This is a genomic window from Deltaproteobacteria bacterium CG11_big_fil_rev_8_21_14_0_20_42_23 (assembly GCA_002796345.1).
Taxonomy (GTDB): Bacteria; UBA10199; UBA10199; order 2-02-FULL-44-16; family 2-02-FULL-44-16; genus 1-14-0-20-42-23.
The window spans coordinates 30,403-78,938 of the sequence record PCXC01000007.1 but is presented as its reverse complement, the minus strand read 5'-3'; the positions used below and the strand labels follow the sequence as shown (position 1 = coordinate 78,938).

48 protein-coding genes and 1 pseudogene (1 of these 49 running past the window's edge) are annotated in these 48,536 nt (G+C 40.3%); all 49 read left to right on the top strand.

Annotated features, from left to right (window positions below; translation table 11 throughout):
• Positions 1 to 24: pseudogene (locus tag COV43_00925) on the top strand (hypothetical protein) (it extends 222 nt beyond the left edge of the window).
• 212 nt (positions 25 to 236) lie between these two features.
• The gene (locus COV43_00920; protein ID PIR26688.1) at positions 237 to 818 is read left to right on the top strand and encodes a hypothetical protein; all 582 of its coding nucleotides are present in this window, start codon (positions 237 to 239) and stop codon (positions 816 to 818) included.
• A 60-nt stretch (positions 819 to 878) separates the two neighbouring features.
• The gene (locus tag COV43_00915; protein PIR26687.1) at positions 879 to 1,982 is read left to right on the top strand and encodes a hypothetical protein; all 1,104 of its coding nucleotides are present in this window, start codon (positions 879 to 881) and stop codon (positions 1,980 to 1,982) included.
• The gene (locus tag COV43_00910; protein PIR26686.1) at positions 1,979 to 2,569 is read left to right on the top strand and encodes a sugar isomerase; all 591 of its coding nucleotides are present in this window, start codon (positions 1,979 to 1,981) and stop codon (positions 2,567 to 2,569) included. Before COV43_00915 ends, COV43_00910 begins: the two co-directional genes overlap by 4 nt.
• A gap of 16 nt (positions 2,570 to 2,585) precedes the next feature.
• The gene (locus tag COV43_00905; protein PIR26685.1) at positions 2,586 to 3,155 is read left to right on the top strand and encodes a D,D-heptose 1,7-bisphosphate phosphatase; all 570 of its coding nucleotides are present in this window, start codon (positions 2,586 to 2,588) and stop codon (positions 3,153 to 3,155) included.
• Positions 3,152 to 3,886 carry a transaldolase gene (locus tag COV43_00900; protein ID PIR26684.1) on the top strand — a complete coding sequence of 245 codons (735 nt, stop codon included), beginning with the start codon at positions 3,152 to 3,154 and terminating at the stop codon, positions 3,884 to 3,886. The genes COV43_00905 and COV43_00900 overlap by 4 nt, the downstream gene beginning before the upstream one ends.
• Before the next feature lie 15 nt (positions 3,887 to 3,901).
• Positions 3,902 to 4,909, top strand: coding sequence for a UDP-glucose 4-epimerase (locus COV43_00895; GenBank protein PIR26683.1), 1,008 nt, complete (start codon positions 3,902 to 3,904; stop codon positions 4,907 to 4,909).
• Complete coding sequence (locus COV43_00890) at positions 4,906 to 5,907, top strand: NAD-dependent dehydratase (protein PIR26682.1); 1,002 nt, start codon at positions 4,906 to 4,908, stop codon at positions 5,905 to 5,907. Before COV43_00895 ends, COV43_00890 begins: the two co-directional genes overlap by 4 nt.
• Positions 5,908 to 6,011: 104 nt before the next feature.
• Positions 6,012 to 7,577, top strand: coding sequence for an ADP-heptose synthase (locus COV43_00885; protein PIR26681.1), 1,566 nt, complete (start codon positions 6,012 to 6,014; stop codon positions 7,575 to 7,577).
• Between the two features lie 6 nt (positions 7,578 to 7,583).
• Positions 7,584 to 8,507 carry an oxidoreductase gene (locus COV43_00880; protein PIR26680.1) on the top strand — a complete coding sequence of 308 codons (924 nt, stop codon included), beginning with the start codon at positions 7,584 to 7,586 and terminating at the stop codon, positions 8,505 to 8,507.
• On the top strand, positions 8,504 to 9,787 hold the full coding sequence (locus COV43_00875) for a GDP-mannose dehydrogenase (protein PIR26679.1): 1,284 nt from the start codon (positions 8,504 to 8,506) through the stop codon (positions 9,785 to 9,787). The genes COV43_00880 and COV43_00875 overlap by 4 nt, the downstream gene beginning before the upstream one ends.
• A 5-nt stretch (positions 9,788 to 9,792) precedes the next feature.
• On the top strand, positions 9,793 to 10,680 hold the full coding sequence (locus COV43_00870; protein PIR26678.1) for an NAD-dependent dehydratase: 888 nt from the start codon (positions 9,793 to 9,795) through the stop codon (positions 10,678 to 10,680).
• Positions 10,673 to 11,365, top strand: a complete 693-nt coding sequence (locus COV43_00865; protein PIR26677.1) for a methyltransferase — start codon at positions 10,673 to 10,675, stop codon at positions 11,363 to 11,365. Before COV43_00870 ends, COV43_00865 begins: the two co-directional genes overlap by 8 nt.
• A gap of 9 nt (positions 11,366 to 11,374) precedes the next feature.
• Positions 11,375 to 12,220, top strand: a complete 846-nt coding sequence (locus tag COV43_00860) for a hypothetical protein (protein PIR26676.1) — start codon at positions 11,375 to 11,377, stop codon at positions 12,218 to 12,220.
• A 144-nt stretch (positions 12,221 to 12,364) separates the two neighbouring features.
• Positions 12,365 to 13,303, top strand: a complete 939-nt coding sequence (locus tag COV43_00855; GenBank protein PIR26675.1) for an acetoin dehydrogenase — start codon at positions 12,365 to 12,367, stop codon at positions 13,301 to 13,303.
• A gap of 59 nt (positions 13,304 to 13,362) precedes the next feature.
• Positions 13,363 to 14,448, top strand: coding sequence for an alpha-ketoacid dehydrogenase subunit beta (locus COV43_00850; GenBank protein PIR26674.1), 1,086 nt, complete (start codon positions 13,363 to 13,365; stop codon positions 14,446 to 14,448).
• Positions 14,449 to 14,512: 64 nt separating this feature from the next.
• Positions 14,513 to 14,956 (top strand): hypothetical protein, encoded by a 444-nt coding sequence (locus COV43_00845; GenBank protein ID PIR26673.1) that lies wholly within the window; start codon positions 14,513 to 14,515, stop codon positions 14,954 to 14,956.
• Positions 14,953 to 16,056, top strand: a complete 1,104-nt coding sequence (locus COV43_00840; GenBank protein ID PIR26672.1) for a cell wall biogenesis protein — start codon at positions 14,953 to 14,955, stop codon at positions 16,054 to 16,056. Before COV43_00845 ends, COV43_00840 begins: the two co-directional genes overlap by 4 nt.
• Before the next feature lie 12 nt (positions 16,057 to 16,068).
• Positions 16,069 to 17,172, top strand: a complete 1,104-nt coding sequence (locus tag COV43_00835) for a transcriptional regulator (protein PIR26671.1) — start codon at positions 16,069 to 16,071, stop codon at positions 17,170 to 17,172.
• A 52-nt stretch (positions 17,173 to 17,224) separates the two neighbouring features.
• Positions 17,225 to 18,502 (top strand): glycosyltransferase, TIGR04372 family protein, encoded by a 1,278-nt coding sequence (locus COV43_00830; protein PIR26670.1) that lies wholly within the window; start codon positions 17,225 to 17,227, stop codon positions 18,500 to 18,502.
• A 63-nt stretch (positions 18,503 to 18,565) separates the two neighbouring features.
• Complete coding sequence (locus tag COV43_00825) at positions 18,566 to 20,323, top strand: ABC transporter ATP-binding protein (GenBank protein ID PIR26669.1); 1,758 nt, start codon at positions 18,566 to 18,568, stop codon at positions 20,321 to 20,323.
• Between the two features lie 94 nt (positions 20,324 to 20,417).
• Positions 20,418 to 21,377: a hypothetical protein gene (locus COV43_00820; GenBank protein PIR26668.1), complete on the top strand. Its 960-nt coding sequence runs from the start codon at positions 20,418 to 20,420 to the stop codon at positions 21,375 to 21,377.
• Positions 21,377 to 22,264, top strand: coding sequence for a hypothetical protein (locus COV43_00815; GenBank protein PIR26667.1), 888 nt, complete (start codon positions 21,377 to 21,379; stop codon positions 22,262 to 22,264). The genes COV43_00820 and COV43_00815 overlap by 1 nt, the downstream gene beginning before the upstream one ends.
• A gap of 47 nt (positions 22,265 to 22,311) precedes the next feature.
• Complete coding sequence (locus tag COV43_00810; protein PIR26666.1) at positions 22,312 to 22,728, top strand: hypothetical protein; 417 nt, start codon at positions 22,312 to 22,314, stop codon at positions 22,726 to 22,728.
• Between the two features lie 86 nt (positions 22,729 to 22,814).
• A complete protein-coding gene (locus tag COV43_00805; GenBank protein ID PIR26665.1) occupies positions 22,815 to 24,620 on the top strand; it encodes a hypothetical protein in 1,806 nt (601 codons plus the stop codon).
• 14 nt (positions 24,621 to 24,634) lie between these two features.
• Complete coding sequence (pseB, locus tag COV43_00800) at positions 24,635 to 25,636, top strand: UDP-N-acetylglucosamine 4,6-dehydratase (inverting) (protein ID PIR26664.1); 1,002 nt, start codon at positions 24,635 to 24,637, stop codon at positions 25,634 to 25,636.
• Entirely contained in the window at positions 25,633 to 26,787 is a 1,155-nt protein-coding gene (gene pseC, locus COV43_00795; protein ID PIR26663.1) for a UDP-4-amino-4,6-dideoxy-N-acetyl-beta-L-altrosamine transaminase, read from the top strand. The genes pseB and pseC overlap by 4 nt, the downstream gene beginning before the upstream one ends.
• Entirely contained in the window at positions 26,784 to 27,485 is a 702-nt protein-coding gene (gene pseF, locus COV43_00790) for a pseudaminic acid cytidylyltransferase (GenBank protein PIR26662.1), read from the top strand. Before pseC ends, pseF begins: the two co-directional genes overlap by 4 nt.
• Positions 27,482 to 28,600 carry a hypothetical protein gene (locus tag COV43_00785; GenBank protein PIR26661.1) on the top strand — a complete coding sequence of 373 codons (1,119 nt, stop codon included), beginning with the start codon at positions 27,482 to 27,484 and terminating at the stop codon, positions 28,598 to 28,600. The genes pseF and COV43_00785 overlap by 4 nt, the downstream gene beginning before the upstream one ends.
• A 29-nt stretch (positions 28,601 to 28,629) precedes the next feature.
• Positions 28,630 to 29,580 (top strand): ATP-dependent carboxylate-amine ligase, encoded by a 951-nt coding sequence (locus COV43_00780; protein PIR26660.1) that lies wholly within the window; start codon positions 28,630 to 28,632, stop codon positions 29,578 to 29,580.
• Positions 29,577 to 30,623, top strand: a complete 1,047-nt coding sequence (locus COV43_00775; protein ID PIR26659.1) for an N-acetylneuraminate synthase — start codon at positions 29,577 to 29,579, stop codon at positions 30,621 to 30,623. Before COV43_00780 ends, COV43_00775 begins: the two co-directional genes overlap by 4 nt.
• Positions 30,608 to 31,504, top strand: a complete 897-nt coding sequence (locus COV43_00770; protein ID PIR26753.1) for an NADH(P)-binding protein — start codon at positions 30,608 to 30,610, stop codon at positions 31,502 to 31,504. The genes COV43_00775 and COV43_00770 overlap by 16 nt, the downstream gene beginning before the upstream one ends.
• Before the next feature lie 13 nt (positions 31,505 to 31,517).
• On the top strand, positions 31,518 to 32,261 hold the full coding sequence (locus COV43_00765) for an inositol monophosphatase (protein ID PIR26752.1): 744 nt from the start codon (positions 31,518 to 31,520) through the stop codon (positions 32,259 to 32,261).
• 20 nt (positions 32,262 to 32,281) lie between these two features.
• Positions 32,282 to 32,977, top strand: coding sequence for a GlcNAc-PI de-N-acetylase (locus tag COV43_00760; GenBank protein ID PIR26658.1), 696 nt, complete (start codon positions 32,282 to 32,284; stop codon positions 32,975 to 32,977).
• Positions 32,898 to 33,914 (top strand): hypothetical protein, encoded by a 1,017-nt coding sequence (locus COV43_00755; GenBank protein PIR26657.1) that lies wholly within the window; start codon positions 32,898 to 32,900, stop codon positions 33,912 to 33,914. Before COV43_00760 ends, COV43_00755 begins: the two co-directional genes overlap by 80 nt.
• A 3-nt stretch (positions 33,915 to 33,917) precedes the next feature.
• Positions 33,918 to 35,795, top strand: a complete 1,878-nt coding sequence (locus COV43_00750) for a hypothetical protein (protein PIR26656.1) — start codon at positions 33,918 to 33,920, stop codon at positions 35,793 to 35,795.
• Positions 35,792 to 36,790: an NAD-dependent dehydratase gene (locus COV43_00745; protein ID PIR26655.1), complete on the top strand. Its 999-nt coding sequence runs from the start codon at positions 35,792 to 35,794 to the stop codon at positions 36,788 to 36,790. The genes COV43_00750 and COV43_00745 overlap by 4 nt, the downstream gene beginning before the upstream one ends.
• Complete coding sequence (locus tag COV43_00740; protein ID PIR26654.1) at positions 36,787 to 37,977, top strand: aminotransferase DegT; 1,191 nt, start codon at positions 36,787 to 36,789, stop codon at positions 37,975 to 37,977. The genes COV43_00745 and COV43_00740 overlap by 4 nt, the downstream gene beginning before the upstream one ends.
• Positions 37,974 to 38,606 carry an acetyltransferase gene (locus COV43_00735; GenBank protein PIR26653.1) on the top strand — a complete coding sequence of 211 codons (633 nt, stop codon included), beginning with the start codon at positions 37,974 to 37,976 and terminating at the stop codon, positions 38,604 to 38,606. Before COV43_00740 ends, COV43_00735 begins: the two co-directional genes overlap by 4 nt.
• Entirely contained in the window at positions 38,603 to 39,604 is a 1,002-nt protein-coding gene (gene neuB, locus COV43_00730) for an N-acetylneuraminate synthase (protein PIR26652.1), read from the top strand. Before COV43_00735 ends, neuB begins: the two co-directional genes overlap by 4 nt.
• Positions 39,604 to 40,770 (top strand): UDP-N-acetylglucosamine 2-epimerase (hydrolyzing), encoded by a 1,167-nt coding sequence (gene neuC, locus COV43_00725; GenBank protein ID PIR26651.1) that lies wholly within the window; start codon positions 39,604 to 39,606, stop codon positions 40,768 to 40,770. Before neuB ends, neuC begins: the two co-directional genes overlap by 1 nt.
• 127 nt (positions 40,771 to 40,897) lie before the next feature.
• Positions 40,898 to 41,977, top strand: coding sequence for a nucleotidyl transferase (locus tag COV43_00720; protein PIR26650.1), 1,080 nt, complete (start codon positions 40,898 to 40,900; stop codon positions 41,975 to 41,977).
• 29 nt (positions 41,978 to 42,006) lie between these two features.
• A complete protein-coding gene (locus COV43_00715; protein PIR26649.1) occupies positions 42,007 to 43,167 on the top strand; it encodes an LPS biosynthesis protein PseA in 1,161 nt (386 codons plus the stop codon).
• 12 nt (positions 43,168 to 43,179) lie between these two features.
• Positions 43,180 to 43,944, top strand: coding sequence for an imidazole glycerol phosphate synthase subunit HisF (locus tag COV43_00710; protein ID PIR26648.1), 765 nt, complete (start codon positions 43,180 to 43,182; stop codon positions 43,942 to 43,944).
• Entirely contained in the window at positions 43,937 to 44,584 is a 648-nt protein-coding gene (locus COV43_00705) for an imidazole glycerol phosphate synthase subunit HisH (GenBank protein ID PIR26647.1), read from the top strand. The genes COV43_00710 and COV43_00705 overlap by 8 nt, the downstream gene beginning before the upstream one ends.
• Entirely contained in the window at positions 44,581 to 45,282 is a 702-nt protein-coding gene (locus COV43_00700; protein ID PIR26646.1) for a cytidylyltransferase, read from the top strand. Before COV43_00705 ends, COV43_00700 begins: the two co-directional genes overlap by 4 nt.
• A complete protein-coding gene (locus COV43_00695) occupies positions 45,279 to 46,451 on the top strand; it encodes a hypothetical protein (protein PIR26645.1) in 1,173 nt (390 codons plus the stop codon). Before COV43_00700 ends, COV43_00695 begins: the two co-directional genes overlap by 4 nt.
• A gap of 53 nt (positions 46,452 to 46,504) precedes the next feature.
• The gene (locus COV43_00690) at positions 46,505 to 47,293 is read left to right on the top strand and encodes a methyltransferase (GenBank protein PIR26751.1); all 789 of its coding nucleotides are present in this window, start codon (positions 46,505 to 46,507) and stop codon (positions 47,291 to 47,293) included.
• An 8-nt stretch (positions 47,294 to 47,301) separates the two neighbouring features.
• Positions 47,302 to 48,375 (top strand): oxidoreductase, encoded by a 1,074-nt coding sequence (locus COV43_00685; GenBank protein ID PIR26750.1) that lies wholly within the window; start codon positions 47,302 to 47,304, stop codon positions 48,373 to 48,375.
• The last annotated feature ends 161 nt before the right edge of the window (positions 48,376 to 48,536 follow it).

Here is a 48,536-nt window from a genome sequence, read left to right as displayed (position 1 = left end):
CTACTCGAATTGCGGAAGCCATAGGCTTTGCCGGAGGAGCAACGAAAACAGGTTCGAAAAGAACAGTTGAATTAAGACGAAAACAACAAATTAAAAGATATGATCTTATCAAGTTTGAACTTGAGGGTGATCTTTCGAACAATCCCTTTCTTTTAGATAATGATATTATCCTTGTTCCCTTTGCCGAAAAGAATGTTGAGATTTTTGGCCCTGTAAAACACCCGGGAGTTTTTGAAATGGTGGGTAAAGATCGCTCATTAAGCAATCTCATAGAAATGAGCGGTGGATTTACAGCGGGAGTAGACTTGCTGGAGTCTATTAAAATTATTCGCTATATAGAGAGTAAAAAAGAAGTCTTGAGCGTTATGAATTCGGCAAGTGAACTGTCAAGATTTGAGCTTGAAAATGGTGATATTATCATCATTCCGCACGTGTTAGGCCGAGGAAGAGATTATGATTATAATGTTTCCAGTCTTCCTGCGGATAATGTTTTTTACCCTTCTTATAACAACAATGTTTATGTAGTCGGTGCCGTGGCTTTGCCAGGTTCGTTTGCATTCAACAGTCACTATTCTGTACAAGATTTTATGAATATGTCGGGCCCCCAAAAAGAAGCGAATAAGCATGCAGTGTATATTCTCAAGCCTGATGGAACAAGAATTCGGAGAATATTAAGTAATAAAAAATACAACGTAAGTCCTGGTGATACTATTGTTGTTCCCGAGCGAGCATTTAGAAGTGACAACTTTATCAAATGGTATTCAACCATTACGTCTAGTATCATCAGCGGATTCACGATTTATCAGCTGACGAAATAGGTTTGTTTAAAAATAATTTATTTGGCAATAACCAGCTTGTAGATTTTACTGAGGTGAGGCATGCAAGAGTGCTCTAATGATGAAATTAATCTTCTTGATTATTTAGAGGTAGTAAAAAAAAGAAAAAAAAGCATTACAATATTGGTCGCAGTTGTAACCTTGGCTACAATCGTGGCAAGTCTATTAATGCCTAAGTACTATATGGCAGAAGCTGTAATTTTACCTATTCAGAGTAGTCAAACGGACAGATTTTCTTCATTAGCCTCTTTGGTAGGAATGGGAGGGGGGGGGGTAATAAAGCCGGCGCAGCAACTTATGGTACTGCTTCAAAGTTACACATTGGCAGAGCGCATGGTGAAAAAATATAAGTTGATGCCAGAGAAAGGGCAGTCATTGCATTCTGCAGTTGTTGACCTTCTTGGGCATGTTCAATTTGAAAATGATGAGATAACGGGAGTAATAAAAATTCAAGCCGAATACAAAGATCCAAAATTTTCAGCCAAAATGGCAAATAGATACGTGGAAAGCTTACAAGATTTTATTCGTGAAAGAAGTTTTACATCTGCAAGAAAAAATAAACTCTTTGTCAAAGGACAACTTATAAAAAATAAGCGGGAGCTCCTTAATGCAGGGACAGAGCTTGGAGAGTTTTACAAAAGAGGATCATCGGTTGGATCAAAGATAGATGTTTTTGTAGGTGAGGATGATGTTAGTGTAGAAGAAGTTCCCGATCTTGGATTGGAAGTACTGGATGAAGAATTGATTGAAAACGTAGTTGAAAAAAAGAAAGACGATGGCAGTATGTACGTTCGAGGAGTTTCACAACAAGTTTACTATCAGTATTTATCAGCGCATCGTTCTTCTTTAGCCCAACTAAATGCACTGCTTGTGCAGCAGTATGAAATGGCGAAAATTGAAGAAGTTAAGGATAATTTGGCATTTCAAATTGTTGATTCTGCCCGAGTGCCTGAAAAACGGTCGAAGCCAAAACGCAAGCAGATGGTATTAGGTGCTTTTGTAGGTTCTCTTTTTTTTGGCGCAATGCTAGCGCTTCTTCTAGAATATATCAAAGAAGGAAAAATTGTAGGAGCGAGTGCTCATAGGGATACTCGCTTTGATGAAAACAGAAAAGAATCCAATCGAAACGCAAGGATGGAAACGTGAGAGATACACACACGCAGCAATATTTTGAAGAAGTAAGCACTGTGGCAAAATCAATTGACTTTGCTGCTGTTGAAAAGTTGACGTATGAGTTAGTCGCACTTCGCGAACGCGAGGGGAGAATGTTTTTATTAGGTGTTGGTGGAAGTGCAGCAAACTGTAGTCATGCGGTTAATGATTTTAGAAAACTTTGCGGCATAGAATGTTATACACCTGTTGATAATGTTTCAGAATTAACTGCTCGCACCAATGATGAAGGTTGGGATACGGTTTTTGCGATGTGGCTGAGGACGAGTAAGGCAAATGAAAATGATGCGGTATTTATCCTTTCAGTTGGTGGTGGTAATTTAGAGAAAAATGTTAGTCCTAACATCGTACATGCACTTGATGAGGCTAAATCTCGAAAAATGAAAATTTTTGGAATTGTAGGGCGTGATGGTGGCTACACAAAACAACTTGGAGATACAGTGATTGTTATTCCTACGGTTAGTGAATCTCGAATTACTCCACATTCAGAGGCATTTCAAGCAGTGGTTTGGCATTGCCTTGTTTCTCACCCCAAGTTGCAACAAATACCAACAAAATGGTAGTGTTCGAAAATAATCGATGGCACATAAAACTAATTTAAGACGGGCAGTTTTCCTAGATCGGGATGGTATTATCAATTGTGTGAAGGTATTCGAAGGTAAGCCCTATCCTCCGGCTACTTTTGATGAGTTTCATTTTCTTCCAGGTGTGGAAAGTTCGATCCGTGCTCTGCGTAAAGCTGGATTTTTGGTTATTGTGGTTACGAACCAACCTGACGTTGCAACCGGAATTCAACAACGGGAAGTGGTGGAAGTGATGCATAATAAGCTGCGTGCTTTAGATTTGTGTGATGATATTAAGACGTGTTTTCATATAGATTCAGATGAGTGTGATTGTCGAAAGCCGAAACCCGGGATGTTGATGAGAGCGGCTTATGAATGGAACATAGATCTTGATCGTAGCTTTATGGTAGGAGATAGATGGCGAGATGTAAGTGCGGGAAAGGCCGCTGGATGCTATACTTTTTTTGTCGATTATAAATATCAAGAGCAACTTGTTGATATTCCCGATGCGACGGTGAGTTCTTTAAAAGAAGCGGGCGGGCTCATTCTTCAAGAAAATTATCCGCGAAAGGAGAGATTGTTATGATTATGGAAACACCTTTAAAGGTGAAGTTGTTTGCCGACGGTGCTGATTTATCGGGAATTGAGGAGATGTATGCAAATCCTTTGATTAAAGGATTCACTACCAATCCCACACTTATGCGAAAAGCAGGTGTTAAAGACTATAAATCATTTGCAATGGAAGTGCTCAAAGTAGTATCAGACCGTCCAATTTCCTTTGAAGTCTTTGCTGATGAATTCAACGAGATGGAGCAGCAGGCGCTTGAAATTGCTTCGTGGGGAAGTAACGTTAACGTGAAGATTCCTGTTATGAATACGCGTGGAGAGTTTTCGGGGCCTTTAGTTGAAAGATTATCCAATGCTGGTGTTAAGTTGAATGTCACTGCCGTAATGACACCTGAACAAGTGAGCAGAATCGTTGATTGTTTATCAGAGAGTACTCCTGCAATTATATCAGTATTTGCTGGGCGTATTGCAGACACTGGTCGTGACCCGGTTCCTCTTATGACAAGGGCTGTTGAGATTATGAAAGCAAGGCCAAATGCTGAGTTGATCTGGGCTAGCCCGAGAGAGCTCTTGAATATTTTTCAAGCAGACTCTGTGGGATGTCATATTATCACTGCGACAAATGATATATTAAAAAAACTTTCTTCAGTTGGAAAGGACTTAGAAAAATTTTCACTGGAAACGGTAGAGATGTTTTATTGTGATGCACAGGCGTCTCAATATAAGATTAAAACAGAAGTTGCAGCTTAACATTTTGGAGGAAAAATGAAGTTTGAAAAAGTTTTAGTTACTGGAGGTGCGGGGTATGTTGGCAGTTTACTTGTTCCACAATTACTTGATGCTGGCTATAAAGTCACTGTGTACGACATTATGTATTTTGGTGATGATTTTTTACCAAAAAACAACCCTAATTTAACTCTAATTAAGGGAGATATCCGGGATACGCCACAACTTACTCAAGCCTTAAAAAATATGAATGCGGTTATCTCACTTGCTTGTATCTCTAACGATGCAAGTTTCGAACTCGATGAAAAATTGTCCACTTCAGTGAACTTACATGCTTTTGAACCTATGGTTCTTGCTGCAAAGGCTGCCGGGGTTAAACGTTTCATCTATTGTTCATCAAGTTCTGTCTATGGTGTCTCAGATTCTCCTAACGTCACTGAAGAACATCCTTTGGTACCGCTCACATTATACAATAAATATAAGGGAATGTGTGAACCGCTTCTTTTCAAACACCAATCACCTGAATTTACATGCGTTGCTATTCGTCCCGCGACGCTCTGTGGCTATGCACCGCGGCAACGGCTTGATCTGTCAGTAAACATTCTTACTAATCATGCGATGAACAATAACAAAATTACGGTGTTCGGTGGTGAACAAAAACGTCCTAATTTGCATATCCAAGATATGGTAGATCTCTATAAACTTTTGCTCAGGGTGCCAGATGAGAAAATCGCTGGACAAATTTTCAATGCAGCTATCCAGAACATGTCAATCATGGAAATTGCTCAAACTGTGAAGCATGTAGTGGAAGATCTTTTTCCTGAAAAAGGCAATATTCCAATTGAAGTTACTTCAAGTGACGATCTTAGATCTTATCATGTTAATTCTGATAAAATTAGAGGCGCATTAGATTTTCAGCCAAAGCGCACTGTTGAAGATGCGGTACGGGATTTGTGTGTAGCTTTCAAGGCTGGAAAACTTCAAAATAGTTTAAGTGACACTTTTTATTACAATGTTAAACGGTTAAAGGAGTTAAGAGCGTCATGAAAACGAAGCCAATTGCAGTAGTAACCGGTGGAGCAGGCTTTATCGGTAGTCACATGGTGGATTTGCTGATTGAAGAGGGTTTCGAAGTTCGTGTGATTGATAATCTTGTTGGAGGACGTGAGGAGAATATTGCTCATCATTCTAAAGAATCGCTTGTGTTTGAACAGCGTGATATTCGAAGCTTTGCACCAAATGATCCTCTTTTTAAAGAGGTAAAATACATATTCCATTTTGCTGGTATAGGAGATATTGTCCCGTCAATTGAACGTCCTCTTGAGTACATGTCCTCTAACGTCCAAGGCACAGTTCATATGTTGGAGTGTGCACGGTATGCAAAGGTTCAAAAATTTGTCTATGCAGCTTCATCCTCATGCTATGGCCTGGCAGATGTTCCAACGAAAGAAGATCATGCTATTTCTCCACAATATCCGTATGCATTAAGTAAATATCAAGGTGAGCAAGCATGCTTTCACTGGAATATTGTTTATAAGTTGCCTGTCAATTCAGTGAGGATTTTTAACGCTTATGGTACGCGCTCTCGTACCTCAGGTGCTTATGGTGCTGTATTTGGTGTTTTTCTCAAGCAAAAATTAGAAAAAAGACCATTCACTGTTGTGGGAGATGGAACTCAGTCACGCGATTTTCTTTATGTAACCGACGTTGTGCAAGCTTTTTATGAGGCAGCTACAACAAAGATTGTGGGAGAGCTTTACAATTTGGGAGCTGGAAATCCCCAATCTGTCAATCGCTTGGTTGAATTACTTGATGGCCCAGTAGTTTACATTCCAAAAAGACCTGGAGAACCTGATTGTACTTGGGCGGATATTACCAAGATTAAATCCCAATTAGCATGGACTCAGAAGGTGAGTTTTGAAGAGGGCGTAAAACGTATTCTCGACAATATCGAATATTGGCGCAATGCTCCCTTATGGGATTCAAAGACCATAGCCAATGCGACAAAGACGTGGTTTGAAACTTTGTCTAATCTCAGCACTTAGAACTTATGGAATTTTTGGAACCAGAAAAAGGAAGATTATTTTTCTGGATTGAATGAAGAAACTTTTCCCCTAAATTTTTGATTTATGGAAGATTGGTAGGAAGCATGGATGAAACAAGCAAAAAACTAGTAGAGCGAAAGATTAAAACTGCGGAGCAGCTTTCGAAAATCATTGGGCCGAGACCTCGTCAAAAAAAAGTGATCATGTGTCATGGAACCTTTGATGTTGTTCACCCTGGGCACGTTAGGCATCTTTTGTATGCGAAAACAAAAGGTGACATTTTGATTGCCAGTTTGACCGCAGATGAACACATTATGAAGGCGAACTCTCGTCCTTATGTTCCAGAGGATCTACGAGCGATCAATTTGGCTGCTTTAGAAGTAGTTGATTATGTAATTATTGATCGTAGACCAACTCCGCTTTACAATTTAGAATTAATCAAGCCGGACTACTTTGCAAAGGGCTACGAATATTCTAGTGGAGGAATAAATCCTAAGACTCAAGAAGAGTTGGCCGTTCTAGAAACATACGGTGGTGAAATTATTTTTACTCCAGGAGATATTGTGTATTCATCTTCTGCTCTCATTGAACTTGCTCCACCAAAAATTGCTACTGAAAAACTTTTATCCTTAATGACTGCGGAAGATATTACGTTTAGCAATCTCTATGCTACTCTTAATAAATTCGAGGGGATCAAGGTTCATGTTGTGGGCGATACTATTGTAGATAGCTATACTTATTGTGACATGATTGGCGGGATGACAAAAACTCCAACTATGAGCGTTTTATTTCAGAAGAAGGTAGATTATTCTGGAGGAGCAGCAATTATTGCAAAGCATCTTAAGGCAGCAGGTGCTGATGTGACATTTTCTACAGTGCTTGGTGAAGATGCGTTTAAGAATTATGTACTTGATGATTTAGAAAAAGCTGGGGTTAACATTTTGCCCATCGTTGATGAGACAAGGCCTACTACGAATAAGAATGCAATCATTGTAAAAGGCTATCGTTTGCTCAAAGTGGATACTTTGGATAATCGTTCAATTTCGGATAAGACGGTGAAGCGTTTGAAAGAACAAATTTCTAGTATAAAATCGGATGCTGTTGTGTTTAGTGACTTTCGTCATGGTGTTTTTAACCGACACACAATTCCAGAATTGGCAGCTGCAATTCCTGAAGGTGCTTATCGTGTTGCAGATAGCCAGGTTGCTAGTCGATGGGGCAATATACTTGAGTTCGAAGGTTTTGATCTGATTACTCCAAATGAGCGCGAAGCTCGGTTTGCATTGGGCGATCAAGATTCAGTAGTGAGACCACTTGCGCTAGAGTTGTACCGTCGCTCTAAATGTAAAACACTTATTCTTAAACTAGGTGAGCGTGGAACAATTACATATCGTTCTTCAAGAGAGCCGGGAGATTACCGAGCTTTTTTTGCTATCGATAGTTTTGTAGAGCAGGTTGTAGATGCAGTTGGAGCTGGTGATGCCATGCTTGCATATGCCACACTTGCTATGATTGCTACTAAGAACGAGGTTGTTGCATCTATACTAGGTTGTATGGCAGCAGGCGTTGAATGTGAACATGATGGAAACTGGCCTGTTATGTCGGAAGCTGTGAAAAAGAAAATTCATCGCGTAGAAACGCATACGCTTTATCGTTATGATGGAGAATAAAAAATCATGCGGGTGATTATTGTTGGTCTTGGAGTACAAGGAAATAAGCGTCGCGCGGTTGCAGGCAAAGAAGTTGTTGCTACAGTTGATCCCGTGCATCCTGAGGCAGATTATTGTTCGCTAGCTGACGTTCCGCTCAATTTGTATGATGCAGCACTCGTTTGTACGCCGGATGATGCCAAGATTGAGTTACTGACTCATTTGTTAAGTAATGGGAAACATCTCTTAGTTGAAAAACCGCTTTTTGCAACTAACAACAGCGTGCTTGAAACTTTGGCAAAAACCGCAGCTCTCAATAATGCGGTCTGTTACACTGCTTACAACCATCGCTTCGAACCGCACTTTGTGCGCATGAAACAAGTCATTGACTCTGGAAAATTAGGGAAGATCTATTGTGTTCGCATGTTCTACGGTAACGGTACTGCGCGTCTAGTGCGAGATTCAGCTTGGCGTGATCAAGGTGCAGGGGTGTTACCAGATTTAGGTTCGCATCTTCTTGACACTGTATTGTTTTGGTTTGGTAAACCATCTGCTCCATTCGAAATTTATTCCTGTAACCGTTTCGAAAACCTTTCTTTTGATCATTTTTCATTTGGTGCTAACGGAATGCCAGTTTTGCAATTGGAAATGACCTTGCTAAATTGGCGTAACCATTTCTATGCAGATGTGTTTGCTGAAAAGGGAAGTGCGCATATTCAGTCGCTTTGCAAATGGGGACCAAGTACATTTACATTGCGTGATCGTAAACTGCCAAGTGGAAGACCAGATGACGAAGCAATAACTTTAGTACAAGCAGATCCAACTTGGGAATTGGAATACCAGCACTTCAAGCGCTTGTGTACAAAGGGTGAAAGTAATATTGAAAATGATATGTGGATTAATTCCGTACTTAGCGATCTTACGCAACGTTCATTAGGACCAATTTTATGATTACATCTACTCCAATCATTGGTTATGTGGGAATGACTCACCTTGGACTTAATTCTGCTGTGGCAGCTGCAGACAAGGGTTTTGAAGTTGTGTGTTACGATCCCGATTTATCACGTGTTAGTGCGCTCAAGAAGAGTGAATTGCCAGTTGTTGAACCTGATCTCCCTGAACTACTCAAGAAGAATGTACAGCGTATCATGTTTACCGCAGACCCACGCGAATTGACTTCTTGCGGTGTAGTTTATATCGCACAGGATGTGCCAACTGATGAATTTGGTAAAAGTGATTTGTCTAAAATTGACGCTCTCATTAATCAGGTTGATATGGTGTTGCATGCAGATGTTGCGATGATTGTTCTCTGCCAAGTGCCGCCTGGTTTTACTCGCGCCCGAATGCGTTCTGGACGTACAATGTATTATCAAGTCGAGACCTTAATTTTTGGTCGTGCTATGGAGCGTGCGCGTTTTCCCGAACGCTTTATTGTTGGTTGTGCCGAACCCGATCAACCGTTGTTGTCAACATTTAGAACTTTTCTTGAAAGCTTTGACTGTCCGATTTTGCCGATGCGATATGAAAGTGCAGAGCTTGCAAAAATTTCCATCAACATGTGTTTGGTTGCGTCAGTTGGAGTAGCTAATACTATGGCTGAAGTGTGTGAACATGTGGGAGCCGACTGGTCTGAAATTGTACCAGCGCTTAAACTTGATAAACGTATTGGTCAATATTCATATCTTGCTCCAGGGCTTGGAATTTCTGGAGGCAACTTGGAGCGTGATCTCGCAACGGTACTTACGCTTTCTAAAAAACATGAAACAGATGGTGGTATTGTTTCCGCCTGGGTTGCCAACAGTGGTCACTGCAAAGACTGGGCTTGGAGAACTCTTAAAAAATATATGCTTGCACAAAATCCAGCGGCTAAAATTGCTGTACTCGGGTTAGCTTACAAGGAAGATACACATAGCACGAAAAACTCTCCATCGTTGTTACTCCTTTCTCATTTGCTAGATTATTCTGTTGTAGTTTATGATCCTGTTGTTTCTCCATCTCATGCTGGAATTTCGTTTAAGGCTGCATCGAATGCTCTAAAAGCAGTTGAAGATGCAGATGTCGTTTGCATCATGACTCCATGGGGAGAATTTAAAAAACTCCTCCCATTAGAACTTGCTAGCCAGATGCGAGGACGTTTACTTATAGATCCTTATAAGGTCATTGAGAGCAAAGCGGCGAAAAATGCTGGGTTACAGCATGTTACGCTCGGTGTTGCTCCAGAAGGAATTTAAGTCTTATGCTCAAAAATAATCTTTCATCGCAGATTTTACCTGAACGTGTTGTTATTATTGGTGCAGGTGGTTTTGTTGGAAGTGCTATTACAAAAAGTTTTCGTAGACGCAATGCGCAAGTTGTTGCTCTGGTACGCAAGGATATTGATCTCCTTGCTGAAAATGCAGTTGAGCAACTGAAACTGATGTTACGAAAAAATGATGCTCTTGTTGTGATTTCGGCTCAGGCTCCTACAAAAAATTCTGCCATGCTTATCGACAATTTACGTATGATGGCTGTGGTGTGTGACGCGTTAAGCTCAAATCCTGTGGAGCATGTTACCTATATAAGTTCTGATGCGGTTTATGCGGATGCAAGCACTCCATTAAATGAAACTTCCTGTGCACAACCAACGAGCTTGCATGGTGTTATGCATCTTGCCAGAGAAACTATGTTGGCTGATGCTTACAAGGGATCGTTGTGCATTCTTCGCCCAACTTTAATTTATGGTGCGAACGATCCACATAATGGTTATGGGCCGAATCGTTTTCGACGTCTCGCCCATCAAGGGGAAGATATTATTCTTTTTGGTGAAGGTGAAGAACGACGCGATCATGTTTATATTGATGATGTAGCAGAGATTGCCACAAAGTGCATATGTTCAAGAAGTGAAGGTGTTTTAAATATTGCAACAGGTGAGCTTATTTCATTTTGGGATCTTGCTAAGAAGGTTATTGCGATCTCTTCCAAATCTGTGGAAATAATAACTACTCCTAGAGTAGGTCTGATGCCTCATGGTGGTTATCGCGCTTTTGATGTTGCCTTGACTACCCAAGTTTTTCCGGATTTCAATTATACTCCCTTAGATATTGGTTTGGCCTTGAGCCAAAGTCAGGAGTTTCATGATGGCTGAAATTGAACTACTCAAATCATTGCCAAAAGGTAAGCGCAACGTCAAGTCCAGAGAGGCTGCAAAGACTGATGAACATATACGTATTTCGAGGGAGTATGGTGAAATGTATTTCGATGGTCCTCGCGAATATGGGTATGGTGGTTATCATTATGATGGTCGCTGGCAACCGGTAGCCAAAGACATTATCAACCATTTTGGATTGAAGCCAGGTGATCGAGTGCTCGATATTGGATGTGCTAAAGGTTTTCTTGTGAAGGATCTCTGTGCATTAGGCATTGATGCCTATGGATTGGACATCTCGTCTTACGCCTTAATGCACTGTGAACCTGAAGTTGTTGGCCGTTTGCAACTTGGTAGTGCTGATTACCTGCCATTTCCAGATGATAGCTTCACTGCAGCACTCTCAATCAATACTGTACATAATCTTGACCGTGCCGATTGTGTCAAAGCCATCCACGAAATGCAACGGGTTGCACCTCGGCATGGTTATGTTCAAGTGGACGCATATCGTACGGAAAGAGAAAAGGAAGTTTTTCTTGACTGGGTACTTACAGCAAAAACACATGGAACTCCCGAACAATGGATACAATTATTGAAGGAAGCTGATTATAGAGGAGACTACTATTGGACTATTCTTGAGGTGGATCCTGAGTGGACGACATGGGACGAAACGAAATTTCGTTGAGGTTTTTTTGTGACAAATAAAATTATTGTTGTCGGAAAAAATAGTTATATAGGAAGCTATTTAACTGAATCTCTTCGAACAAGAGACTGTGAAGTTGTTTTGCTTTCTTCAAAAGATTGTGATTTTCGAAATTTAAAGGAAGTGAATGCGTTCTTTAGTACTCTAAGTGGTCATTCCGTGACAATTGTATTCTTAGCTGTCATTAAGAAGGATGACTCGAATAATTATCAATCATACTTAAATAATATTTCTTTAGTAAACAATCTGATTCAAGCAGGAGTAAGTAAAAATATTCGTTCAATTGTTTATCTGAGTTCAGTAGATGTCTACGGAAATAAACCGATACTCCCCATATCTGAGCAAACAAAAATCGAGCCAGACACTTGGTACGGACTTGCAAAGTATACTTGCGAATGGATACTTACTTCTACTGAACTATTGAATTGCCCAATTGCTATTCTAAGGATACCAGGAATTTTTGGAAATGCTTGCAATGATAAGAGTGTGATTGGAAAGATGATTTCTAATTCTATAACAGATGCGCGTATTGAAATAACTGGGAATGAAAAAAATTTGAGAGATTATGTTTGTGTTGATGATGTGTGTGCATTGATATGGTTATGTATTTGCAAGCAGTACCATGGTTTAGTCAATGTTGCCTCAGGGAAAAGTCGATCAATTTTAGACATTGCAAAATGTATAAAGCTGGTGTTGAACCTCGATGCTGAAATCGTTGTGAAATCTAGTAATAACAATCGAACTTTTGATCTTGTATTTGATAATAGTAAATTAATTTCAAGCTTTCCAGAATTTCGTTTTACAGAATTGGAAACTGCAATAAAGAGCTATAGGTAGTTCTTTGTTGTTAAAATTACTCAAAACGTATGTAGCTCCATACAAATATTTTTTGAGATGGATAAAGCCAAAGGTATGGATTTAAATAACAAGGAGGTTGGTTTGAATAATTTATCAACAATTCAGCGGGAACATCTGTTGCCAATGTATCGTAAAATGCTCAGAATTCGAATGATCGAAGAGGGTATAGTTGAACGTTATGCAGAGCAGGAAATGCGTTGTCCTGTTCATCTTTCCATTGGTCAAGAAGCAGCGGCAGTTGGTGTATGTCATAATCTAAAACATACAGACCGAGTATTTAGTACTCATCGTTGTCATGCACATTATCTTGCGATGGATGGAAATCTAAAGGCTATGTTAGCAGAGATTTATGGTAAGGCTGAAGGTTGTATGGGAGGGCGTGGAGGTTCTATGCATCTTGCTGATCATGCCAAAGGTCTTATTGCGAGCGTGCCAATTGTTGGGAGTTCCATTCCTCTTGCAGTTGGAACAGCTCTTTCAGATCATATTGATGGAAACCAGAATGTGAGTGTTGCTTTTTTTGGTGATGGTTCCGTTGAAGAGGGTGTTTTTCATGAAAGTGCCAACTTTGCAAGCTTGCATAAGTTACCAGTACTCTTTGTTTGTGAGAATAATTTTTTTTCAGTGTACACACCGTTAAAAGATCGACAGCCACCACGAAAGCTTGTTGATCTTGCTCTTGCCCATGGGATGAAGTTTGCGTCCGCTGATGGCAATGATGTGAGTGCTGTTTTCAATGCAAGCCGAGAAGCAGTGTTGCACGCACGAAATGGTAATGGTCCAACTTTTTTGTTATTTGACACCTATAGATGGCGCGCACATTGCGGTACTGATTTTGATAATAACATTGGATATCGTGATGAGGCAGAATTTCAAGAATGGCGTTTGCGTTGTCCAATTGATAATTGCAAAGTAAAGCTACAGGACCTTAACTTGTTATCAGCTGAGTATGAAGAATCTTTGGTACTTGAATTCAAAAAAGAAATTGATAGTGCATTTGAATTCGCGAAATCTGCACCATTGCCAGAATCGTCTCAGGCTCAGACTCACGTATATGTTTGAATGTAGAGTTAAAGAAAAAATAATATTGTTTATTGAATTTTGAAGGAGGGCTGTTTCGGATGACAGAACAAAAACGAATAATGAGTTTTGGCAATGCTATCAGAGAGGGGCTAACTGAAGCTGCTGTGCGTGATGCTTCTGTCTTATTCATGGCTGAAGGACTAACTGATCCATCATCTGTATTTGGTACCACGGCAGATATTGGAAAACATATTGATTCTAAGCGCATGATTGAAATGCCATTATCAGAAAACGGATTATGTGGTGTGGCTATTGGTTCGGCGATGATGGGAAAACGGCCTGTAATCAGCTTTCATCGAGTAGAGTTTGCATTGTTGGCGATAGAACAAATTGTGAACAATGCGGCAAAGGCTCATTATGTGAGCAATGGGAAACATAAAGTCCCCATGGTTATTCGCTTGATAGTGGGGCGCGGCTGGGGGCAAGGACCCGAACATTCCCAAAGTATCGAAGCAATATTTTCTCATTTTCCAGGCCTAAAAGTAATCATGCCGACCTATCCAGATGATGCAAAAGGGTTGATCATTGCAGCCGTGGAAGATGAAAATCCAGTAATTGTTATTGAACATCGTTGGTGTCATTACGTGAATGGGCATGTTCCGGAAGGATATTATGTAGAGCCTATAGATGGGCCTCGAAAGGTGCATCCTGGTAAGGATTTAACTATTGTAGCCACGTCATACATGACCTTGGAGGCCGTACGTGCAGCCAAAGCGCTTGAAACTCTGGGATATTCAGCATCCGTCTTTGATCTGCGCGTATTACGACCGCTTAAGCTTGACAGAATATTTGAATCTGTACAACAGACGGGACGTTTGCTGACAATAGATACTGGATTCAAACAATATGGTGTTGGTTCTGAGATTGTTTCGAGTGTTGTGGACCATTGTTTTTCAGAACTCAAAGTTGCTCCAATGAGGATGGGACTTCCAGATCATCCTACACCAAGTTCGCGGGGACTTATTCAAAACTTCTATCCAGACTCAATTTCCATATTACGTAACATACAACACATGTTGGGGCTTGATAAATCCGATATCGAAGCTGTGATAAGTGAACTGATTGTCCAGCGTGGGGGACTCGCGATTGATGTGCCGGATGCTTTTTTTAAGGGGCCGTTTTAATTCCTTTTTTCTAAAAAAGAATGCAGGAAGAACATGAAGGTATACTGGTTTTACAAAAAATTGGATACAAGTTGTGGATGATGGGGTGTCGGCTGTGCTGCTCTTGCGTCATGATGGGGCTGCATTATTACAACATCGGGATGAAAAAGTAGGTCTTCGAAATGCGGGTATGTGGGTTCCTCCAGGGGGTCACTCCGAGCCAGGTGAAACAGCAATTGACTGTGCGCGTCGGGAGCTGCGTGAGGAAACGGGGTATGATGCAGTTGATTTACAGTTTTTGATGTCTTTTGAAGATGTAGTCGAAGGTTGGGCTCAGTATACACTTACGTTTTTTTGGTGTTGGTATGATGGAATTCAATCAGTTGCTTGTTACGAAGGACAAGCATTGGCTTTTATCGAACGCTCCAATGCTGTGAATTATCCGATTCCGGAGTATCTTATTAAAACCTGGGATGCAGCCTTTTTAACTGCAAGCTCAATTACGAGAGGAGAAAGTTCATTACTATGACAAGCTATACTATATCCTATTCCGCTTTGTCTACAGAAGTTGCCCAACATAAAGCTGAACTTATGTCTGCTGTGGAAGGGGTTCTTGACAGTGGACGTTACATACTAGGACCTGAGGTGGAAGGCTTTGAACATGAATTTGCGGAATATTGCCAAGCGAAATTTGCATTTGGAGTTTCTAATGGAACTTCTGCTTTGCACTTGGTTCTCAGGGGAATTGGTCTTGTTCCCGGTGATGAGGTTATCACTGTTCCAAACTCATTTATTGCAACGGTTTCGCCTATTGCACTTGCTGGTGCTAAACCAGTTTTTGTAGATATAGGTGACGATGGAAATATGGATCCACAGCGTTTGGAAGATGCTATTACAGATCGTACTCGTGCTATTATCCCAGTTCATCTGACGGGTCGACCAGCAAAGATGAATGACATTCTTGCGATAGCGCAAAAACGAAATCTTTTTGTATTGGAAGATGCGGCTCAGGCTGTGGGCGCATCGCTCGATGGCAAACGCGTTGGAAGTTGGGGGCATGCTGCATGTTTCAGTTTACACCCACTCAAAAACCTACACGCATTTGGTGATGGAGGAATGATTACGAGTCAAGATCCTGATCTGATCGCCTTGCTGCCAAGACTTCGCAATCATGGATTGGCAAATCGAGAACAATGTGATTTTTGGAGTTTTAATAGTAGATTGGATTCGATGCATGCCGCAATGCTTCGCATACAATTGCGATATCTCGATGAATGGACAGAAGCAAGGCGAAAACTGGCTTTCCGCTATAATGATCTCTTGCATCCCTATGTTGAGGTTCCAAATGAAGGCCTTGGTGAACGGTGTGTTTTCCAAACGTATGTGATAAAAGCGGAAAGACGTAATGAACTTAAACAATATTTAAATGAACATGGAGTTGAAGCTCTGATACATTATGAGACACCGATTCATTTGCAACCTGCAGCAAAAAGTTTAGGATACTCAGCATCTGATTTCCCCAAAACTATGAAACATGTAAGCAAAATATTGAGTCTTCCTTTGCATTCAAATTTATCTGAAACTCAGCAAGATCGCGTTGTTGAATTAATTTCTAACTTTTACACATAAGCGAAGGTGAATATGAAAGTGCAATACTCTTATCTTAAAGAACAATTTTCAAATCCGATGGAGGTCTACTTCGAAGACCTTCGTCCATTGATAGCTTCGGGTGAGTTTACCTTTGGACCTTTTGTAGAAGCATTTGAAAAAAAGTTTGCTTCATATATTGGTGCGAAACATGTGATAGGTACCTCAAATGGAACGGATGCATTAATCCTTTCTCTTAAATCATTGGGGCTCAAAGCGGGTGACGAAGTTATCACAGTTCCCAATACGTTCTATGCGACAGTAGGTTCAATTGTTGCTATTGGTGCATGTCCTGTTTTTGTTGATTGTAATGAACGTTATCAAATTGATGCTGAAAAGATTGAAGCAGCAATTTCTTCAAAGACAAAGGCGATTCTTCCCGTTCATTGGGCTGGATGCTCTCCTGATATCGAAGCAGTTTTGGACATTGCACAAAAATATGGTTTGGACGTCGTTGAAGATGCTTGTCCAGCAACCGGAGCCACAATAAATGGGAAATTTGCTGGGACGTTTGGAAAGGTGAACGCATTTAGTATGCATCCCTTAAAACCTCTTAACGTGATGGGAGATGGTGGACTTATTGCAACCAATGATGACAGTGTTGCTGAGTTTATTCGCATCTATCAAAACCATGGTATGGTTGACAGAGATCACAACTCCATGTGGGGAATTAATTCACGCCTGCAGCCTATCCAGGCTGTGATTGCCAGCCGCGTATTAGATGAAATTGAAGATTCAATTAGGGCTCGTAATAGAAACGCTTCTCGATTGGATGAAGGATTGAAACAATTAGAGGGGAGAATTCAGGTTCCTCTTCGGCCGCAAACAAACCGTGAAGTGTATCAACTCTACCAAATTGGAGCTAAGAGACGAGAAGAGCTTCTTCCTTACCTCATCTCTAAGGGGATAGAGGCAAAAATTCATTATCCCGTTCCTCTTCACTTGCAAAAGGCTGCAGAAGAGCTTGGTTATAAAACTGGAGATTTTCCTGTTTGTGAACGGCAAGCGGGAGAGATTGTTACATTACCTGCACACCAATATATTACTGAGGAACAAGTTGACTATATGGTGTCAGTTATGTGCGAATTTTACAGTTAATTTGTAATGGATTTAGCGTTGAATGGATGATGCTTAACGAGATCATTAAGTTATGAAATTTTTGAACTTTATATTGATATTGCACCAATATAAAAAAAGTTATCATGGTGGACAGAAAATGTTGTTGCGCAAATTATACCAAATACTTCAATTTCTTTTTGTTTTGCCTCTGACCTTACCATTTTTTCTTTTCATGCGTCTTTTTCGGCGCTGGTTACTTATCAGAATAATGCCATTGTACAGTTCCAGAATTGGGCATATTGCGCTTAACACAGAAGTACATCTTTGTGAGCGTGATGCGGGAATTAATGTCCCAAAAGAATGTCATATAAACTTGTATTATCATGCCTATAAGCCAGCCAACAAACAGTTGGCACTTATGTTGGGGCGCTGTTTGAGGGTTTGGCCATCTTGGTTATTGAGGCCAGTCTTTATACTGAACAGCTTTTTTCCGGGGGGATTAATTCACGAGATCGGAGAAAATACTTCTTATGATCGGGATGTATATAATCTGTACGAACGCATTCCTCCACATCTTAGTTTTACAGCGAAAGAAGAACTTCGTGGGAAAGAAGGTTTGCGAATAATGGGCATTCCTTCAGATGCTGAATTCATTTGTTTGATTGCCAGGGATAGTGCGTATTTAAATACAGAACTTCCTGGTCAATGGGATTATCACGATTATCGGGATGTTGATGTTCAGAATTATGTTTTGGCGGCAGAAGCACTTGCAAATCTTGGCTACTATGTGATTCGCATGGGCGCAGTAGTTAAAGAACCTATTCACTCGAGTCATCCAAAAGTAATTGATTATGCCACCAATGGAATGCGGGATGATTTTATGGATGTTTACCTTGGTGCAAAGTGCTTGTTTTGTATTAGTGTCGGTACTGGTTTTGATGCAATCCCTCAGGTGTTTAGAAGACCAATAGCCTATGTAAACATGGTGCCTATTGGATATTTTGCAACTTTTCTAAAAAACACTGTGGGGATATGTAAAAAATATAAATTAGTATCAGAGCAGCGATTTCTTACTTTCAAAGAAATATTTAGCCGTGGAGTTGGTTTTTTTGGAACAACTTCTGACTATCAAGCTCAAGGTATTGAGGTCATTGAAAACACGCCCGAGGAAATTAAATCACTTGTGATTGAAATGCTAGAGCGCTTGAAAGGTGTCTGGAAACCTGAACAAAATGATGATGATTTGCAACGGCGTTTTTGGAAAATTTTTCCAGTGGATGCTAAGGATGGGTGCAGGCCGCTTCATGGAAAAATTTGTGCTCGTTATGGTGCCCAATTTCTACGTGAAAAACAGGATTGGTTAGAGTGATTTGAATGAGAGGACATAAGATTGACGAGACGATCTAGTATTGTTGCTATTTTCAGGGAATTCATGACGAGTTACCCTCGACACTTTGTCGTGTTGTTTCTCATTTTGGTGGTCGAAGGGATTGTTGCGGCAGCGGCAGTTCTTGCCATGGTGCCTCTGGCCGATTTTCTGTTAGACCCAACTCTTGCAGCACCCAGTCGACTAACTCAAGTGTTGTTAGGAGTCATGGGGCCTTTGAATATACACCCAAGCTTTTGGTTTTTTGGACTGTTGTTTGTCTTGTCTAATCTGATCATGGGCTTACTGAGTGTTGTTGCGAGATATTTCATTTTACATATAAAGTATGCTGTAGTTCGAGGCCTGTATGGTGGTGCATTAACTACCTTTTTGAAAGCGCGCTGGGAATTCTTCAGTGGGACAGACCAAGGAAGATTATTGAATACTCTTAATAAAGAGCTTCAAAACATTGGTGATACCCTGGGGCACATGGCTACACAGCTTGCGAGAGTAGTACAGCTTTGTATCTATTTTTCTGTTCCATTATGGCTAAATGCAACAATGACGCTTACGGCTTTGGGTATAGCACTCTTGTTGGGCTTGCCTTTTTTCTTATTACAAAAAGTGGGATATCGTCTGGGACAGCAGAATACTGAAACTGCCAATGTGATGATGGGAGCGATAACTGAAATTTTGTCGGCAGCTCGACTTATTTTGGGATTTGGCCGTCAAGCACAGTCTAGAAAGCGTTTTTTGCAGGTCTTTGATCAACATGTTCATGTTACATTACGTTCTCAAACTTTGGAGACTGGTGTAGGGTTGCTCTATCAGCCCATAGGAATCTTATCTGCAATTGTTGCCTTAGGAGTAGCGCTCCATCTTGGAAGCCCCATTGCTGAAATGGCAGCCTTACTTTGGAGTCTTCTTCGAGCATTGCCCATCTTGGGACAGTTGATGTCTTCCAGTGTGAGTATAAATACATTTCTCCCAAGTTATGAACAGTTGGTTTCGCTTCGAGAGCAAGCGAAAAGTCTTGAAGAAGTTGAAGGGGATAGGCTTTTCACTCGACTAAAAAGTGGATTGGAATTGAAGAATGTAACGTTTATCTACCCGGGCCGTCAGAAAACATTACAAGATGTCAATTTGACAATTCGTAAAGGGAAGATGACTGCTTTAGTTGGTGAGTCTGGATCTGGAAAATCTACCATTACTGATCTTGTGCTAGGTTTGCAGATTCCAAAACAAGGTGAAGTTTTATTAGATGGAATTCCTTTTAGTGAGTGGAAGCAAAATAGCTTTCGTGAGCGTGTAGGATATGTGCCACAAGAGCCTTTACTGTTTCACACATCAATCCGTGATAATTTGTTGTGGTCTTACCCTGAAGGAAGTGAAGATGATTTATGGAAAGCTTGTCGTATGGCGAATGCAGAAACTTTTGTGAAGGAATTACCTCAGGGTATTGATACCATAGTCGGTGATCGTGGGGCGCGTTTATCAGGTGGACAAAGACAGCGCATTGCACTGGCTCGAGCACTTCTTCTTAAGCCCGAGTTGTTGATTTTGGATGAAGCCACCAGTGCTCTCGATTCTGAATCAGAACGATTGATCCAAGAATCTATTGATGCATTGGCAAAAAATACAACGGTACTCATTATTGCTCATCGTTTATCAACTATTGCGAAAGCGGATTATGTTTATGTTTTACGAGAGGGACATGTTATTGAAGAGGGCAGCTATGTTGACCTACGCCAGAAAACAATTGGAATTTTTTCTCAAATGATTCAAGTGCAACAAAACATAGTAATAGAAGAAGTTTTAACTTAACTAAACGAATGATTGAAACATTTCCCCCCTGGTAAGTTAAGTGAAGTATTAATAGTATACGGAACTGTTAAAACAAAAATCTAAAGGAAGTGCTATGAGTATTAGTCGGGTATTAATTATTTCTCCTGCGTTTAATGAATCAAAAATGTTGCCCGACTTTGTTGCTGCTTTTTTAAGATTACGTGCGACCATTAGTGAACATACTGATCTTCGTCTTCTTGTTATCGATGATGGTTCAATTGATAATACGAGCTCTCTTCTTAATGACTTTTCAACGAAACATGTAGATTGTATTTCTTATATTTCCTTTACAGCTAATTTTGGACATCAAGCAGCTCTTGTTGCTGGATTGATGAATGCCGGAAAGTGGCCACAGGCAATTATTACTATGGATTGTGACCTAGAGCATCCCATCGAACTGGTTCCTTCTCTCATTGAAAAATGGAGAAACGAGAAATGCCTTTTGGTAAATACAATTAGGAAACCAGCTGCGGGTTTAGGTTATTTAAAAAAGACTCTTTCAAAAATATTCTATCGCCTTACTGCTAAGATGACGGGATTATCTCTTGTTCCTGGCCAAGCAGATTTTAGATTGTGGGATGCTGGCGCAATTCATTCGCTCTATCAATATTTACCCCATGTTGGTTCGCTCCGTGTTTTCGCCTCATGGTTACCTTGTAAGAAAGGTTCCTTGTCCTATGAACAACATCTGCAAAAAGGAAGAAAGAGTCGCTTTACCTTCGCTAAGAATGTGGAATTAGCAATCATGAGCATTATCAGATTTTCAAGTCTTCCGTTGAAGAGCATTACCTTTTTGGGAACCGTTGGGCTTGCTTTTTCCTTTTTTTATGTGATTTTTATTCTTATCTCGAGAGCTTCAAATGATGTTTTGATGCAGGGATGGACAAGTTTGATTTTAACCGTGATCATCATGAGTTGTCTTCAGCTTATTTGTTTGGGTATACTTGCCAGTTATTTTCGTCGCTTAGTATTTTCAAAAGATCTACCTCTGTTCATAATTCAAAAAAATAGTAATAATTCCTGGGAGAAATAATGGCTGTTTGCAACCTTTGCGGAACTGAAGTTGATGATAGACAGAGTTGTCTCTATGTTAAGGATACTTATCCAGTTCTTCGTTGTTCGACCTGTGGACTCATTTTTCGAGGTACGATTCCTGACAATAAAGAATTGGATTTAATCTACTCAGACTCATATTTTTTTAGTGAACTTGGTGATACTCAGGGTCAAGGTTATCAAGATTATCAAAAAGATGAACGATTTTTGCGCTCAAACTTTCGTCGTCGCTTAGGCCGTATTGGTCAACATTGTAATGGTGTAGGTCGCTTACTTGATGTTGGAAGTGCTTCAGGTTTTTTTATGGATGAGGCACGTCAACTTGGTTGGACGGTGAGAGGTGTTGAATATTCATCCACTATGGCTCAATTGGCTCAAAAAAAACTTGGGTTAGATGTTTGGGTTGGTAAGTTTCAAGATTTTGATGATCAGCCAATGACTTATGATGTCATTACCATGTGGGATTACATCGAACACTCAGTTGATCCAGCTCACGATTTTAAATCTATACAGCGCATGCTTAAACCAGGTGGGCTTATAGTTGCGAGCACGGGAAATATTAACTCCATAATGTCCAAGCTGAGTGGACGTAATTGGCATTTGATGACTCCGCGTCATCATGTTTTTTATTTCTCCCCCGAAGTTATTCGTGCCTACTTGGAAAAAGAGGGCTTTGAAGTGTTGAAAATTGCTTATCATTCGGAGGTGTATTCTCTTTCCTATATTAGTTACAAGCTCTTTACAATTTTTCCATGGCGTCTTGTACGAAGGGGGGCAAATGCACTTGATCGATCGCCACTATCTCAATTAAATATCCCCCTTAATCTTTTTGATATCATGACAGTTTATGCCAGAAAAAAAGCTTAGAAATATAATTGCATCTTTAAATTTCTTAGCAATGTGTGGAGTTTGATATGAAATATAATTATGCAATTCACATAATACGGAATACTGATGAGTTCGTTGCAAGTATTGCTGAAATCTGTGTTGTGGAAAAAGGTGCCACTCCCCAGGAGGCTCTCTTACGTGCTTTGCAAGCCGAGGAAAATGTTCTACTAACTTATGAGAAACAAAAAATTTCTTTACCACCGCCAGCTCATCGCTTTGATCCACTTCCAAAAGTGACTCGATGGATCACAAAATATTTTCCATTTTTTGCAAAAGTGTTCGTTGGATATCTTTTTGTTGTATGTCTGACCTCAATGCTTTTGCTGATTGCGTTTCCATCTGTGCAATCCAGAGTGGAAACTTATATCCTTGGCGGAAAAGCTGGTACTCATAGTGAAAAAGTTTTGTCAAAATTAGGAATTTCTCTTTGTTTGGAAAAATAATAAAATCGAATATACTATCATGGAAATCAATACCTTATTTGTTATTGATTCCAGTTCTGTTAGTTGCTCTCCTCCCAGGGGCGAATTTGTTGGGCCTGTGGGAAAGTCTTACTTTCTATCATACCTTTGGACCTGTTGATGTGCCACTAAGTTTTCTTATTGCACCTAGGGCGAATATTGGAGGACAAGGATATGCATCGCTTGAGATAGCGAGACTCATTATTCACGCTTTTCATTTACCATTGAACTTTTTGACATTTCGAATTCCATCCTTTTTTTTTGGGTTTGTATCGTTACTGCTTTTTTTTAGAATCTGTAGAAGATGGTTTGGACCTTGGCCTGCAATTGGAGCCACAGCACTTTTGGCTGGAAATCAGATGTTTTTTCAGTACGAACATATGATGATCGTTGTGGCTGTGAGTGGTGCCGCGCTTCTTTTTGTAGTTGAGCGATTGCAGGCTCTCGAGATTCAATATTGGAATTTGAAAACGTGGATTGGACTTGCTTTTGCGATGGCATTTGTTTCGCTTCATTATGGTCCTGCGCGTATTTTTGCAGTTATGTTGGTGGCTATCTGGTTTGTAAGTGTATATTGGCGACTCAAAAAAAATCCCGGAAGTGATACTATATGGCGCGGTGTCTGGGTATTAGGCGGATATTCAGTTGTAATCTCCTTGTTCTTATTAGCTCTACTTGACTACAGAAATTTAATTTCAGTTTTACGATTTTCTTCCTTTCTTTTTCCAAAGAATGCAGAGACCATGACGCTCACAGCTATTTCGGCGGGCGGACCTGGGTTTGTAACAATGCTCAAGACCAACATAGCAATATTTGTAGAATCGATATTTGGTTTTATTGGGAATTTTCATTCTCCTTTTTCATCCTATATTCTTGCTGATTTTCGTTATCCCTTACTGAATTGGTTTGTTGTTCCCTTTGCGATTCTAGGTTTAGTTGTGACTCTAGCTTCTCTAAGACGTAGAGGAATATTATTTACCAAGCCTTGGGCGAGTCTCTTGGTAATATTGGCTGTATTTTCGATACCACTTCTTTCATCAAGTGTGGTGAATAATTCCAGCGGTTTTCTTGCAACATTAAGCGACCATAGAATGTATTTTTGTTTATTCCCATTGCATATGCTTGTAGCAGCATTTCTGTATTGGCTTGCGAACTTCAATATTGGACGGATTGGGAAGTATGCCAAATGTGCTGGAGCGCTCTGCATCATTGTAGTATTTAGCGGCCTTGTGTTTAACTTGCTTGAAGAGCATTCACGATTTAGAAGCCAAGTGTTTGCGTCGAGTTGGGAAAAGCATGGACCAGAAACAGAAAAAAACTGGACTGACCGCGCGAAAAATGTTGATCGCCATGGCTATCTTTTCGTGAGCCATTTTCAGCAACACGCTCAATACGCAAACGTTGCCAGACAAATTGCAGATAAACTTCAAACTCAAAGTAAAGATCATAAAAGTGGATCTCGACGAATTATTTTTGTCGATGTAAATAAATTTTCGGAAGCACCAATAACGCCGATAGGATTAGATTATATTACGAACAGAAACTATCATTCAATTTTTTTGACGCTTTATGCTGGGCAAGAAGGTGTTCAGTTAAATCCTGTTGTAATGGTTGCTCGTGATAGAAGCCCGATTAGCCCCAACCTCATGAGTGGTTTGGCTTACAAAGGCAAAGTAAGAGAATATTCTGCGCTGACAGAACTAAATGAAAAGGGAATGCTCACCTATAAGAAAAATGTGGATATTGTTCCTGTAATTCTTGATCTGACTGGCATTTCTTCACCAGATATTCTCGTGACAACTTCTCAGGAAGAAGTTGGCGTGAGACAGTTGTTGAAAGAAAAACAGATCTCATTTGAATATATCAGAATATAAATTCGGAGAAAAAAATGTTTAATAATAAATCTATACTCATTACTGGTGGAACCGGTTCTTTTGGAAAGCAGTACACCAAAACTTTGTTGGAAAACTACAAGCCAAGAAGACTGATAGTCTATTCTCGTGATGAACTTAAGCAATTTGAAATGCAACAAGACTTTTGTCAGGAATGCATGCGTTACTTTATTGGAGATGTTCGTGATCAGGATCGTCTTATCCAGGCGATGAATGGTGTTGATTATGTGATTCATGCTGCCGCACTTAAGCAGGTACCCGCAGCGGAGTATAATCCTATGGAGTGTATTAAAACAAATATTCATGGGGCAGAAAATGTGATTCAAGCATCACTCATAAATAATGTGGAAAAGGTGATTGCGCTTTCTACCGATAAAGCAGCAAACCCTATTAATTTATATGGTGCCACCAAACTTGTGTCTGATAAGTTATTCGTGGCTGCCAATAATGTTGCGGGAAGACAAAAAACAAGATTCTCAGTAGTTCGCTATGGAAACGTTGTGGGTTCTCGCGGTTCGGTGGTGCCATTTTTTAAAAAATGTATTGCTGACGGATGTTTGTACCTCCCGATTACTGACCCACGCATGACACGCTTCTGGATTACGTTGCAGCAGGGAGTTGATTTTGTCCTAAAGAATTTTGGTCGTATGCAAGGTGGTGAGATTTTTGTTCCAAAAATTCCATCAGTGAATATAATTGATTTAGCGAGAGCAATGGCTCCTGATGTTGATCAAAAAATAGTGGGCATACGTCCTGGTGAAAAACTTCATGAAATTATGTGTCCAGCTGATGATTCTCATCTAACGCTTGAATTTTCCGATCACTTTGTTATCAAGCCCACAATTCAATTTTCAAATATTGTGGATTTTTCCATAAATAAGCTTGGCGAGATAGGGAAGTTGGTCGAGCAGGGTTTTGAGTTTCATTCTGGAAAAAATCAATCATTTTTGACCATTGAGGAAATTATCACTTTTAACCATCTTTCAGGTATTCAATGATTCCGTACGGTCGCCAGGACATTACACAAATTGATGTTGACGCTGTCGTAAAAATTTTACGCTCAGACTTCCTGACGCAAGGCCCTGCAATTCCCGTTTTCGAGAAAGCTATTTCAGAAAAAGTGGGAGTCAAGCATGCCGTTGCTGTCAACAGCGCCACTTCGGCTTTGCACATTGCTTGTCTCGCATTAGGTCTTGGGGAAGGGGATAGACTCTGGACAGTTCCAAACACCTTTGTTGCATCGGCTAATTGTGGGCGTTACTGCGGTGCCGAGGTTGATTTTATTGATATTGATCCACTAACATGGAACATGAGTGTACCAAAACTTCAGGAAAAACTTGTTCAAGCCAAAAAGGAAAAAAAACTCCCAACAGTAGTCGTACCCGTTCATTTTTCTGGCCAACCTACCGATCAAGAAGCTATATGGGAGCTCTCCCATGAGTTTGGTTTTCGAGTATTGGAAGATGCCTCACATTCTATTGGAGCCTCGAGAAATGGGGAGTTGGTGGGAAGTTGTCGTTGGTCTGATATTACGGTGTTTAGTTTTCATCCAGTTAAGATTATCACAACGGGTGAAGGTGGTATGTCGCTGACAAACGATGAAGAATTAGCCGAGAGAATGAATATGCTGCGTACTCACGGTATCACACGTGAATCAAACCGGTTTTTGCAAGCAGACCGTGGGTCTTGGTATTACGAACAACAAATGCTTGGATTCAATTATCGTATGACTGATATTCAGGCTGCACTTGGGAGGTGCCAACTCGAAAGGTTAGACGACTACGTAAAACGTCGCACCTTTTTGGCTCATCGTTATAACCACATATTAGAAAATTTCCCATTACAATTGCCAAACGTTAAGCCGGAAAACCAGTCCGCCCACCATCTCTACGTGGTTCGCTTAAAGGAGAAAGCGATATCCAAATCACATCTCCAAGTTTTTGAAGAGATGAGGAAAAGTGGCATTGGTGTAAATCTTCACTACATACCAGTGCATCTGCAGCCCTATTATCGAGAACTTGGTTTTTCTCATGGCCAGTATCCAGAAGCTGAAAAACATGGTGCGACTGCGATTACATTGCCGCTGTACCCAACAATGACGGAACAACAGCAAAATCAGGTTATAAGTGCTTTGGAGAAAATCTTATGAGAATTGCTGTCATACCAGCTAGAGGTGGAAGTAAACGTATCCCTTTCAAAAATATTAAAGATTTTTGCGGTAAACCAATAATTGCGTGGTCAATTGAGGTTGCCAAAAAATCGAGTTTGTTTGATCATGTTATTGTTTCTACTGATAGTAGCGAAATTGCTGAGGTGGCAAAAAAATACGGAGCGGAAGTGCCGTTCATTCGCCCACCTGAACTTTCCGATGACCATATAGGAACTGCTGAAGTTGTTGCCCATGCAACGCAATGGGCTTTGGATCAAGAATTTAACCTCAATGCAGTTTGTTGCATTTATCCCACAGCACCTTTTATACAAGTAGACGATCTCAAGCGAGGTTTGGAAATACTAGAGTCTGGTGAGTGGGCATATACATTTACTGCAACAGATTTTTCTTCACCTATTTTTCGTTCATTCCAAAAAAATGAAGAGGGTAGCATTGAAATGGTTTTCCCAGAACATTTTTTAACTCGCTCCCAGGACTTGCCTATCGCACTGCATGATGCAGGCCAGTTTTACTGGGGACGACCATCTGTGTGGAGAGAAAAAAAAACTATTTTTGCTCCTCATTCTACTCCAGTTCTTCTTCCGAGATGGCGTGTTCAAGATATAGATACTCCGGAAGATTGGGATCGTGCGCAAATGATGTGGAAGGTACTGCAGGCAGAGGATACTAGAAAGTGAATACATATTCCCATGCAATAATTTTGCTAGCAGCGGGCATCAAACAAAATCAATCGGGGAAATGGGTTAGCACTGATCTTTCTGAAGAGGACGATAAACTTGGTGCTCCTGGAGGAAAGTTACGAATCCTTGCTGCAGCAATCCTAGTTAAGGAAAATCTCAATACTTTCATCATAACTGGTGGGGGAAAGGGAAAAGATATTGCTGAAGGTACTTCGAATAAACGTCCCTTGCTTGCAGAAATTCTTCGCGATGAACTCATAGCTGAAGGAGTTCCTCTAAATCTCATCCAACTAGAATGGGTCTCAGGTTCAACCTACCAGGAACTCGTAGAAGTTGAGAGAATGACAAAGGAACTAGGTGTCACTAAACTTACTTTTGTTATTAACCGCTACTCACTTCCTCGTGTTCAATTAATGATAGAAGATAAATTTGCACACTTTAATAGCCAGTATGTTTTTGACTTCGTCGCTGCTGAAGATGTCTTAATTAAAACTTTTCCTCAAGTATGGGAAAAGAAAATAAAAAAAGAATACAGTAGTGAGTATCTTAAAAGGCGTATCGCTAGAGAGCAGCAGGGTATCGAGCAGATTCGAAAAGGTGTTTATGAGTATGGAAATAGACTGACGCATATAGATTTGGAGATAACAACAAACACCTCCTTTTGTGCCAGACTTGTTACCCCAAAAGATGAAGAGTTGCTCTTAATCTGGGCAAACGATCCTGTCACTCGGAGCAATGCTTTCTCACCAGCGAAGATTTCAAAGGAAACCCACCACAAATGGTTTCACGCTATTTTATCTCATCTCGAGGAATGTCGTCTCTATATTATCGAAACACCAGATGCCATTGCAATTGGACAGGTGCGATTTGACTGTAAAGAAGAGAATTGGGAAGTCGATTATAGCCTTACTCCTCTATATCGTGGCCGTGGCTTGGGACGTCTCTTGTTAGAAACAGCTATTAAGAAACTTTGCACCGAAATTCCTGGGGTTAGAATATTTGGACAGGTAAAACTCGGTAATCTTTCATCACGAAGAATTTTCGAATCTTTGGGTTTTGAAGCAGAGTATGACAAGGGGCGGGCAGTGATGATCTATCGGGGTGTTTTTTGATGTGGGCATTGCACTAAGGAAAAATATAAATGAAAAAATTGCTTTTTACAGGTGGTGGCGGAGCAGGTGCTGAGGCGCTATTGCGATTGTTGAGCGGGCGTTATAAGGTTCACTTTGCTGATGCGGACTATAATGCTAAACCTCATTTCATTCCTCTTAGTTCTTGGCACAAAATTCCTTTTGCTTCTGATCCTTCATTTGTGGATGAAGTGTGCAAGCTGTGTTGTAAACTTGATGTGGACCTCCTGATCCCCGGTGTTGATGAAGAATTGGTCGCGATTGCGCATGCACGTGATGATATGCAATGCGAAGTCATGTTACCATCGATGGCGTTTATCAAAACACATCTAGATAAACTCACCTCGAACTCTTTATTACAAAAATATAAATTACCAGTTCCAAAGACTGAACTATTGTTTGAACATCAAAATGTTTTATTCCCATGTATTGCTAAACCACGGCAGGGACGCGGTTCACGTGGAGTTGCCATTGTTCATTCCAAAGAGGAGTTGCAGGCGCATGTGATTATCTCGCGTCGTCAGCCAGAAGATTTTATTGTTCAAGAGTTGCTTCAGGGGCAGGAATACACCGTTATGATAGCAGCAGATCGAGATGGACAGCTGCGTGCGGTAGTGCCTGTTAAAGTTGAGATCAAAAAAGGGATCACCATACGAGCGATGACAGATCATGATGAAAAAGTAATATCTGCGTGCGTGGCGATTCATACAGCCAATCCTGTTTTCGGTTGTTACAATATTCAACTTATAAAAACTAAGAACGGTGATGTAAAACCGTTTGAAATCAATCCACGTATCTCAACAACTTCATGTTTGGCGTTGGCTGCTGGTGTGGATTTTATCGATGTCTATCTTGGGAACAAAAAGAATAAAAATTATAAAGAGAATGATTTATTGCCCTTTCGTAATGGTTTCGGATTGAGAAGATCTTGGCACAATGAATTTATTGAGGAGTTAAAATGAGACAGCCTCTTAATTGTGAAATAGCACCGGGGAAATGGATTGGCGACAAGCATCCCTGTTTTGTCATTGCGGAAATTGGCTCAAACCATAATCATGATTTTGATTTGGCGAAGCAAATGATCGATGCTGCTGCTGATGCTGGAGCTGACGCTGTAAAATTCCAGACTTTTCGCGCTCAAACACATTATTCAAAACATACCCCAGGATTTTCATATTTGAATCATTGCAATACATTTGAACTGATAAAAACTCTCGAGTTGAATCGAAGTTGGCATGCCCCACTCAAGGAGTATTCCGAAAGCCGTAATCTTGTCTTCTTATCCTCTCCTTGCGATGCCGAAGCGATTAATGAACTCTATGAACTTGGAATGCATGCATTCAAAGTTGCCTCTTTCGATCTCAACGATCTGGGACTTGTTCGTGATATGGCAAAAAGAGGCCGTCCCATTATTCTCTCTACAGGTCTTGCCGACTGGATGGATATACAACGTGCTGTTGACTCATGTCGAGAAGTTGGCAACGAGAAAATTATTTTGTTACAGTGTACTTCCCTTTATCCAGCGCCGGCAAACTTGAGTAATTTGAATGCTATTGGAGTTATGCGTGATACTTTTGGTGTGCTTACAGGTTATTCTGATCATACGGAAGGTGATCATGTGTGTCTTGCTGCTGTTGCATTGGGTGCCTGCGTAATCGAAAAACACTTTACCTTAGACAAAAATTTACCAGGCCCTGACCACTCATTTGCTATGGAGCCAAAATCATTTAAGCAAATGATGCAACGATTGAGAGAGATTGAAGCTGCAATGGGAGATGGAGCAAAAACTGGACCGCGTTTAGAAGAAATGGAAATGTTTGAAAAGGGGAGACGAAGCCTTCATGCTAAATATCGTATTCCCAAAGGTGAAGTTATTACATCAGAAATGATTATGGTTAAACGTCCTGGTTTGGGAATACAGCCTTATCTTCTGGATACGGTAGTGGGACGAAGAGCTTGTTCAGATATTGAAGAGGATCAATGGATTACATGGGACATGATTTAGAAAATGTTTTAGTGACAGGAGCTTCAGGCTATCTAGGTAGCCATGTGTTGGAAAAACTGCGAAAACACGGGGTTCCATATATTCCTACAAGTTTTAGCGGAAAGTTTGGTAAAGCGTGTGACCTCACCGATCGTAGAGCCGTTTGTAGGCTGATGGATCAGATTAAACCTTCTATCATTATTCATTGCGCAGCAAAGGTTCCAAAATTTCCTTCTCATTACAATGATGAACAAACGGCTGAGGCGAGTATCTCAATGGTGAAAAATATCGCAGAGTATGCTCGTTGTCGAATTATATTGGCGTCATCGATGACCGTTTATGATGCAGTTACAAATTTTCCGGTTCGTGAAGAAGATGCTTGCCTTCCTCATTCTGGATATGCAAAGGGAAAATGGTTTGCTGAGCAAATTCTTTTGAATAGACGTTTCCCTGGTGATGTAGTTCTACGTCTTCCAGGTTTGTTTGGTTTGCCTAGACGCTCAGGACTATTGTACAATGCTACTAGGTCGTTTGTTACACATGAAACATTTGAACTTCTTACTCCCACTGAACTTTGGGCTGCAATGGCTGTAGAAGATGCTGCGGAATATTTTCTAAGGGCCACTCTTACAAATACTAACTCTTCTTCTGCTCAGGTTATAAATGTGGGATATAACAGTGAATTTGATATCTTTTCCGCAGTGAAACAAATTGCCGCTTACTGCGATATTGATTGGAAGCCTCCCTTAATAAAAGTAAAAAACTTTTCAATGTGCTTGAAGCGACTTAAAGCTTGCTATGGTTTAATCGATATTAGTTTTCAGCAACGATTGCTTGAGTTTGTTGGTGTTGTTCGTCGTGAATTTGGTTTTCAATCTTCAGGAGGTTCAGGTGAAAGATAGGCTGGGCCTGGCTATGCAAAGGGTAGGAACCAAAATTCTAGAGTGCCGCAAGCAGGGACTTATAGATGGCAAGTGGGAGGGGACACAGTTTAAAGCAGCAGCTGATTTGATTGCTGATGAATATCTGAGGAAAGAACTGTCAAAAATCTCGAATATGCCCATTGTTAGCGAAGAAGATATCTCATCTCAATCTCATGACCGGCCGTCTCAGTATTGGCTGATCGATCCTATAGATGGTACGGCCAGCTTTGCTCAAGGTTTTGATGGGTTTGTTTGTCAAGCTGCATGGATTAAGGGTGGGAAACCCTGCTTGGCATCGGTTTATGCTCCGGCACTTGAACGACTCTATGTTGCAGAACAAGGCAATGGAGCAACTGTTAATGGAAGACCGATATCCGTTAAATTATTCAATTCTCGGGAAATGACACTGATTGATAATTATCCTCAACCTAATGGTATCACAAAGCGCTTATTTCATGATTTAAACTGTGTGAATTATGTTGAAAGTGGCAGCATCGGATTGAAAATATGTCTCGTTGCTGAAGGAAGTGCTGATATTTTTGTCAAGGATGTGCCTTTGAGAGATTGGGATGTTGCAGCACCACACCTTGTGTTGCAAGAAGCTGGTGGCGTGCTCACTCAGTTTACAGGGGAAAGTTTTGAATATCAGGGTGGATTTGAAAAAAATGGACTGGTGGTTGCTTCATCACCGACATTACTTCGAGAAATTCAAACAATGCTTACAAGCTATATGTAGTTTATGAGAGGTTAAAAGAAATGAAAAATCAAAAGAGCATTCTTATTGTTGCAGCTCATCCGGATGACGAAGTGCTTGGTTGCGGTGGAACTATTGCTCGCTTTGCAAATGAAGGTCGCTCAGTGCATGTGCTTTTGATGGCGGATGGAGAAGGATCGAGAGTCGCGGCGAAAGAACAATTTCTTGGCGAGAGCCTGATTGTTCTGCGTAATGCAGCAGCTCAAGCTGCTTGCAAGATTATGGGTTGTGCATCAGTGGATCATTTAAACCTACCAGATAATCGCCTTGATGGTTTAGAGTTGTTAGACGTAGTTAAGCAAATTGAAAATTTCATTGAGAGGTATCAACCTTCAACAGTTTTTACTCACCATGCTGGTGATGTGAATATTGATCATCGTATTGTTCATGAGGCGGTGCTTGCTGCTTGTCGACCACAACCTGAATGCTCAGTACAAGAACTTCTTTTTTTTGAAGTGCCGTCTTCGACAGAATGGAGCCCGCCAGGTTCAGCAACACCTTTTTTACCAAACTTTTTTGTGGATATTTCAGCCACCTTAAAAATTAAAATTGCGGCCATGAAGGCCTATGAAAATGAATTGCGAGCATTCCCGCATCCAAGATCACTGGTGGCAATAGATGCTTTGGCCAAATGGCGTGGAGCTACAGTGGGTGTGGAAGCTGCAGAAGCTTTCATTCTTGGAAGAAAGCTTCTTTAAATTGAGAACAAATGAAACAATGAAAATAAAACTAAAAAATTTCGGCGACAACGTCTCAGCGAAATTGAGGCCGATATTTCTTGTATTTGCATGCTTGCCTCTCCGAATCGGCATCTGGAAAAAGGACCAGATGTTTTTAATGGCTCTTAATAATCCAATTGTTGGACGGCCCTCTGTGGTTGGATCATTGTTTGCCTTCCATTCGTATTTTTGGCGTACTTTAAGAAATGTTTGGAAGCAAGCTAGTACCGAAAATGGACTTCAATTATATGAAAAACGAAATCTTGCCCATTACGCACAAAATGGCAGAGGCTATATAAATTTAGATAATCTTTCTAAACAAGAGTGCGTCGAGCAATTTAAAAAATTAGAGAGCAGGCTACAGTTGTTCTTAGATGCTTATCCTATGACGATTGCTTATAAAGATGGCGAAAGTTTTTTGGATGCAGGCTGTGGAAAAGGACAAAATCTAAAATTCATTGTTAAGAAGTATCCTCGTTCATCATACACTGGTTTTGATTTTGACAAGCGCTGCCTTCGCATTGCGCAAGTAGGAATAGAAGAAAGTGCTGATAAATCTCTCGTACAGGGAAGTATTCTTGATTTCGATTTTTTGAGATCATTTAAAGCTAAATCGGTTGATCACATTATTGTCTGTGGAGTTTTTTCAACATTGCTTGCTTCGACAATTCAAATGACAAAAGATATACATCAAAAGATCATTGATGAATTTGTTCGAATATCAAAAAAGAGTATCATTATTATTGATGAGCAATCCTTGAATAATACCTTTGCGCTTATTATTGAGCAGCGTACCCGCGCTACAATCCACGAAAATATTGCTTCATATTTTACAAAGCATGAGTCAATTGGTGAAACATGTATCTTATCTACAGGAAATTTTCATGCTGCTTTTTTCAAACTCAGAAAAGTTTAAGCTATGAAAACTGTAGAAAAAAAATCGGATATTATTTTTGCTTCGTTACCTCCTTTTTCCGATTTCATAGCGAGGCTGCTCAAAAAGTTTGGCTGCAATGTTTTCTACATCAGTTTATCTGGAAGTGGACAAGGCCCCGAACTTGAAGCGCTGAGAGTTGATAGATTACGTAAGGTGGGAATTGTACCTTTACCCTTAGAATCACTTTCTCACATGAAAGAAATTCTTAGGTGCATTATTGATGCCCAAAACAAACTCCAAAAGAAGACAAATCAATTTGTTTCCCCTAAACTTTTGAATACATTTAAAAATCTTTATCCAAAGAACACCGATATTGTCAGCAAGCTTTTCATGGTGGTTCAGTCGATAATTTCGGGACAGGCATCCTTAATAGATAGGGTTAATTGTTGGGCTGATGCATATCCTGCTCGAAAGCATGTGTTGATTAACTTTGATGTCAAAGGATTGCTGACGTTTGGTTTGGCATCGAATGTTACATTATTTACAATTCCGATGAATCCACTTTTTAAAAGTGTGAGTAGGACAGTTGGTTTTTTTCGAAGATGTTTACAATTCTTTAAACATAAAAATGATTCAAAAACTGACATAACAATATCAAGTGCAGATTTATCTAACACCTCATCTTCGCGAGTAGTTTTTGTAACTCACAAAGGGGTTGATTATGGAAATCTCTTCCAAAAGACTCTTTTTTATTCAGATGAAATTGATTCAGAGTTGCATTCGGATAATTTGCTTCATTTTGATTATAGTAACTTTCCATCGCCATCTGAAAAGACAAAGTGGGTTTGTTTAGGGAGCGAACGCCAATTATTTCAAACAGGCTTTCCTCATGTTTTGTTTGCAATAAGTCGAGGTATTGTTTCTGTTCGAAGCTTTTCGCAGCTTATCGGTTTGTTGTTGTTGTCTCGATTTTATGCTGTTTTTAAGGCATATTCAAAAAAGCTGGAAGTTTATTCTAGTTTAAAATTGGCACTGATTGATTATGAAATTCTGTGTCCAAAATCTTTGCTTCTCGCCTTCGAAGCTAAAAAAATTAAAACGGTGGCAGTGCAAGAACGTTTTATGGCAGGTTTTTATAAATCACTTGGTTCCATTCTTGACACCTATCTTTGTGGAAGCGAGTATATGGCTGAGAAAATAAAAAAATCTTCATCATATCACGTAAAGGATTGTCTTTCGGTTGGGCAATATAAGTCTGATAATCTTATTAAAGCAAAAGAATGTTCTCCGCCACAGATTTTGAGAGCACCTCTTGCACAAGGCTGCAAGATTATCACAGCGTTGGGTTTTCACACTCACATGGATTGGCATACGTCACAAGCTGATCCTTTACTCAACTGGAAAGCACATCGACATTTTCTTGAAAATTTGATTCAGCTCTCTAAAGATATTTCTAATGTTTTTATTGTTCTTCGCTATAAGATGATCGATTGGGTTTCTCTGCCTGTGTTTGCCGAAGTTGTTCAGGAAATTATGTCTTCCAAAAATATGGAAATTTCGATGGATTATGAAAAAAACTTTTTTAGCTATGATCTTTGTGCTCATTCCGATTTGGTACTTGCCAAGCACACTTCATTAGGTGATGAGTGCCTGTCTGTGGGTATTCCCGTTTTATTTCATGAGTATAGTCATAATACTCAAGGCTTGGTGGCGGATGCTTTTGACTATAAGCCGACACGTGTAATGTGTTTTAATTACGAAGAGCTTTTAGAACGGACAAAGTCAATTCTCAGTGGGGATACTGTTACAATGTCGGAGTATAAACATTTGCAGAATGTTGTTTTTGGTGATTTGGGAGATGGAAGGGTGCGGGAACGCATTCATACTCATATTAATTCAATTTTGGAGGAAAATTCTTGAAACAAATTCTAGTTACTGGTGCTGATGGTTTTATTGGTTCTCATCTTGTTGAAGCTCTGGTGCGTGCTGGATATGATGTGCGTGCTTTCGTGCTTTACAACTCTTTCAATTCCTGGGGCTGGTTGGATCATTGTAGCGAACAGGTAAAAGGAAAATTTGAAATATTTTCCGGAGACATCCGTGATGCATACGGTGTTCGTTCAGCGATGAAAGGCTGTGAAGCCGTGCTGCACTTGGCAGCTCTGATTGCTATTCCGTATTCATATCATTCGCCTGATACGTACATAGATACAAATGTAAAAGGCACTTTGAATATTGTGCAAGCAGCTCGTGATTTAGACGTGGCTAAAGTTATTCATACTTCTACAAGTGAAGTGTATGGCACCGCACAATTTGTTCCCATTACTGAAGACCATCCTTTACAAGGTCAATCACCATATTCCGCAAGTAAAATTGGCGCAGATCAAATTGCGATGTCATTTTATACTTCCTTTGAAACTCCGGTAAGTATTGTTCGCCCATTTAATACTTATGGTCCGCGGCAATCTGCACGAGCTGTGATTCCCACCATTATCACTCAAATTGCAAATGGTGCAAAAAAAATTAAACTTGGAGCTGTAAGCCCAACTCGTGATTTTAATTACGTAACCGATACAGTAGCAGGTTTCATTGCGGCACTTCGTTCGGAACGTGCTATCGGAGAAGTGATAAATCTTGGAAGTAATTTTGAAATTTCAATTGGTGATACAGCGCGTGCTATTGCGGAAGTTATGGAAACCGAAATCGAAATTGTTACAGATGAAATTCGTTTGCGTCCTGAAAAAAGTGAAGTGGAGCGATTGTGGGCAAGTAATGAGAAGGCTCATCATTTGCTTGACTGGAAGCCCCAATATGCAGGAGCGGATGGTTTTCGCAGAGGATTAAAAGAAACAGCTGATTGGTTTAGAAACCCAACTTGCCTTTCAATGTATAAGCCGGAAATTTATAATTTATGAACGATACTTCTTCACAATCTTCTCTTGTTCGTCGGACAGTTGATGCTATTCAGGCAGTAGTTGGTTTAAAGCCTGTGGTTTTGCATGAACCGAAATTTTCTGGAAACGAATGGATTTATATCAAGCAGTGTTTGGATTCTACTTTTGTTTCTTCTGTTGGTGAATTTGTTGATCGGTTTGAAGCAGATCTTTCTCATTATACTGGAGCTAAACATGCAGTTGCGGTGATGAATGGCACAGCCGCTTTGCACGTGGCTCTTCGGCTAGCAGGTGTACAATCTGGTGATGAAGTGCTCATTCCCACATTAACTTTTGTTGCCACTGCTAATGCCGTTGTGTACAGCGGAGGGACTCCGCATTTTGTGGAAAGTAATGAGCGTACTTTGGGTGTGGATCCTTATGTTTTGCGCGAATACCTTAGAAAGAATACAGAGCTTCGTGGAAAACAATGTGTCAACTGTAGGACTGGTTGCGTCATTCGCGCACTAGTTCCTATGCACACCTTTGGTCATCCAGTAGATATTGAAGGAATTTTAGCGGTGGCTAGAGATTTTTATTTGACTGTAGTAGAAGATGCAGCGGAATCGCTGGGGAGTACTGTTTGCGGACGTCACACCGGGACCTTTGGTTTGATGGGAACGTTGAGTTTTAATGGGAATAAAACAATTACAACTGGTGGTGGTGGAGCTATCCTCACGAATGATTCAGCATTAGCCCGTCGTGCGAAACATCTTACTACAACAGCTAAGTTATTGCACCGTTGGGATTTTATTCATGATGAAGTGGGTTATAATTATCGAATGCCAAACATCAATGCTGCCCTTGGTTGTGCACAGCTGGAACAGCTACCTGATTTATTAGCTGCGAAACGTCAGCTCTTTCAGCGCTACCAAGCTGCATTTGCTGGTATACCTCAGTTAAAAATATTTTCTGAACCAGCTGGTTGTTGTAGTAATTATTGGTTGCAGACAATGTTACTTGACAAATCTGTTGCAGCGCAGCGCGATGCTATCTTAACGTCCACAAATGATGAAAAAATTATGACGCGCCCAGTGTGGAATTTAATGCACCATTTAACGCCCTATCGGGAATGCCCAAAAATGGAATTGCCTGTAGCTGAATCATTGGCAAATCGCTTGATCAATTTACCAAGCAGCGCACATCTAGTCACGGAGCCAAAAACATGAGCAAAGTTTCAATTTTACTTTTAGGAGCTGGAGGCCATGCTAAATCTTGCATTGATGTTATTGAACAAACAAATCTCTTTTCAATAGCAGGTTTGCTTGGTTCAGAACAAGAAGTTGGCAGTCGTGTATTAGGGTATCCCGTATTATGTACTGATAAAAATGTAAAAGATTTGCTGGGAAAATATCAGCACGCTTTAGTGACAGTTGGTCAGATCAAAAGTCCAGAGTTGCGCGTTCACCTTTTTCAATTACTTGAACAAAATAATTTTAAAATGCCGATTGTAATATCACCTCATGCTTATGTTTCTCCTCATGCAACATTAGGGGCAGGTACAATTGTGATGCATGGTGCTGTGGTGAATGCAGGTGCAATAATAGGAGATAATTGTATCATTAACAACCAGGCCTTGGTTGAACATGATGTAAAAATTGGCAATCATTGTCATATTTCAACAGGATCTAAAATAAATGGAGATGTACATGTTGGTGATGGAACTTTTATTGGAAGTGGCGCTTGTGTGCGACAATCGCTGAAAATTGGTGCGTATTGCGTGATTGGCATGGGGCAATCCGTGCTTGTAAATTGCGAACCAAATACTTCTTTGCCGGCCTTTAGGAAAACGTTATGAAAACGGTTATTATAGCGGAAGCGGGGGTAAATCATAATGGAGATTTAGCTCTTGCGCGCAAATTAATTGACGTTGCAGCTGAAGCGGGTGCCGACTTTGTCAAATTCCAGACCTTTAAGGCTGACTGCCTTGTGACAGCATGTGCAAAGAAGGCTGATTATCAAACTAAAACTACTGATGCGCAAGAATCGCAATATGAGATGCTTCGTAAACTTGAGTTGACGGCTGATATGCATCAGGAACTGATTTCCCATTGCAAGGCACGTGGTATTCAATTTTCTTCGACAGGTTTCGATATTGAAAGTATTAATTTGCTAGCGGAGCTTGGTTCGACTTTCTTCAAAATTCCTTCCGGTGAAATTACTAACTTGCCTTATCTTCGCCATATTGGTCGATTCGGTAAACCCGTTATTCTCTCAACGGGGATGGCAACTCTTGAAGAAATTGGTGCTGCGTTCAAAGTTTTGGAGCAGGCGGGTACTATGCGAAATCAAATTACTCTTCTTCATTGTAATACTGAATATCCTACTCCCATGGAGGATGTTAACTTGCGTGCTATAAAAACTTTGCGAGAAACTTTTGGCGTAGCTGTTGGGTACTCTGACCATACTTTAGGAATTGAAGTGGCAATTGCAGCAGTAGCCTTAGGTGCTACGACAATTGAAAAACATTTTACACTTGATCGCAACTTGCCTGGCCCCGACCACAAAGCAAGCTTGGAACCTAACGAACTCAAGGCAATGGTTGCTGCAATTCGCAATATCGAAAAGGCTTTGGGTGATGGCGTTAAACGCCCAAGTCCAAGTGAAATTAAAAATAGAGATATTGCAAGAAAATCACTTGTTGCAGCGTGCGTCATTCGTGCAGGTGATCTCTTCTGTGAAGAGAAGCTTGCGGTGAAGCGTCCAGGGACAGGCATATCTCCGATGCGCTGGGATGAAGTTATTGGCTGTAAGGCACAACGTGACTTTGCGCCAGATGAGTTGATTAGCCTATGATGACACGCCGTAAAATTTGTGTTGTTACTGGTACTCGCGCTGAGTATGGATTATTGCGCTGGCTAATGGAAGATATTCGTAGAACACCAGATCTTCACCTTCAAGTTGTTGCAACAGGAATGCATCTCTCCCCAGAATTTGGTTTAACTTACTGCGAGATTGAGCAAGATGGTTTTACTATTGATGAAAAGGTCAATATTTCGCTAAACTCAGATACGCCGGCTGGTATTGCTAAATCGATGGGTTTAGGGATGATTGGTTTTGGAGAAGCTTTGCAGAAGCTGCAGCCAGATTTGCTTTTGGTGTTGGGCGATCGCTTTGAAATTTTTTCTGCAGTTACTGCTGCCATGGTGGCAAGAGTTCCTGTTGCGCATTTGCACGGAGGAGAAAACACTGAAGGCGCCATTGACGAAGCGTTTCGACATTCCATTACGAAAATGTCGCATCTGCATTTTGTGGCTGCGGAAGAATATCGTCAACGAGTGATTCAGTTGGGCGAACAACCTGATCGAGTTTTTCTTGTTGGTGGATTAGGAATTGATAGTATTCATAAAATAAAATTACTTGATCGCTCATCACTAGAAGAGGCGCTAAACTTTAAATTAGGACCAAAAAATCTCCTGGTCACTTTCCATCCTGCTACTTTAGAAGTTGAGACATCTGCACAGCAAGTGACTGAACTGCTTGCAGCCTTGGATATATTAGAAGATACCCATCTCATTTTTTCAATGCCAAACGCAGACACAGGAAATAAAGTTATCTTTAATAAAATTGAAAATTTTGTTGCAACACATGCCAATGCTCGAGCCTATACTTCTTTGGGTCAGTTGCGCTATCTTTCCTGCATGTACCACGTTGATGGAGTAGTGGGAAATTCTTCAAGTGGTTTGGCCGAGATGCCAAGTTTTAAAAAAGGAACCATCAATATTGGTGATCGGCAGAAGGGGAGGCTTAAAGCTGAGAGTGTGATTGATTGTATTCCAGAGAGACAATCAATATTAAATGCTGCACATAAACTTTACTCATCTGACTTTCAACTCAATTTGGATGGGGTTCAAAATCCCTATGGTCAAGGTGGAGCGAGTGAAAAAATTTTGAAAGTGATTCGGAATTATCCACTTGAATCATTACTGAAAAAATCTTTTTATAACCTGCAGTCGTGTTAGCAAGCTAAGAGTTATAGGAAAATGCTGGAGCTTGATTGTCGTTATGTAGGAATAAAAAAGTAACCGAAGGAGCTAAACATAATTACCAAAATCAAATAACAGCTCCAAATGAAAGTGTAGAAAAGCTATGGCAGATGTTAAAAAAGTAAACGCAACAGAACATTGGCAAAAAACTTTAATTCCAGCACATGCAACTTTACAGCAAACTATTCGAAATTTAGAAGAGTCATCTTTACAAATTTCATTGGTTGTAAATCCAGAGGGAAATTTGCTTGGGACTATCACCGATGGAGATATTCGTCGTGGATTATTGAATGGTTTAAGTTTAAACAGTTCAATTGAGACAATTATTTATCGAGATCCCTTTGTGGTACATCCCCAATTAGGTCGTGATACAGTTTTACAGTTGATGAGAGCCAATAAAATTCACCAGCTTCCTATAGTTGATGAAAACAGGTGTGTTATTGGCCTGCATTTGTGGGATGAACTTATTATCTCTGGATCACTGCCTAATCTCATGGTTATTATGGCGGGAGGAAAAGGAACTCGCTTACGTCCTCATACGGAAAATTGTCCCAAGCCATTGTTACCTATAAACGGGAAACCAATGCTTGAACATATTATAGAGAGGGCCAAGAGAGAAGGGTTTAAACACTTTGTGTTGGCGACGCATTATCTTGGCCATATGATAGAAGACTATTTTTGTGACGGCAGTCGCTGGGATGTGCAAATTGACTATTTGCGAGAGGATTCCCCTTTGGGCACTGCAGGTGCTATTAGTTTGATGAAGGAAATTCCCGAACTACCAATTTTGGTCTCAAATGGAGATGTTTTGGCAGATATTCGCTACAGTGAACTGCTTGATTTTCATTCGCGCCATAAAGCTATGGCCACAATGGCTGTTCGTATCCACGAATGGAAACATCCTTTTGGAGTAGTGGCTACCAATGGAGTAGACATTGTTGGCTTTGAAGAAAAGCCTATTGCTCGAACTCATGTTAATGCGGGAATTTATGTCTTGGAACCGAGCGTTTTTGAGTTGTTGAAAGCAAATGAATACTGCGATATGCCAACACTCTTTACCCGCTTACACGAACAAAAACTACGAACCATAGTTTATCCAATGCACGAACCTTGGTTAGATGTGGGGCGAGTTGATGATTTGGCTTTGGCTCAACAAAGACTCCCTCTTGAGAATGAATGTTAAAAAATAAAACTATGATAAGGATTTAAAAAATGGAAAAAAGAAATGTAGTTGAACAGTATAATTTACCTCCCAATGTTAGATTTTGTAAAAAATGCACTATTTCAAATCAACGGCCGCGTATTACTTTTGATGAACAAGGTGTATGTTCTGCATGTAATTTTGCCGAATACAAACGGAAAAAGGTTGATTGGAAAGAGCGCGAAGCTGAACTTCTTGAATTATGTGATAAGCACAGAAAAAATAACGGCGAGTATGATGTAATTGTTCCATGTAGTGGTGGAAAAGATGGAAGTTTTGTTGCCCACCAACTGAAATACAAATATGGGATGAATCCACTCACGGTGACCTGGGCTCCGCTCAAGGCTACTGATATCGGACGTCGAAATTTGGATGCTTTCATCGCTTCAGGTTTTGACAATGTGCTTGGCACGCCGAATGGTAAGGTTACACGCCAATTAACTCATTTAGCCTTCAATTACTTAGGAGATCCCTTTCAACCTTTTATTTATGGTCAAACAAATTTTCCATTACATATGGCAGTTAAATACAAGGTGCCATTAATTATGTATGGAGAAAATGGAGAAGTTGAGTATGGCGGAGATGCCAAGAACGCATTCCGTCCTGATCGAGATATTCAAGATCACGATAAACATTATTTTTCTGGTTTGCCGCCAGAATTTTGGACAGAACACGGAATATCAATGGCTGATTTAAAGCCATTTATGGCTCCAGCATATGAAGAAATTATGCACAATAATACTCAAATTCACTTTTTTGGATATTATAAGTTCTGGGATCCTCAAGAAAATTTTTATTATTGCACAGAAAATACGGGTTTTATACCAAATACAGAACGTTCTGAGGGGACTTATTCCAAGTACGCGAGTCTTGATGACTGCATCGATGGATACCATTATTATCTTGCTTACATAAAATTTGGCATTGGCAGAACAACATCTGATGCAGCGCATGAAATCAGAGATGGTAAGATTACACGTGAAGAAGGTATTGCCCTTATAAAAAAATACGATGGAGAGTTCCCAAATAAATACTTGAACGATTTTTTGGAGTATTGTGCCATTACTCAAGACAAATTTTATGAAGTTATAGATAGTTGGCGCTCAAATCATCTTTGGGAAAAAAGAGATGGTGTGTGGCACTTAAAGCATCCCATTTGGGAATCGAAGTAACCCCCTAAAACGATGAGAAAAGCCCGTCTAATTGCTAGGCTCGATGTTAAGGGGCCCAATTTAATTAAAGGTATTCACTTGGAAGGTCTACGCGTTATTGGATCTCCCAATGAGCATGCTGTGCGCTATTACGAACAAGGTGCTGATGAGTTGATCTATATGGATTGTGTGGCAAGTCTTTATGGCAGAAATAATCTGAGTGATATTGTGAAGAGTGCAGCAGAGAATGTTTTTATTCCCATCACCGTTGGTGGCGGTGTTCGCAGTGTTGAAGATGCCACCCATCTTCTGCGTTGCGGTGCCGATAAAGTTGCAGTGAATACTGCAGCTGTTGCAAATCCTGCGTTAATTAGTGAAATTAGTCGCCGATTTGGGAGCCAATGTATGGTGCTCTCGGTTGAGGCAAAGTTAGTTGGTGAAAAAAAATGGGAAGCCTATACTGACAATGGCCGCGAGCGAACTGGTTTGGATGTTGTTGAGTGGATTAAAAAAGGCGTTTCGCTTGGAGCCGGCGAAGTGCTTCTTACTTCAGTTGACCGAGAAGGTACGCGTAAAGGTTTTGATGTTTCGTTAATGCAAGCTGTTACGCGCGAAGTTTCGGTTCCGGTGATTGCTTCGGGTGGCATGGGAGAAGCAAGTGATCTTATTGCTGTGGTAAAGGAAGGTTATGCTGATGCTGTGGCCATGGCTGACATTCTTCATTACAAAAGAGCAAGTATGCGAGACATTAGGTCTGTAGCTCTATCTGCTGATATAGAAGTGAGAAGGTATGAATAAACAAGAACTTACTGTCATCGATTACGGCATGGGGAACTTATTAAGTGTTAAACGAGCACTTGAACATTGTGGTGCAAGTGTAATTGTTAGTTCAGATCCTGCGCAAATTCTTTCAGTTCCTCGCCTTGTGTTGCCGGGAGTTGGTGCTTTTGGTGATGCCATGGCAGAATTGGCGCGTCGAGAGCTTAGCCTTGTTATTAAAGAGGCTGCAAGTCGTGGCACTTTGATTATGGGGATTTGTTTAGGCATGCAGATGTTGCTTGATGAAAGTGAAGAGTTTGGTCAAACAGCTGGTTTGGGGCTCATTCCAGGAAAAGTTGTTCCCATTTCAACGTTAAGCTCAGATGGAAATAGACAAAAAGTTCCTCATATTGGATGGAATGATTTAGTACTCCCAGCTGCCAAAAGCAATTGGGATGGCACTTTGCTGCAAGGAATTTCACCTGGAGATGCTTTTTATTTTGTGCACTCGTTCATGGCGAGTCCACTTCATCAAGAACACCGCTTGGCAGATTGTGTTTATGGCGGAGTAAAAGTTTCTGCCGTTGTAGCAAAGGACAATATTATTGGCTGCCAATTTCATCCTGAAAAAAGTGGTGAAGTAGGGTTAAAGATATTACGAAGGTTTCTCACATTATGAACATTCTTGCCTTAATAACTGCTCGTGGTGGATCAAAGCGCTTGCCTGGAAAAAATATTCGTACTCTAGCTGGTAAACCCTTAATTGCATGGAGCATAGACGTTGCAAAAGATATCTCAAGTATTTGCGATATTCTTGTTTCTACTGATGCCCCTGAGATTGCTGATATTGCTCGTTCTGCTGGCGCAATGGTTCCATGGCTTCGTCCTTTAGAGTTGGCTACAGATACTTCTACGTCAGTGGATGTTTGTCTTCATGCTCTCGATTGGTACGAAAGTAAAAAGGGCAAAGTTGATGGAGTGCTTTTATTGCAGCCAACTTCTCCTCTGAGAAGCAGGGAAACAGTATTGCGCGGTATAGAAGCTTTTGCGTCGCATGATGCTTGTTCTGTAATTGGAGTTTCACCTGCGAAAACGCATCCAATGTGGTGTTTTCATATTGAAAACAAGAAATTACAAGCATTCGTCAATGATGGAGGATTGAAACTGCGTTCTCAAGATCTTCCAGCAGCTTACGAAGTGAATGGGGCTTTTTATCTTGTGAGCCCAAAAGATTTACGTGAGAAAAAATCATTTTATGCTGATGATATGCTTCCACTTATTATGAACAACCCGGAAGAGTGTATAGATATTGATACAGAATGGGATTGGAAGATGGTGGAAGTAATTCTCTCTATGCATGAAGCTGGTTCGAAATGAAAAAGATTGTCTATTTGGTGGAACAACCTCTGGATGAGCGAAATTATGGTCGGTTTGGAATTCAAACATGGATTGATAAAAAGTGGGATGTTGAAATATGGGATTTTACACCTTGGGTGCATCCTCGTGTTTGGCAAGATTTTATTCAATCAGGACGAAAACTTAAAAAATTTTCAGGCTACTTTCCTGTTGCATCGAAAAAAGAACTAAAGCAAAGACTTTTTTCTTCCAAAGAATTCAAATATTTTATTGATTTAACAGGAGAAAATTATCGTTTGTTATGGACGAAAATACTTCTCACACAAAAGGGTGTTACCAGAGTGGTTTGTGCTACAGGTTCAATTCCCGAACCTGTTTGTGAAAAAAAAAGTCTAATCCCAAGATTGAAAAAGGTGTTTGCAACTGGGACTATCAACAGCATCAAATGGATGGCGAATTTGTTTTTTCGGAAATTGGTGGCGCCGTTTATGAGACCAGGTTTAATGGTTGTGTCTGGTGAAAAATCGGTTCCCTCCGTTCATAATGCACACAACATTCTCAAAGCACATAACCTCGACTATGACATTTATCTAAAACTGAAAAGTCTGAAAGATACTTCAATTGAAGGCTATGCTGTTTTTATTGATCAAAATTACTGTTTTCATTCTGATTTTATTTTTGAGGGCAGACCTTCTTGTGTTACGCCTAAAAAATATTTTCCTGCAGTATGTGATTGTCTTAGGAAAATTTCGAACGATTTAGGAGTAGATTTTTGCATTGCCGCACATCCCCGATCAACATATGAATCAGGAGTGTTAGACTACTTTGAAGGAATTCCAATTAAATACGGAAGAACTGCCGAGTTGCTCAGAGATTGTAAGTTTGTGGTATGTCATGATAGCACAGCGATCCAGTTGGCAGTGTTATTTGGGAAGCCTTTAATTTTTTTGACTACAGGTGAGTTAGCAGCTTCGTTTGAAGGTCAGTCCATTGTGGCTTTTGCTTCTGAGTTTGGTAAATCAGCAATTAACGTGGAAAGAGATCTACATAATGTAGATTGGAAAAAAGAATTAGATATTGATTTGGAAAAATACGCAGAGTACAAAAAAAAATACATCAAAACAGATGGAAGTCCCGAACTTCCGTTCTGGGAAATTGTGGCTGATCACATAGAGGAGAATGTAAATTGAAAACAATTATCAAAACGGGTTGTAAGCGACTTATTAATTCATCAGTTGCCTTTATGGGAAAAACTTTCCTTGGCGCTTACATCCAAAATCAAATCATTAGCAATGCAATGTCACGTACCCAAAAAGTGGTATTTCAAGATCTCGACTTTGTTTTTTCTACTCCAAATCCCCTGAATAAATTTCGCGCTGACACCTTTTCTACAAAAGAACCAGAAACATTAGAATGGATGGATACCATTCCTCAAGATTCAGTTGTTTGGGATATTGGTGCAAATGTTGGTTTATATACTTGTTATCTTGCTAAGGCGCGAAATTGCCGAGTCTTTGCCTTTGAGCCTTCAGTTTTTAACTTAGAACTGTTGGCTCGAAATATTTTTATCAATAAGGTTACAGAAAAGGTGACCATAGTTCCGCTTCCTCTTTCTGAGGAATTGTCCGCGAGTAAGCTTAATATGACAACAACGGATTGGGGTGGCGCAATGTCAACATTTGGTCAAGGCTATGGCCATGATGGAGAAGCGATAAAAAAAGTTTTTGAGTTTCCAACAATAGGTCTCTCCATTGTTGATGCTGTTAATCTTTTAAACATTCCGCAGCCAGACTACATCAAAATGGATGTTGATGGAATTGAACATTTGATTCTTAAAGGAGGTCTTCCCATTCTTTATAAAGTTAAAGGTGTTTTGGTTGAGATTAATGACAAATTTACTGTTCAGGCTAATGATGCAGGTGAATATCTGAAAAAAGCTGGCTTTTTCCTTAAAGAAAAAAGGCATGCCGATTATTTCGATTCGGTTGCAGGAGCAGCAAAGCATACTTACAATCAAATTTGGGCAAGATAGGCGAAATGATGAATTGTGTTGAAAGAGGAGTTAGACTAAAAGTTGGTATTGCTGGTTTTGGTATCGTGGGAAAGCGCCGTAAAGATTGTGTTGACCGTCATCCCCATATGCAATTAGTGGCTGTGTGTGATAGAGTTTTCGCCGAGGATGGTACGTTTTCCGATGGTGTTCGCTATTATCAAGATTATCAACGTTTGCTAGAAAATGATCTTGATGTTCTCATTGTTTGTATGACAAACGATATTGCGGCAGATGTGACAATAGCTGCTTTAGAGTTGGGCTTGCATGTTTTCTGCGAAAAGCCACCAGGTCGAAGCGTTGAGGATATTGTAAGAGTTATTTCCTGTGAGCGAAAAAATCCAAAACTTAAGCTTATGTATGGTTTTAACCATCGCTATCATGACTCAGTGCAAGATGCCATGAATGTTTTAAACAGTGGAGAGCTTGGCCGTGTCATCAATGTGCGTGGAGTATATGGAAAGGCTCAACTTGTTACCTTCAATCAATCTGATTGGAGGACTAAGCGTGAGGTTGCCGGCGGCGGAGTGTTGTTGGATCAAGGTATTCATATGGTTGACTTAATGCGACTTTTTTGTGGAGATTTTACCGAGGTACATAGTTTCATTTCTAATAGCTATTGGGATTATGATGTAGAAGATAATGCATATGCATTGATGCGAACAAAGAGTGGTGTTGTTGGGATGCTCAACTCCTCAGCTACTCAGTGGAGACATCGTTTTCATTTCGATGTTAACCTTGAAAAAGGAAGTTTGATTTTAGGTGGAATTTTGTCAGGCACAAAAAGTTATGGCGCTGAAACATTGACAGTGGTGTATGCCGATCCAGCTAATGATCAGGGCGATCCTAAAGAACAACATACTCGCTATAATCGAGATTCTTCTTGGGATATTGAAATTGCAGCTTTTGCTGATTGCATATTAAATGATGCGCCAATACAAAGCGGAAGTTCTGAGGATGCTTTGCGTACCATGCAGCTTGTTTTTAAAATTTATCATGCAGACCCTATTTGGCGGGAAAAATTTAATATCCCAAACCCGGAAATACACAAAAATTTTTTATAAAAAGGAAATGAACATGAACAATATTGATTCTCTCTTTACCGAAACAACAAACATTGCCGAATTTGCGAAAGGCTATTTCAATTATTTAAAAAAGATTTTAGATAGTATTGATTTAGCTTCAATCAATGCACTTGAGGCTGAACTTGAAGAAGCAAGGCTTG

Coding starts and splice junctions, on each gene's coding strand:
- COV43_00755 (PIR26657.1), top strand. CDS start 32,898: ATGCTTTGGCCAAATGGCGTGGAGCTACAGTGGGTGTGGAAGCTGCAG.
- COV43_00810 (PIR26666.1), top strand. CDS start 22,312: ATGAAATATAATTATGCAATTCACATAATACGGAATACTGATGAGTTC.
- COV43_00780 (PIR26660.1), top strand. CDS start 28,630: ATGAAAAAATTGCTTTTTACAGGTGGTGGCGGAGCAGGTGCTGAGGCG.
- COV43_00750 (PIR26656.1), top strand. CDS start 33,918: ATGAAAACTGTAGAAAAAAAATCGGATATTATTTTTGCTTCGTTACCT.
- COV43_00840 (PIR26672.1), top strand. CDS start 14,953: ATGACAAGCTATACTATATCCTATTCCGCTTTGTCTACAGAAGTTGCC.
- COV43_00765 (PIR26752.1), top strand. CDS start 31,518: ATGCAAAGGGTAGGAACCAAAATTCTAGAGTGCCGCAAGCAGGGACTT.
- COV43_00685 (PIR26750.1), top strand. CDS start 47,302: ATGAATTGTGTTGAAAGAGGAGTTAGACTAAAAGTTGGTATTGCTGGT.
- pseF (PIR26662.1), top strand. CDS start 26,784: ATGAGAATTGCTGTCATACCAGCTAGAGGTGGAAGTAAACGTATCCCT.
- COV43_00835 (PIR26671.1), top strand. CDS start 16,069: ATGAAAGTGCAATACTCTTATCTTAAAGAACAATTTTCAAATCCGATG.
- COV43_00695 (PIR26645.1), top strand. CDS start 45,279: ATGAAAAAGATTGTCTATTTGGTGGAACAACCTCTGGATGAGCGAAAT.
- COV43_00690 (PIR26751.1), top strand. CDS start 46,505: ATGGGAAAAACTTTCCTTGGCGCTTACATCCAAAATCAAATCATTAGC.
- pseB (PIR26664.1), top strand. CDS start 24,635: ATGTTTAATAATAAATCTATACTCATTACTGGTGGAACCGGTTCTTTT.
- COV43_00720 (PIR26650.1), top strand. CDS start 40,898: ATGGCAGATGTTAAAAAAGTAAACGCAACAGAACATTGGCAAAAAACT.
- COV43_00865 (PIR26677.1), top strand. CDS start 10,673: ATGGCTGAAATTGAACTACTCAAATCATTGCCAAAAGGTAAGCGCAAC.
- COV43_00825 (PIR26669.1), top strand. CDS start 18,566: ATGACGAGTTACCCTCGACACTTTGTCGTGTTGTTTCTCATTTTGGTG.
- COV43_00905 (PIR26685.1), top strand. CDS start 2,586: ATGGCACATAAAACTAATTTAAGACGGGCAGTTTTCCTAGATCGGGAT.
- COV43_00875 (PIR26679.1), top strand. CDS start 8,504: ATGATTACATCTACTCCAATCATTGGTTATGTGGGAATGACTCACCTT.
- COV43_00830 (PIR26670.1), top strand. CDS start 17,225: ATGAAATTTTTGAACTTTATATTGATATTGCACCAATATAAAAAAAGT.
- COV43_00855 (PIR26675.1), top strand. CDS start 12,365: ATGTATCGTAAAATGCTCAGAATTCGAATGATCGAAGAGGGTATAGTT.
- COV43_00890 (PIR26682.1), top strand. CDS start 4,906: ATGAAAACGAAGCCAATTGCAGTAGTAACCGGTGGAGCAGGCTTTATC.
- COV43_00705 (PIR26647.1), top strand. CDS start 43,937: ATGAATAAACAAGAACTTACTGTCATCGATTACGGCATGGGGAACTTA.
- COV43_00880 (PIR26680.1), top strand. CDS start 7,584: ATGCGGGTGATTATTGTTGGTCTTGGAGTACAAGGAAATAAGCGTCGC.
- COV43_00900 (PIR26684.1), top strand. CDS start 3,152: ATGATTATGGAAACACCTTTAAAGGTGAAGTTGTTTGCCGACGGTGCT.
- COV43_00895 (PIR26683.1), top strand. CDS start 3,902: ATGAAGTTTGAAAAAGTTTTAGTTACTGGAGGTGCGGGGTATGTTGGC.
- COV43_00920 (PIR26688.1), top strand. CDS start 237: ATGGTGGGTAAAGATCGCTCATTAAGCAATCTCATAGAAATGAGCGGT.
- neuC (PIR26651.1), top strand. CDS start 39,604: ATGACACGCCGTAAAATTTGTGTTGTTACTGGTACTCGCGCTGAGTAT.
- COV43_00775 (PIR26659.1), top strand. CDS start 29,577: ATGAGACAGCCTCTTAATTGTGAAATAGCACCGGGGAAATGGATTGGC.
- COV43_00815 (PIR26667.1), top strand. CDS start 21,377: ATGGCTGTTTGCAACCTTTGCGGAACTGAAGTTGATGATAGACAGAGT.
- COV43_00850 (PIR26674.1), top strand. CDS start 13,363: ATGACAGAACAAAAACGAATAATGAGTTTTGGCAATGCTATCAGAGAG.
- COV43_00870 (PIR26678.1), top strand. CDS start 9,793: ATGCTCAAAAATAATCTTTCATCGCAGATTTTACCTGAACGTGTTGTT.
- COV43_00715 (PIR26649.1), top strand. CDS start 42,007: ATGGAAAAAAGAAATGTAGTTGAACAGTATAATTTACCTCCCAATGTT.
- COV43_00760 (PIR26658.1), top strand. CDS start 32,282: ATGAAAAATCAAAAGAGCATTCTTATTGTTGCAGCTCATCCGGATGAC.
- COV43_00770 (PIR26753.1), top strand. CDS start 30,608: ATGGGACATGATTTAGAAAATGTTTTAGTGACAGGAGCTTCAGGCTAT.
- COV43_00885 (PIR26681.1), top strand. CDS start 6,012: ATGGATGAAACAAGCAAAAAACTAGTAGAGCGAAAGATTAAAACTGCG.
- pseC (PIR26663.1), top strand. CDS start 25,633: ATGATTCCGTACGGTCGCCAGGACATTACACAAATTGATGTTGACGCT.
- COV43_00710 (PIR26648.1), top strand. CDS start 43,180: ATGAGAAAAGCCCGTCTAATTGCTAGGCTCGATGTTAAGGGGCCCAAT.
- COV43_00820 (PIR26668.1), top strand. CDS start 20,418: ATGAGTATTAGTCGGGTATTAATTATTTCTCCTGCGTTTAATGAATCA.
- COV43_00915 (PIR26687.1), top strand. CDS start 879: ATGCAAGAGTGCTCTAATGATGAAATTAATCTTCTTGATTATTTAGAG.
- COV43_00740 (PIR26654.1), top strand. CDS start 36,787: ATGAACGATACTTCTTCACAATCTTCTCTTGTTCGTCGGACAGTTGAT.
- COV43_00735 (PIR26653.1), top strand. CDS start 37,974: ATGAGCAAAGTTTCAATTTTACTTTTAGGAGCTGGAGGCCATGCTAAA.
- COV43_00700 (PIR26646.1), top strand. CDS start 44,581: ATGAACATTCTTGCCTTAATAACTGCTCGTGGTGGATCAAAGCGCTTG.
- neuB (PIR26652.1), top strand. CDS start 38,603: ATGAAAACGGTTATTATAGCGGAAGCGGGGGTAAATCATAATGGAGAT.